Annotated in this window: 71 protein-coding genes (1 of these 71 only partly in view); 54 read left to right on the top strand and 17 right to left on the bottom strand. The window is 67.2% G+C overall.

Features of this window, described 5'->3' with window-relative positions; all coding sequences use genetic code 11:
* The 3 genes from ACK4TE_RS01900 to lgt form a co-directional block, all read right to left on the bottom strand.
* A protein-coding gene (locus ACK4TE_RS01900; RefSeq protein WP_409909779.1) for a class I SAM-dependent methyltransferase crosses the window boundary here: on the bottom strand, positions 1-67 show its start. It extends 980 nt beyond the left edge of the window; only the first 67 of its 1047 coding nucleotides appear in the window; the start codon lies at positions 65-67; its stop codon lies beyond the left edge, outside the window.
* Positions 68-95: 28 nt separating this feature from the next.
* Entirely contained in the window at positions 96-446 is a 351-nt protein-coding gene (locus ACK4TE_RS01905; RefSeq protein ID WP_409909780.1) for a DUF6713 family protein, read from the bottom strand.
* A gap of 63 nt (positions 447-509) precedes the next feature.
* Positions 510-1466 (bottom strand): prolipoprotein diacylglyceryl transferase, encoded by a 957-nt coding sequence (gene lgt / locus ACK4TE_RS01910; protein WP_409909781.1) that lies wholly within the window; start codon positions 1464-1466, stop codon positions 510-512.
* Between the two features lie 75 nt (positions 1467-1541).
* Between lgt and ACK4TE_RS01915 the strand changes: the two genes are divergently transcribed.
* From ACK4TE_RS01915 to ACK4TE_RS01935, 5 genes are all read left to right on the top strand, one after another.
* Positions 1542-1802 carry an accessory factor UbiK family protein gene (locus ACK4TE_RS01915; protein WP_409909782.1) on the top strand — a complete coding sequence of 87 codons (261 nt, stop codon included), beginning with the start codon at positions 1542-1544 and terminating at the stop codon, positions 1800-1802.
* A 111-nt stretch (positions 1803-1913) separates the two neighbouring features.
* Positions 1914-2417 (top strand): YbjN domain-containing protein, encoded by a 504-nt coding sequence (locus ACK4TE_RS01920; RefSeq protein ID WP_409909783.1) that lies wholly within the window; start codon positions 1914-1916, stop codon positions 2415-2417.
* 7 nt (positions 2418-2424) lie between these two features.
* Entirely contained in the window at positions 2425-3237 is an 813-nt protein-coding gene (proC, locus tag ACK4TE_RS01925) for a pyrroline-5-carboxylate reductase (RefSeq protein WP_409909784.1), read from the top strand.
* An 18-nt stretch (positions 3238-3255) separates the two neighbouring features.
* Positions 3256-3873 carry a hypothetical protein gene (locus ACK4TE_RS01930; RefSeq protein WP_409909785.1) on the top strand — a complete coding sequence of 206 codons (618 nt, stop codon included), beginning with the start codon at positions 3256-3258 and terminating at the stop codon, positions 3871-3873.
* The gene (locus tag ACK4TE_RS01935; protein ID WP_409909786.1) at positions 3870-4961 is read left to right on the top strand and encodes an oxidoreductase family protein; all 1092 of its coding nucleotides are present in this window, start codon (positions 3870-3872) and stop codon (positions 4959-4961) included. Before ACK4TE_RS01930 ends, ACK4TE_RS01935 begins: the two co-directional genes overlap by 4 nt.
* A gap of 9 nt (positions 4962-4970) precedes the next feature.
* Here ACK4TE_RS01935 and ACK4TE_RS01940 read toward each other — a convergent pair whose 3' ends face one another.
* The 3 genes from ACK4TE_RS01940 to ACK4TE_RS01950 form a co-directional block, all read right to left on the bottom strand.
* Positions 4971-5393, bottom strand: a complete 423-nt coding sequence (locus ACK4TE_RS01940) for a hypothetical protein (RefSeq protein ID WP_409909787.1) — start codon at positions 5391-5393, stop codon at positions 4971-4973.
* Positions 5394-5406: 13 nt separating this feature from the next.
* On the bottom strand, positions 5407-5799 hold the full coding sequence (gene csgH / locus ACK4TE_RS01945; protein WP_409909788.1) for a curli-like amyloid fiber formation chaperone CsgH: 393 nt from the start codon (positions 5797-5799) through the stop codon (positions 5407-5409).
* A gap of 63 nt (positions 5800-5862) precedes the next feature.
* Entirely contained in the window at positions 5863-6369 is a 507-nt protein-coding gene (locus ACK4TE_RS01950; protein ID WP_409909789.1) for a curlin-associated protein, read from the bottom strand.
* A gap of 319 nt (positions 6370-6688) precedes the next feature.
* On the opposite strand from ACK4TE_RS01950, the gene ACK4TE_RS01955 reads away from it, so the two are divergent.
* A complete protein-coding gene (locus ACK4TE_RS01955; protein ID WP_409909790.1) occupies positions 6689-7369 on the top strand; it encodes a hypothetical protein in 681 nt (226 codons plus the stop codon).
* Between the two features lie 122 nt (positions 7370-7491).
* Here ACK4TE_RS01955 and ACK4TE_RS01960 read toward each other — a convergent pair whose 3' ends face one another.
* Positions 7492-7860, bottom strand: coding sequence for a VOC family protein (locus tag ACK4TE_RS01960; protein WP_409909791.1), 369 nt, complete (start codon positions 7858-7860; stop codon positions 7492-7494).
* Positions 7861-7989: 129 nt separating this feature from the next.
* Here ACK4TE_RS01960 and ACK4TE_RS01965 point away from each other — a divergent pair, with 129 nt between their 5' ends.
* The 4 genes from ACK4TE_RS01965 (at position 7990) to ACK4TE_RS01980 (ending at position 11051) form a co-directional block, all read left to right on the top strand.
* A complete protein-coding gene (locus ACK4TE_RS01965) occupies positions 7990-8967 on the top strand; it encodes a quinone oxidoreductase family protein (RefSeq protein WP_409909792.1) in 978 nt (325 codons plus the stop codon).
* A gap of 59 nt (positions 8968-9026) precedes the next feature.
* Positions 9027-9503 (top strand): hypothetical protein, encoded by a 477-nt coding sequence (locus tag ACK4TE_RS01970; RefSeq protein ID WP_409909793.1) that lies wholly within the window; start codon positions 9027-9029, stop codon positions 9501-9503.
* 79 nt (positions 9504-9582) lie between these two features.
* Positions 9583-10308: a hypothetical protein gene (locus ACK4TE_RS01975; RefSeq protein WP_409909794.1), complete on the top strand. Its 726-nt coding sequence runs from the start codon at positions 9583-9585 to the stop codon at positions 10306-10308.
* Positions 10309-10316: 8 nt separating this feature from the next.
* Positions 10317-11051, top strand: coding sequence for a hypothetical protein (locus ACK4TE_RS01980; protein WP_409909795.1), 735 nt, complete (start codon positions 10317-10319; stop codon positions 11049-11051).
* 15 nt (positions 11052-11066) lie between these two features.
* Here the strand turns inward: ACK4TE_RS01980 and ACK4TE_RS01985 are convergent, their stop codons facing one another.
* The 3 genes from ACK4TE_RS01985 to ACK4TE_RS01995 are packed head-to-tail and all read right to left on the bottom strand — an operon-like array spanning position 11067 to position 13058.
* Entirely contained in the window at positions 11067-11879 is an 813-nt protein-coding gene (locus tag ACK4TE_RS01985; RefSeq protein WP_409909796.1) for a kinase, read from the bottom strand.
* A gap of 6 nt (positions 11880-11885) precedes the next feature.
* Positions 11886-12839 carry a M23 family metallopeptidase gene (locus ACK4TE_RS01990; protein WP_409909797.1) on the bottom strand — a complete coding sequence of 318 codons (954 nt, stop codon included), beginning with the start codon at positions 12837-12839 and terminating at the stop codon, positions 11886-11888.
* Positions 12840-12845: 6 nt separating this feature from the next.
* Complete coding sequence (locus ACK4TE_RS01995) at positions 12846-13058, bottom strand: DUF2093 domain-containing protein (RefSeq protein ID WP_409909798.1); 213 nt, start codon at positions 13056-13058, stop codon at positions 12846-12848.
* A 198-nt stretch (positions 13059-13256) separates the two neighbouring features.
* Between ACK4TE_RS01995 and recA the strand changes: the two genes are divergently transcribed.
* The 3 genes from recA (at position 13257) to ACK4TE_RS02010 (ending at position 17636) form a co-directional block, all read left to right on the top strand.
* Complete coding sequence (recA, locus tag ACK4TE_RS02000) at positions 13257-14306, top strand: recombinase RecA (RefSeq protein WP_409909874.1); 1050 nt, start codon at positions 13257-13259, stop codon at positions 14304-14306.
* A 256-nt stretch (positions 14307-14562) separates the two neighbouring features.
* The gene (gene alaS, locus ACK4TE_RS02005) at positions 14563-17208 is read left to right on the top strand and encodes an alanine--tRNA ligase (protein WP_409909799.1); all 2646 of its coding nucleotides are present in this window, start codon (positions 14563-14565) and stop codon (positions 17206-17208) included.
* Positions 17209-17231: 23 nt separating this feature from the next.
* Positions 17232-17636, top strand: a complete 405-nt coding sequence (locus ACK4TE_RS02010; RefSeq protein ID WP_409909800.1) for a hypothetical protein — start codon at positions 17232-17234, stop codon at positions 17634-17636.
* A gap of 157 nt (positions 17637-17793) precedes the next feature.
* On the opposite strand, the gene ACK4TE_RS02015 is transcribed toward ACK4TE_RS02010, so the two are convergent.
* Genes ACK4TE_RS02015 through ACK4TE_RS02025 form a run of 3 tightly spaced genes read right to left on the bottom strand, consistent with a single transcriptional unit; the run spans position 17794 to position 19500 of the window.
* On the bottom strand, positions 17794-18954 hold the full coding sequence (locus tag ACK4TE_RS02015) for a tyrosine-type recombinase/integrase (protein ID WP_409909801.1): 1161 nt from the start codon (positions 18952-18954) through the stop codon (positions 17794-17796).
* The gene (locus tag ACK4TE_RS02020) at positions 18854-19144 is read right to left on the bottom strand and encodes a hypothetical protein (protein WP_409909802.1); all 291 of its coding nucleotides are present in this window, start codon (positions 19142-19144) and stop codon (positions 18854-18856) included. The genes ACK4TE_RS02015 and ACK4TE_RS02020 overlap by 101 nt, the downstream gene beginning before the upstream one ends.
* Entirely contained in the window at positions 19141-19500 is a 360-nt protein-coding gene (locus ACK4TE_RS02025) for a hypothetical protein (RefSeq protein WP_409909803.1), read from the bottom strand. The genes ACK4TE_RS02020 and ACK4TE_RS02025 overlap by 4 nt, the downstream gene beginning before the upstream one ends.
* A gap of 255 nt (positions 19501-19755) precedes the next feature.
* Between ACK4TE_RS02025 and ACK4TE_RS02030 the strand changes: the two genes are divergently transcribed.
* A complete protein-coding gene (locus ACK4TE_RS02030) occupies positions 19756-20232 on the top strand; it encodes a hypothetical protein (RefSeq protein WP_409909804.1) in 477 nt (158 codons plus the stop codon).
* Between the two features lie 13 nt (positions 20233-20245).
* Here the strand turns inward: ACK4TE_RS02030 and ACK4TE_RS02035 are convergent, their stop codons facing one another.
* The gene (locus ACK4TE_RS02035; protein ID WP_409909805.1) at positions 20246-20581 is read right to left on the bottom strand and encodes a helix-turn-helix domain-containing protein; all 336 of its coding nucleotides are present in this window, start codon (positions 20579-20581) and stop codon (positions 20246-20248) included.
* A 457-nt stretch (positions 20582-21038) separates the two neighbouring features.
* Positions 21039-21305 (bottom strand): hypothetical protein, encoded by a 267-nt coding sequence (locus tag ACK4TE_RS02040; RefSeq protein WP_409909806.1) that lies wholly within the window; start codon positions 21303-21305, stop codon positions 21039-21041.
* 104 nt (positions 21306-21409) lie between these two features.
* Between ACK4TE_RS02040 and ACK4TE_RS02045 the strand changes: the two genes are divergently transcribed.
* A complete protein-coding gene (locus ACK4TE_RS02045) occupies positions 21410-21670 on the top strand; it encodes a hypothetical protein (RefSeq protein ID WP_409909807.1) in 261 nt (86 codons plus the stop codon).
* A 56-nt stretch (positions 21671-21726) separates the two neighbouring features.
* On the opposite strand, the gene ACK4TE_RS02050 is transcribed toward ACK4TE_RS02045, so the two are convergent.
* Positions 21727-21990: a hypothetical protein gene (locus ACK4TE_RS02050; protein WP_409909808.1), complete on the bottom strand. Its 264-nt coding sequence runs from the start codon at positions 21988-21990 to the stop codon at positions 21727-21729.
* An 89-nt stretch (positions 21991-22079) separates the two neighbouring features.
* Between ACK4TE_RS02050 and ACK4TE_RS02055 the strand changes: the two genes are divergently transcribed.
* The 16 genes from ACK4TE_RS02055 (at position 22080) to ACK4TE_RS02130 (ending at position 29868) form a co-directional block, all read left to right on the top strand.
* Positions 22080-22337, top strand: coding sequence for a hypothetical protein (locus ACK4TE_RS02055; protein WP_409909809.1), 258 nt, complete (start codon positions 22080-22082; stop codon positions 22335-22337).
* Positions 22334-22981: a class I SAM-dependent methyltransferase gene (locus tag ACK4TE_RS02060; protein ID WP_409909810.1), complete on the top strand. Its 648-nt coding sequence runs from the start codon at positions 22334-22336 to the stop codon at positions 22979-22981. The genes ACK4TE_RS02055 and ACK4TE_RS02060 overlap by 4 nt, the downstream gene beginning before the upstream one ends.
* A 3-nt stretch (positions 22982-22984) precedes the next feature.
* Positions 22985-23647, top strand: a complete 663-nt coding sequence (locus tag ACK4TE_RS02065; RefSeq protein ID WP_409909811.1) for a hypothetical protein — start codon at positions 22985-22987, stop codon at positions 23645-23647.
* On the top strand, positions 23647-24762 hold the full coding sequence (locus ACK4TE_RS02070) for a hypothetical protein (RefSeq protein ID WP_409909812.1): 1116 nt from the start codon (positions 23647-23649) through the stop codon (positions 24760-24762). Before ACK4TE_RS02065 ends, ACK4TE_RS02070 begins: the two co-directional genes overlap by 1 nt.
* Positions 24759-25103 (top strand): hypothetical protein, encoded by a 345-nt coding sequence (locus ACK4TE_RS02075; protein WP_409909813.1) that lies wholly within the window; start codon positions 24759-24761, stop codon positions 25101-25103. Before ACK4TE_RS02070 ends, ACK4TE_RS02075 begins: the two co-directional genes overlap by 4 nt.
* Before the next feature lie 104 nt (positions 25104-25207).
* On the top strand, positions 25208-25495 hold the full coding sequence (locus ACK4TE_RS02080) for a DUF2312 domain-containing protein (RefSeq protein ID WP_409909875.1): 288 nt from the start codon (positions 25208-25210) through the stop codon (positions 25493-25495).
* Position 25496: 1 nt separating this feature from the next.
* Positions 25497-26093, top strand: a complete 597-nt coding sequence (locus ACK4TE_RS02085; RefSeq protein WP_409909814.1) for a hypothetical protein — start codon at positions 25497-25499, stop codon at positions 26091-26093.
* Positions 26093-26611, top strand: coding sequence for a hypothetical protein (locus ACK4TE_RS02090; RefSeq protein ID WP_409909815.1), 519 nt, complete (start codon positions 26093-26095; stop codon positions 26609-26611). The genes ACK4TE_RS02085 and ACK4TE_RS02090 overlap by 1 nt, the downstream gene beginning before the upstream one ends.
* Complete coding sequence (locus tag ACK4TE_RS02095) at positions 26604-27542, top strand: phage Gp37/Gp68 family protein (RefSeq protein WP_409909816.1); 939 nt, start codon at positions 26604-26606, stop codon at positions 27540-27542. Before ACK4TE_RS02090 ends, ACK4TE_RS02095 begins: the two co-directional genes overlap by 8 nt.
* Positions 27539-27718 (top strand): hypothetical protein, encoded by a 180-nt coding sequence (locus ACK4TE_RS02100; RefSeq protein WP_409909817.1) that lies wholly within the window; start codon positions 27539-27541, stop codon positions 27716-27718. The genes ACK4TE_RS02095 and ACK4TE_RS02100 overlap by 4 nt, the downstream gene beginning before the upstream one ends.
* Entirely contained in the window at positions 27715-28206 is a 492-nt protein-coding gene (locus ACK4TE_RS02105) for a hypothetical protein (RefSeq protein ID WP_409909818.1), read from the top strand. The genes ACK4TE_RS02100 and ACK4TE_RS02105 overlap by 4 nt, the downstream gene beginning before the upstream one ends.
* Entirely contained in the window at positions 28206-28622 is a 417-nt protein-coding gene (locus ACK4TE_RS02110) for a hypothetical protein (RefSeq protein WP_409909819.1), read from the top strand. Before ACK4TE_RS02105 ends, ACK4TE_RS02110 begins: the two co-directional genes overlap by 1 nt.
* Before the next feature lie 121 nt (positions 28623-28743).
* Positions 28744-28920, top strand: a complete 177-nt coding sequence (locus ACK4TE_RS02115; protein WP_409909820.1) for a hypothetical protein — start codon at positions 28744-28746, stop codon at positions 28918-28920.
* Complete coding sequence (locus ACK4TE_RS02120; RefSeq protein WP_409909821.1) at positions 28920-29192, top strand: DUF4031 domain-containing protein; 273 nt, start codon at positions 28920-28922, stop codon at positions 29190-29192. Before ACK4TE_RS02115 ends, ACK4TE_RS02120 begins: the two co-directional genes overlap by 1 nt.
* On the top strand, positions 29192-29470 hold the full coding sequence (locus ACK4TE_RS02125; protein WP_409909822.1) for a hypothetical protein: 279 nt from the start codon (positions 29192-29194) through the stop codon (positions 29468-29470). The genes ACK4TE_RS02120 and ACK4TE_RS02125 overlap by 1 nt, the downstream gene beginning before the upstream one ends.
* On the top strand, positions 29470-29868 hold the full coding sequence (locus tag ACK4TE_RS02130) for a hypothetical protein (protein WP_409909823.1): 399 nt from the start codon (positions 29470-29472) through the stop codon (positions 29866-29868). The genes ACK4TE_RS02125 and ACK4TE_RS02130 overlap by 1 nt, the downstream gene beginning before the upstream one ends.
* Before the next feature lie 7 nt (positions 29869-29875).
* On the opposite strand, the gene ACK4TE_RS02135 is transcribed toward ACK4TE_RS02130, so the two are convergent.
* A complete protein-coding gene (locus ACK4TE_RS02135) occupies positions 29876-30130 on the bottom strand; it encodes a hypothetical protein (RefSeq protein ID WP_409909824.1) in 255 nt (84 codons plus the stop codon).
* 60 nt (positions 30131-30190) lie between these two features.
* Here ACK4TE_RS02135 and ACK4TE_RS02140 point away from each other — a divergent pair, with 60 nt between their 5' ends.
* The 23 genes from ACK4TE_RS02140 (at position 30191) to ACK4TE_RS02250 (ending at position 51035) form a co-directional block, all read left to right on the top strand.
* Positions 30191-30640 (top strand): nuclease, encoded by a 450-nt coding sequence (locus ACK4TE_RS02140; RefSeq protein WP_409909825.1) that lies wholly within the window; start codon positions 30191-30193, stop codon positions 30638-30640.
* Positions 30641-30733: 93 nt separating this feature from the next.
* The gene (locus ACK4TE_RS02145) at positions 30734-31879 is read left to right on the top strand and encodes a hypothetical protein (RefSeq protein WP_409909826.1); all 1146 of its coding nucleotides are present in this window, start codon (positions 30734-30736) and stop codon (positions 31877-31879) included.
* Between the two features lie 121 nt (positions 31880-32000).
* The gene (locus tag ACK4TE_RS02150; RefSeq protein ID WP_409909827.1) at positions 32001-32957 is read left to right on the top strand and encodes a hypothetical protein; all 957 of its coding nucleotides are present in this window, start codon (positions 32001-32003) and stop codon (positions 32955-32957) included.
* A 206-nt stretch (positions 32958-33163) separates the two neighbouring features.
* Positions 33164-33646: a hypothetical protein gene (locus ACK4TE_RS02155; protein ID WP_409909828.1), complete on the top strand. Its 483-nt coding sequence runs from the start codon at positions 33164-33166 to the stop codon at positions 33644-33646.
* A gap of 90 nt (positions 33647-33736) precedes the next feature.
* Positions 33737-34225 carry a phage terminase small subunit P27 family gene (locus ACK4TE_RS02160; RefSeq protein ID WP_409909829.1) on the top strand — a complete coding sequence of 163 codons (489 nt, stop codon included), beginning with the start codon at positions 33737-33739 and terminating at the stop codon, positions 34223-34225.
* A complete protein-coding gene (locus ACK4TE_RS02165) occupies positions 34200-35906 on the top strand; it encodes a terminase large subunit (protein WP_409909830.1) in 1707 nt (568 codons plus the stop codon). Before ACK4TE_RS02160 ends, ACK4TE_RS02165 begins: the two co-directional genes overlap by 26 nt.
* Positions 35907-35908: 2 nt before the next feature.
* Positions 35909-37147 (top strand): phage portal protein, encoded by a 1239-nt coding sequence (locus ACK4TE_RS02170; protein ID WP_409909831.1) that lies wholly within the window; start codon positions 35909-35911, stop codon positions 37145-37147.
* Entirely contained in the window at positions 37125-37841 is a 717-nt protein-coding gene (locus ACK4TE_RS02175) for an HK97 family phage prohead protease (RefSeq protein ID WP_409909832.1), read from the top strand. Before ACK4TE_RS02170 ends, ACK4TE_RS02175 begins: the two co-directional genes overlap by 23 nt.
* Positions 37842-37853: 12 nt before the next feature.
* Positions 37854-39194, top strand: coding sequence for a phage major capsid protein (locus ACK4TE_RS02180; RefSeq protein WP_409909833.1), 1341 nt, complete (start codon positions 37854-37856; stop codon positions 39192-39194).
* Positions 39195-39270: 76 nt separating this feature from the next.
* The gene (locus tag ACK4TE_RS02185; protein WP_409909834.1) at positions 39271-39714 is read left to right on the top strand and encodes a hypothetical protein; all 444 of its coding nucleotides are present in this window, start codon (positions 39271-39273) and stop codon (positions 39712-39714) included.
* 5 nt (positions 39715-39719) lie between these two features.
* Complete coding sequence (locus tag ACK4TE_RS02190; protein WP_409909835.1) at positions 39720-40400, top strand: head-tail connector protein; 681 nt, start codon at positions 39720-39722, stop codon at positions 40398-40400.
* Positions 40401-40408: 8 nt separating this feature from the next.
* Complete coding sequence (locus ACK4TE_RS02195) at positions 40409-40585, top strand: hypothetical protein (protein WP_409909836.1); 177 nt, start codon at positions 40409-40411, stop codon at positions 40583-40585.
* On the top strand, positions 40582-40935 hold the full coding sequence (locus tag ACK4TE_RS02200) for a head-tail adaptor protein (protein WP_409909837.1): 354 nt from the start codon (positions 40582-40584) through the stop codon (positions 40933-40935). Before ACK4TE_RS02195 ends, ACK4TE_RS02200 begins: the two co-directional genes overlap by 4 nt.
* The gene (locus ACK4TE_RS02205; protein WP_409909838.1) at positions 40919-41362 is read left to right on the top strand and encodes a hypothetical protein; all 444 of its coding nucleotides are present in this window, start codon (positions 40919-40921) and stop codon (positions 41360-41362) included. Before ACK4TE_RS02200 ends, ACK4TE_RS02205 begins: the two co-directional genes overlap by 17 nt.
* Positions 41359-41787, top strand: a complete 429-nt coding sequence (locus ACK4TE_RS02210) for a DUF3168 domain-containing protein (RefSeq protein ID WP_409909839.1) — start codon at positions 41359-41361, stop codon at positions 41785-41787. The genes ACK4TE_RS02205 and ACK4TE_RS02210 overlap by 4 nt, the downstream gene beginning before the upstream one ends.
* A gap of 24 nt (positions 41788-41811) precedes the next feature.
* The gene (locus tag ACK4TE_RS02215) at positions 41812-42300 is read left to right on the top strand and encodes a phage tail tube protein (protein WP_409909840.1); all 489 of its coding nucleotides are present in this window, start codon (positions 41812-41814) and stop codon (positions 42298-42300) included.
* Positions 42300-42791 (top strand): GTA-gp10 family protein, encoded by a 492-nt coding sequence (locus ACK4TE_RS02220; RefSeq protein ID WP_409909841.1) that lies wholly within the window; start codon positions 42300-42302, stop codon positions 42789-42791. Before ACK4TE_RS02215 ends, ACK4TE_RS02220 begins: the two co-directional genes overlap by 1 nt.
* A gap of 113 nt (positions 42792-42904) precedes the next feature.
* On the top strand, positions 42905-45901 hold the full coding sequence (locus tag ACK4TE_RS02225; RefSeq protein WP_409909842.1) for a tape measure protein: 2997 nt from the start codon (positions 42905-42907) through the stop codon (positions 45899-45901).
* The gene (locus ACK4TE_RS02230; RefSeq protein ID WP_409909843.1) at positions 45901-46395 is read left to right on the top strand and encodes a DUF1833 family protein; all 495 of its coding nucleotides are present in this window, start codon (positions 45901-45903) and stop codon (positions 46393-46395) included. Before ACK4TE_RS02225 ends, ACK4TE_RS02230 begins: the two co-directional genes overlap by 1 nt.
* Positions 46392-46781 (top strand): NlpC/P60 family protein, encoded by a 390-nt coding sequence (locus tag ACK4TE_RS02235; RefSeq protein WP_409909844.1) that lies wholly within the window; start codon positions 46392-46394, stop codon positions 46779-46781. Before ACK4TE_RS02230 ends, ACK4TE_RS02235 begins: the two co-directional genes overlap by 4 nt.
* Complete coding sequence (locus tag ACK4TE_RS02240) at positions 46766-49111, top strand: host specificity factor TipJ family phage tail protein (protein WP_409909845.1); 2346 nt, start codon at positions 46766-46768, stop codon at positions 49109-49111. Before ACK4TE_RS02235 ends, ACK4TE_RS02240 begins: the two co-directional genes overlap by 16 nt.
* Complete coding sequence (locus ACK4TE_RS02245) at positions 49108-49593, top strand: hypothetical protein (RefSeq protein ID WP_409909846.1); 486 nt, start codon at positions 49108-49110, stop codon at positions 49591-49593. Before ACK4TE_RS02240 ends, ACK4TE_RS02245 begins: the two co-directional genes overlap by 4 nt.
* Positions 49593-51035 carry a putative Ig domain-containing protein gene (locus ACK4TE_RS02250; RefSeq protein ID WP_409909847.1) on the top strand — a complete coding sequence of 481 codons (1443 nt, stop codon included), beginning with the start codon at positions 49593-49595 and terminating at the stop codon, positions 51033-51035. The genes ACK4TE_RS02245 and ACK4TE_RS02250 overlap by 1 nt, the downstream gene beginning before the upstream one ends.
* The last annotated feature ends 15 nt before the right edge of the window (positions 51036-51050 follow it).

A 51050-nucleotide genomic window follows, 5' to 3' on the forward strand; every position in this document is an offset into this window, starting at 1 on the left:
TGTAGGTGGAAAGAGGGATCGGGCCGCCTGTCCGGATCAGGCGCACAAGCCGTTCTTCGAGAGTCATTCCAATAGTCAGCCCCAGCTATGGCGTCTCAACGCGCCTTCGCCGGTACCAGATAGGCCGCACCGAATATCCCGGCCAGTAGGATCAGCACCCAGGACGAGACAGACGTGAAGTCATACACAGGTTGGTTGCGGTAAACCCAATGCAGGCCGACATGGATGACGGCAAACACGCACATGCCGTAGCGCACCGATATCCGGCGTGAGAACTCGGCATAGAACAGCATCGCCAGCACCACCGGCACATGCGCCCACAGGAAGATCTGCTGGTCAAACCCGCCGATCAGGCTGAATGTGCGGCGGCCCTGTAGAAGGATCGAATCCAGCTCATGCGTGACAAGACACGCGGCGGTCAGCCGGTAGAGGCTCTCTGATCGCATTTGCGCGTCCCTCCCCAGGATACTGCGCGCATGGCCGGTAAGGAACTTTACCTAATTGTGTATCTATACCTGTTTTTCTTTGGCTTTCAATGCGTTCCAGATCAGCCAGGCGCCGCCGATCCACATCGGGGCCGAAAGGATCATGCCCATGGTCAACCCCTCGGGGAGTCCGCGCACGAAGGAATCGGGCTCGCGGAAGTTCTCGGCGACCGACCGGCCCACCCCGTACAGGATCAGGAACAGGCCCGCGACGAGGCCCGGCCGCTTCAGCGCGCCGAACTTCCAGACCAGGATCGACAGCAGGATCAGGGGAATCCAGCCCTCGAGCAGCGATTCGTAGAGCTGGCTCGGATGACGGGCCACCTCATCGCCCCGGTATACCCATTCTCTCGCCTCCCAGTTGTAGGCCGGCGGGGTCGAGCCTGGCACATAGCCCTCCGGGAACACCATCCCGACAGGGCTGTCCGTGGGGCGGCCGTAGAGTTCGGCGTTGGTGAAATTGGCGATCCGCACCAGGCCGATGCCGATCGGGGCGGTCACGCCGGCAATGTCGCCGACAGACAGCAGCTTCACCCCCCGCTTTGCCGCAAACCACCACAGCACGATGGCCACCCCCAGGATACCGCCATGGAAGGCCATGCCGCCATCCCAGATGCGGATCATCGACAGCGGGTCGGCTGACAGCACCTCCATCTGGTAGGGCACCATGTAGAACAGCACATAGCCCAGCCGTCCGCCCAGGATGATGCCGAGGATGATCCAGAACATCAGGTCGTCCAGCCCGTCGCGCGTCAGGGGCGGCTCGCCGCCCCACAGCGCCGGGCGCTTCAGCATTTCGGTTCCATACCACCACGCCCCGGCAATGCCGCCGATATAGCCGAGCGCATACCAGCGCAGGTGGAACTCGCCGAGGCCGATGAAGCCGAAGTCGATGGAGACGAGCGCCGGGCTCCACTCGGGAAATGCCCAGGCAGTGATCTGATGAAGGTAAACGCCGAGCGTGGCGAGAAGGTCGGTCATGCGGCGTCTTTTCCCTGTCTGGCCGGCGCCTTATCTGATAGGCCACCAGCACACCCGGCGCGAAGGAGTAGCCGCATGGCAGGGACAAATCCACTGCTTGATGACATTGCCGCCCTGATGACCGGCGCGCTCGGCGCGGCCCGTGCGGCCGGTGAAGAGGCGAAGACGGCCGCACAGGCGCGCGTGCGCGCGCTGATTGCCGACATGGACCTCGCTGGCCGTGACGAAGTCGAGGCGCTGAAGGCCATTGCCACCGCCGCCCTCGACCGCGTGGAACAGCTGGAGGGCCGTCTCGCCGCCCTCGAGGCGGCCCAGGGGAAATCCACTGTTTCCTGATCCCTCGCTGCAGAACCCGGTGGACAAGTCTGCCGCGCGCCCTTTCATCGGTAATGGATTTGTTAAGCGAATCCTGTCCCACCTTGTGCAAACCGATGCGGAGGCGCCCGTATGAGCCTGACTATCGACCGCAGCATGGAGTTTGAGGCCGACCCGCTCGACAGTGTCGAAGCCGTGCTCGAAGCTCTCGGTTGGCCCTGCGACCGCGACGATGAAGGCACCCTTCAGGTGGTCGCCGAAACCCGCTGGGGCGACATGGGGGCCCTGTTCGCCTACCGCCCGGAGCCGTCCGCGATCCATTTCTCGCTCACGCTCGACGTCAAGGCGATGGCCGCCAGGCGCGCCGCGATTGCCGAACTCGTCATGCTCGCGAACGAGCGCCTGTGGATCGGGCATTTCGATTTCTGGGCCGAGGACGGCGTCATCATCTACCGCTACACCTTCCCGATGGAGGGCCGCGAGGAAGTCACCCAGGGCGAGGTGCGCGCCGTGCTTGCCGCCGCTGTCAGCGCGGCCGACCGCTTCATGCCGGCTTTCAATTTCCTTGTCTGGGCCGGCAAGTCGCCGCGCGAGGCGATGGATGCGGTGATGTTCGAAACCCAGGGCGAAGCGTAAGGCCACCATGCCGGCTGCCGCGCCGACCCTTGCCCTCATCGGTGCCGGCCGCATGGGCAGCGCTCTCGCGCGCGGCTGGCTCAGGGCCAAAGCCAAGCGCCAGATCCTGATCGCCGAGCCGCGCCCCTCCGGGGAAGTGCAGGGCTGGGCCGCTGAAGGCCGCGTCCTGCTTAATCCGCCCGCGCAGGCGGCCACCACTCTGGTGCTCGCCGTCAAGCCGCAACAGTTCGCCGCCATCGCTGACTCTGCGAAAGCCTTTGCCGGGTCCAGAACGCTGGTGGTCTCGATCATGGCCGGTGTGCGGATCGCGCAGATTTCCCGGCGCCTGGAAACGAATCGCATCGTGCGCGCGATGCCGAACACGCCGGGCTCAATTGGCAAGGGCATCACGGTCTTTGCTGCCGCGCCCGGCCTTGCCGCCTCTGACCTGAAAGCCGCCGAAGCCCTCCTCACTCCGCTGGGCGAAGTGCACGGCCCTGTGGACGAGTCGCTGATGTCGGCCGTCACCGCGCTCTCCGGCAGTGGCCCGGCCTATCTCTTCCTCCTCGCCGAAGTGATGGCCGAAGCGGGCGAGGCCGAAGGCCTGCCGCGCGCGCTCGCCCGGCAGCTGGCCCGGCGCACTGTCGAAGGCGCCGCTGCTCTCCTGGCCGCCAGCGGCGAAGACCCCGAAGCCTTGCGCCGGGCAGTCACTTCCCCCGGCGGCACCACCCAGGCAGCCCTTGACATCCTCATGGACACGGGTGGGATGCCCCGACTGATGAGAGAAGCCCTGAGAGCCGCCGCCGCGCGCGACCGGCAGCTCTCCAGAGAGGCAGACTGAACCCCGGGAGGCTCCGCCTTGGCGGCTGCGGACAAGATCATCGAGAAGGGGCTGAAGGCTGCCCTTGAGCTTGCCGCCACGCGCGCCTGGACGGATATTCCGCTGGCGGACATTGCCGCGAAGGCGAAGCTCTCGCTGTCCGATTTCCACGGCGTCGCCTCGCGCGAGGATCTCGTCGAAGCCCTCGATGGCTGGTTCGACAAGGCCATGTCCGCTGAAGGCGTGCCGGACGATACCTCGCCCCGCGAGCGCCTGTTTGAAGTCATCATGCGGCGCTTCGAGGCGATGGAGCCCTGCCGCGCGGGCCTCACCGAAATCCTGAAATTCCGCGAGACCTCGCTCACCCACCTCGTGCGCCTGCCGCAGCACCGCCACGCCACCGCCGCCTGGGCGCTCGCCTCCGCCGGGCTTGACGATGACACCGGCGCGCCCGCCAGCCTGAAACGTATCGCCATCGCCTTCGTCATCGCGGAAACCGAGCGTGCCTGGCGCAAGGATACGAATGGCGACTTTGCCCTGACCATGGCCGCGCTCGACAAGGGCCTGCGCCGCGCCGAGGACCGCCTCGGCCAGTTCCGCCGCTTCACGGGGCGCAAGACCCCGGATACTCCGCCAACTGAGGAAACACCTGAATGAGCCGGCCCGGACTGGATACAAACCCCCTCGAACTCGGCCCGGAATGGTTCAATGAGCTCTTTGCCGAGATCGGCATCGATGCTGAAGTGAAGGGGCTCACCTCCAAATCCATCGGCACCGGCCAGATCGGCGAGAATGTCCGCTTCGTGTTCGACTATGCCCGCGCCGGGGCCAATGCGCCGAAAACCCTCGTCGGCAAGTTTCCGTCCGCCAACGAAACCAGCGTCGCCACCGCGAAGCTGCTGAATCATTACAAGCGCGAAGTGATGTTCTACCGCACTTTCCCGAAAGTCGCGGGCCGCATCACGCCCGATGCGCTGTACACGGACTATGACCCCGAAACCAACCGCTTCGCCCTGATCATGGAAGACATGGCTCCGGCAGAGCAGGGCGACCAGCTGAAGGGCTGCGGTGTCGAAGAGGCAAAGCTCGCCATGGAAGCCGCCGCCGTGCTGCATGCCGCGCACTGGCAGGATCCCGTTCTGGATGAGCACGACTGGCTTCAGGGCTCCGCCAAGGCGCCGCCGCCCGGCCTCGGCCCGGAAATGGTCGCAGCCCTCTGGGGCGGCTTCAAGGAACGTTACGCCGCGCATATCAATGCCGACCAGATCGAAGTCGGCGACGCCTACGCCGCCAGCCTCACTAAATGGGGCGACCAGTATCAGGGCCCGTTCGCGCTCACGCATTCTGACTACCGCCTCGACAACATGCTGTTCGGCAAGCCCGGTGCCAGGAAGCCGCTCGCCGTCGTCGACTGGCAGACGGCAGGGAAGGGCGCGCCCGCCAATGATATCGCCTATTTCATCGGCGCCGGCCTCACGCGCGAGGATCGCCCGAAGCACGAGCACGCCCTCCTGCGCCACTATCACGAAGCGCTCAAAGACGAAGGCATCACGGGCTACAGCTTCGATGATCTTTACACGCACTATCGCTGGTTTGCCTTCTACGGCATCTCGGTCGCCTTTGCTGCCGCGATGATTGTCAAGCAGACGGAACGTGGCGACGAAATGTTCCTCACCATGCTGCGCCGCCACTGCGCGCAGGTGCGCGACAATGGCAGCCTCGACCTCCTGAAGGGCCTCGCCTGAGCCATCGCCTCAGCGGCGTCCGCGCCCCATCGGGTTCCCCGCCCGACCGGCAAAATGCACCATGATGTCGCGCCGGGACTCGATCGCGCTGCAGGCCTCGGGCGAGACGTCCATCACACCCATCCGGGTCTGCAGCACGCCCGTGCTCTGATAGTCGCCGGTCTGCTGGATCGTGCCGCTCAGGTTGCGTCCGGCCTGTGCCAGGCAGGCAGTGTTCCCGGTGCCGGTCTGGAGGATCGTGCCGGTATTGTTCTGGCCGAACTGGCGCAGCGCGGCGTCATTCCCGCTTCCGGTCTGCGCGATCCCGGCGGCATTGCCGCGCCCGCCCTGGAGGATGGAGGCGCTGCCCGGCACACCCTGGGCTGAGGCGGCGGCAATCAGGTTCAGGCCGGCCAGCAGTATCCCTGCGGCCAGAATCTTGCGGTCGGTCATGGCTTTCGGTGTCCTAGGATTTGCGCACCACGCGGCAGACTTCGCCGCCGGCATCGCGCAGGGTCAGCACGGCGCGGTATCGCCCGCGCGGGATTTCGGCCGCGCCCAGTGTGGCGCTCCGGCCGGCCGCCAGTTCCAGCGGGCCGCCCTGGTTCACATCGGAGGATCCGCTGGAAGACTGCGCCGAAATCATGAAATCATATGATCCGTATACGGCGCGGCCGGCCTGTGCCACCGCTTCCAGGCGCAGGCCCTGCGGCGTGCGCGTGGTGCGGATGTCGCAGGCGGCGCGGGGGCTGTAGGCGGGCGCGGCCACGGGCGGCGCCGCCGTGTAGACCACCGGCTGGGTCTGTGCGGTGCAGGCACTCACCAGGGCGAGGGCGGAAAGCGTGACGAGTTTGTACATGGGGCTGCTCCGTGAGCCGGGCGCGAAGCGGGGGAGGCGGCGGCCTCCCCCGCTCGCGGCGCGTCAGTTGTATCCGCTCTGCACCACGACCGAGATGTTGCCATCGCCGCGCTGGCGCACGGTCACATCCTGGCCATTGCCCACCTGGATGATGCCCGAGGTGTTGTTCCAGCCGTCCTGGTCGGCCACCGCCCTGTTGTTCGTGCCGATCTGCGCGATGCCCGACACGTTGCCATAGCCGGTCTGCAGCGTATCGGCGCGCAGGTTGCGCCCATCCTGCCCGGTCACGGCGAAGTTGTTCTCGCCGATCTGTGCCGTGCCCACGCTGTTGCGCGTGCCATACTGGTCCATGCGCAGGAAGTTGTTGTAGCCGGACTGCACGCCGCGCGCATACTGGCCATTGCCGCTCTGCACGACGACCGTGCCGTTGCGTGATCCCTGCTGGGCGGCTGCGGCGCCGTTATTATAGCCCGACTGGTCGATACGCACCCGGTTGCGGGGGTCTGCATGGGCCACGCCCAGGCTGAAAACGAGCAGGGCAGCGGCAGCGGTGGAAAGTAAACGGTTCATGTTCATACTCCTGTGTTGCGTCTTGCGCCTGGGAGGAAACAGCGCTCTGACACGCACAGGAATGACGCGCTCGCTCTGAACGCGGTTTGAACGGGCGGTTCAGGTTTGTTCAGTCTTGACACCTGTCTCAAGGCAGGCGTCCGCAGCCCCAGACGCAACATTCAACCCGCCTCCCGCGCGGGAGGTGAAGGCCGCAACCATCCGTCTGCGGAGGAGTTATGCAACAGCCTGAGAATAAGATCCTGTGCAGAATCAGGGCCATGCAAGATAATCACGCAAACTTGCGCAACACCTTCTGAACCATGCCTATACTCCGGCCATGGACCAGACCGCGCCCCCGCCGCAGACCACGATGCTCGCTGAAGCCGAAAGCCTCATCGGCTGGCTGATCGTCCAGCTCGAGGAGTTGCTCGCGCCGGGTATCGTCCGTTCACGGCCTGTCCTCCTGCAGATCTGCCGCCACTTCCTGCTGCCCGCGGAAGCGGCGCTCCGCCGCATCATCCATCTCATCGCCGCAAAGCTCGAGCCGGAAGCCCCAAAGCGCACTGCAATCCTCCCCCGTTCACGGGGGAGGTGCCCCGAAGGGGCGGAGGGGGAACGGCAATCAGACCGCACCCCGCTCTTCTGCCTCACCGAGCCGCTGCCCGGTGGCCGCGGTCCGCGGCGCGCCCGTATCCCGCCCGGCAAGGAGCCGCGCATCCGCAATTTCGACGATCCCGTCATTCAGCCGCCCGTGCGCCTGCCGCCCGATACGTCGGCTTACGAAGCCCGCCTGCTGCGCCGGCTTGCCGCGCTGAAGGCGGCTTTCGCCCAGCCAGCCAGGGCGGCCCGCCGCCTGCAGCGGCTTGCGCAGCGCCTCATACCGGAAAAGCCTGTGCTCTCGCTCTGGCGCATCCCGGGCTACACGGCCCGCCCGATCACGGACAAGGGGCGTCAGGTCCTTGACGATCTCAACACTGCCGTCGCCCGCACCCGCACGGACTATCACGACTCCGGCTGAGACCACCGGCCCTTACGACGCTCTGTCCCCGGAAGGCATCCGCCTGTCCGGGCGCCGGTGCTGCGCGCCTTCCACATCAAGGGCAGGCCCTCGGGCCGGCGCCGCAAGGTCAGGGGCCGGGCTCAGCCCATTACGAAGGCGTTCAGCTTGTTGCCGTCCGGGTCGCGGAAATAGCCGGCATAGAACGTCTCTCCGCGCGGGCCGGGCGGGCCTTCACAGGTGCCGCCGAGGCTCAGGGCCAGCGCATGGAGCCGGTCGACCTGCGCCTTGTCCTTCGCCTGCAGCGCCACCATCACGCCGTTTCCGGCGCTCATCGGCTTGCCATCAAAGGGATAGGTGATGCCGATTCCGGCAGGACCGTCCGGTGTGCCCCAGGCGATGAAGGTGTCCGTGGTGAACATGCGCGGCGTGCCGAGTTCGGCGGCGAGGGCATCATAGAATGTTGCGGCACGGGCAAGGTCCGTCGTGCCGAGGGTCACATATCCGATCATTTTGGGTCCTCCTTGGGTCTGGAACAAAAACAGAACTTCTGAGTGCTGTCGAGTCGCATTTTGCCCCGCGCGTTTGACGGCGCGCCGGCGGCGCGCTTCAAACAACCGGCGACAGAGGAGCCGAGCCCCATGACCCTTCCCAATGCCTATGCGATCCGGGTGCACCAGACGGGCGGGCCGGAGGTGATGGTGGCCGAAGCCGCGCCGCCGCGGGCGCCGGGGCCGGGCGAAGCGCTGGTGCGCCAGACGGCGGTGGGGGTCAATTTCATCGACACCTATCACCGCACGGGGCTGTACAAGCTGCCCCTGCCGTTTGTTCCGGGCTCGGAAGGGGCGGGGATCGTTGAGGAGGTCGGTGAGGGCGTGACGCATCTGGGGCCCGGCGACCGGGTGGCCTATGTCGGGCGCGGCACTTACGCGACGCATTATACCGGGCGGGCGGCGGGCATGGTGGCGCTGCCGGCAGCGATCAGTGACGAGGAGGCCGCTGCCGTGATGCTGAAAGGCATGACGGCCTGGATGCTGCTGGAGGAAATCCGCCCGCTGCAGAAGGGGGAGACGGCCCTGGTCTGGGCGCCGGTGGGCGGGGTCGGCTCGCTGCTCACGCCCTGGGCGAAGCATATCGGCGCGCGGGTGATCGCGGTGACATCGAGCGCGGCGAAGGCAGAGCGGGCGAAGGCGCTGGGCGCGAGCGATGTCGTGATCGGTTACGACGATGTGGCGGAAAAGGTCCGTGAGCTGACGGGTGGCAAGGGTGTGGATGTGGCCTATGACAGTGTGGGGAAGATTTCGGCGGAGGCGTCGCTGTCGAGCCTGAAGCCGCGTGGCTGGTTCATTTCCTACGGCAATGCATCCGGGCCGGCTGATCCGATCCCGCCGGGGCGTCTGGCGGCGGGCGGCTCGCTGGTGATGACACGGCCGACGCTGTTCAATTTCACCGATACGCCGGAAGCGCTGGCGCGGGCCTCGCGGCGGCTGTTCGGCTTGCTGGCGGAGGGCGTGCTGGAGGCGGATATCGGCCAGCGCTTCCCCCTGAAGGATGCGCCCGAAGCGCACCGGGCGCTGGAGAGCGGGACGACGCGCGGCGCAACGCTGCTGATGCCCTGAGGCTCCTTGATTGTGCCGCAATCCGGGCGGAAGCTGCGCGCCTCAGGGAGGGATTGCAGATGAGACGTGTTCTGACGGTTTTGCTGGTGGCAGGGCTCGCCGCATGTGCCCATGATTTCCCCAGGCCGAAGACGATCGCGGAGATGCACGACTTGAACGACTGGCAGCACCAGCGCGGCGAGAAGCTGTACGTCGCGCTTGCCAATGATGTCAGCCGCATCGCCCGCAGGTCTGGCCGGGCGGCGACTCTCGCGCAGCTGGGTGAGGCCGGGTATGAGTGCCAGTATGGCGAAGCGCATCAAGACTATCCCGAGCCGATGGCGGTCTGCACCCGCAGCTTCGCCACCCGGGCCTGCCAGATGGACTGGGAAGTCACGCTGACGAGCGATCCGGAACGGGCGGACAGCGTGGAAACGACCGGTGTGGACTTCCGGCGCGACTGTGTGGGCACGGCTGCCGATTGGCCGGAGCCGGTCGAGTCCGCTATCGACAGCCAGCTCGCGCCGCCGCCTGCGCTTGAGCCTGAGCCAGGCTGACAGAGCTGCTGACGCCTGCTGGACGGGCGCGGGGCGATTGCTAGGTTGGCAATCGTTGAGGACGTGAAGGGGACGCCTGATGATTCGAACCATGATGGCCGCTGCAGCCTTGCTGGCGGCAATGCCAGTTGCAGCGGCAGAGACGCCGGCCGCGCCGCCCGCGCTGGTGGAGGCGATGAAGTATTTCTATGTCGTCGTACCGGCTGATGTGAACACCGGAAACCTGGCTACGGAAACGCGGCGCGATGCGGACGGCACGAACCAGCGCCATGTGGTGATTGCGTACATTGATGCCGAGGACGCGAAGACGGAAACGGTTGAAGCGGGCTTGGCCGAGCGGACGGAGGGACGCCTCGTCAACGGCGCTGATCTCTGGGCTGCGACCCGCGGCGATGTGATCTGGCGCACAAAAGCGGCGAATGCGGCGATCTCCAACACCTCGCGCGGCGAGCCGCCTGCGTTCTACATCACGCAGGGTGATGGCAGCATGGTGACGCAGGAATTCGATGGCGAGTTCAAGGTCGTGTTCTATCTCGATGCTGAAGAGGCCGACCGGGTGAAGACGGAAATGACCGACTTTCTGGCAACGCAGGGACAGTCTGCGGCCCTCAATGTGGTTGTGGCCGATTTCTCCAAGGTGATCGGGGCGATTCTGGATGGCAGGTTGCAGGCGGTGCGTATTGCATCGTCGCCGAGCGTGGTGCGCTGGTCGATGCAACGGGAAGCGGGGGCGGTATTGATCCGCGATTACAAGGGCGAGATGGACGAGGCGTTCGATGCTCTGGCAACTTTTGTGTTTGAATAGGGCGTAAAATGAAATTCCTTGTACTGATGGCCGGGATCGCGGCCCTTGCTCTGACTGGCAGCATTACCCCGGCGCGGGCGGAAGACGCCCCGCCGGCACAGGCCGAGAGCGCGGGACTGGCGGAGCTGCGCCGCGCGCTGGACGGGTTTCTGGTGATCCTGGCGATTGATCCGGAGAGTGAGAAAATCCTGCAGGTGAAGTCCGAGCCGGGCGGTGTCGAGATCGTGCGGCCGCTGGTCTATATTGATGCCGAGGCGGCGTATCAGGATTGGCTCGGCGGCGGGATACCGCAGGACTGGCCGGTGGTGGCAGCGAATGCGATCGACGTGATCTTCGAGACGCAGGGCGCCGCTGTCTGGATGGGGCAAAGCCATGACGCCGCAATGGCGCAGGCGCGCATCGACCAACCGGCGCTGTTCTATGTGACCGATGCGGAAGGCGAGCCCGTGATGCACAACTTTGAAACCGGCGCCCGCATGCCATTGTTTGTGCGCCATTCGGATGCGAAGCGCTTCCTGGATACAGCCAAGCGCAACCTTGCAGCAGGCGCGGGTGGTGCGCCGGATCTGGTCGTGTCGCATACGGACATGATGTCCACGCTGCAGGCCATCATCAGCGGCCAGATCATCGGTGTACGGCTGATTTCGCCGGAAGCGAACACGCGCTGGGCTGAGCAGAACCAGCAAGGCATGCGTTCGCTGATCGACTATGTGTCTGACGGCCAGGTGCTGATGCAGGAATAATCCGGCGAGTGACAGTCAGAGCCCCGCGGTGCGGATGACACGGCGCCCGGCGTCGATGTGAATCTCCGCCCCCTGGCGCCGTCCGCCGGCGAGCATGCGGCGGGTGAGGCGTTCGTAGTATTGCACGAAGTTCAGCACCCAGGCCCGGCGCTCATCCGTCAACGCTTTGCCGCGTGAGGCCATCAGGCTCTCCTCCTGTTCGAGGCGCCAGGCGGACACGCAGCCGAAATCCGGCGCGAGGATGTGCAGAAACCCGTCTGCCCTGTCCCAGAGCGCGGCATAGGGACCCGCCAGTTCCGCCTCCTGCGCGCGCCGCCAGGTTCGGTCTGTATCATCCGACGCCTCAACAGGGTTGATCGGCGGCGTGTCGGGCGCGTCCGGGTCCGGCAACACGCCCATCATCCAGCCTTCAATGGCAATCGCTGCCGGCCGCCCCCGGACAGTGCGCCACGCGCCGCGCGGGCTGCGGTCATCGCTCGCCTTGTCGAACTGGTGCAGGGGCGTCATCGTCTCCGGGCCGGCCGCCCGCAAGGCGGTGATCGTGGCCTCCAGCAGGGCCAGGTCGTGCGTGCCCGGCGGCCCGCGCACGGCGAACAGCGGGCCGCTTCTGGCTGCGCGGGCGCTGCGTTCGGCCCGCGTCAGGTAGACATCATCCAGGCTGAGGCCGGCGGCAGGGGCGGCCAGCGCGCGCAGCGCTTCGGCCAGCGCGGTGGATTTGCCGCTGCCCTGGGCTCCGGAAATGAAGAGGAGCGGAACATGGCCAGGCCTCGCCGCCGCGATATGGCCTTCGATCCAGCGCCGCACCAGCGGTGCAATTTCATGGGCCATGCCGGATCAGTCCGCAGGCGGAAGGTCAAGCAGCAGGGCCGGGTCGATATAGACATCGCTGTCGCGGTCACTGCTGACGGGATTGCGCCATTTCACACCCCAGTGCAGGTGCGGCCCGGAGGAACGCCCGGTATTGCCCGAACGGCCGATCAGCTCGCCCATGCTGACCGGCTGGCCGGCCATGACGCCCACTTCCGAAAGGTGCATGAACACCGAGACCAGGCCGTGGCCATGGTCGAGGAAGATCGTGCCGCCTTCATAATAGAGGTCCGGATCGGCCAGGGTGACGATGCCGGGGGCAGGGGCCAGGACCGGCGAGCCAACCGGGGCGGCAAAGTCGAGTCCGAGATGCACCGATTCCGAGCTGCAGGCCGCGCCGGTGGTTTTCGAAACGCCGGTATAGCGCCGCACCGGGCCGAAGGGCGAGGAGCGCGGCGCGGCCGAGGGCGGGGCGAAGCCGGCGGCGGCGCCGGGGCCGGCCTCGAAGGTGGCGAAGGCCGCCTGCTTCAGTTCCCAGCTGCGCGCGGCATGGGCTTTCTGTTCCGGTGTGCGGGCATCCACCTTGTCGCAGTCGACCCCGGTGACTGTCCGGCGTTCGTCCTGGCGCGGGGCGATCTCCAGCACGAGGTCGAGGTCCGGGCCGAGGATCGCAAGGCGGCCGGGGGCAAGTCGCGACAGCCCATGCTGCACATGGCCATCCGGCCCGGCTGTGAAATCGGTTCCGCCGATGCGGAACACATCGCCGGGGGCGCCGCGGCAGATGAGGATCCCGCCCTGCTTCAGGATGCCGCCGCAGCGGGCCGGCTCGCGGGGAGGGTCCGGTTCCGGTTCCGGTTCGGGCGCCTGCAGTTCCTCAGGGGCGGGTCCGGCCTCGGATGCGGCCAGCGGCGGACCTTTGGCGGTGGCCACCGAACAGGCTGCCGCCAGCAGGAGCGTCAGGAGGCCGGCCAGCGCCCTCACGCCGGCTCAGGCTTTCGGCGGGGTGAGGCGTTTCGAAGCGGCCTCGGCGTCCCAGTAGGCTTCCTGCAGGTCGACGCTCCAGTAGCGCAGCGCGCCGAGCGGGATCTGCCGGCCGGTCACCGCGCAGGTGACGTAAGCGCCCGGCGACAGGATCTCGAAATCCGCGTCGCCATAGCGGATGCGGGCCTCGCCGCCCTGATGTCCGGATCGTGTCAGCATGTCTGCAACCATGCCAGAGGCCGGGCGGGAAGAAAAGTGAAACCGTTCATAAGTTTCTGCTTTGTTCTATGGAACAAATGGTGTACATGAGGCTCAGGCATGGCAATCGGGGGCCTTGCCAAACCGGCCCCCATGGTAGACCAAAGGAGACGACTCGTGACCAAACCCGTTCTCACTCTCGTGGACAAGGAAACCGGCGTGGACAAGCAGAAGGCCCTCGAAACGGCGCTCGGAAATATCGAGCGGTCTTTCGGCAAGGGCTCGGTGATGCGCCTCGGCGAGAAGAAGACGATGGACATCGAGGCGGTCTCCACCGGCTCGCTCGGGCTCGACATCGCGCTCGGCATCGGCGGCCTGCCAAAGGGCCGGATCATCGAGATTTTCGGGCCGGAAAGCTCCGGCAAGACGACCCTGTCGCTGCATTGCGTGGCCGAGGCCCAGAAGAATGGCGGCGTCTGCGCCTTCATCGACGCCGAACACGCGCTGGACCCCGTCTATGCGGCGAAGCTGGGTGTCGATCTGGATGATCTGCTGGTCTCGCAGCCTGATTCGGGCGAGCAGGCGCTGGAGATTGCGGACACGCTGGTGCGCTCCGGCGCGGTTGATCTCCTGGTCATCGACTCGGTGGCGGCGCTGACGCCGCGGGCCGAACTCGAAGGTGAGATGGGCGATCAGCTGCCGGGCCTGCAGGCCCGCCTGATGAGTCAGGCGCTGCGCAAGCTCACGGGCTCGATCTCCAAGTCGAAATGCATGGTGATCTTCATCAACCAGATCCGCATGAAGATCGGCGTGATGTTCGGTAACCCGGAGACGACCACCGGAGGCAATGCCCTGAAATTCTACGCCTCCGTGCGCCTCGACATCCGCCGTATCGGCCAGATCAAGGAGCGCGAGGAAGTCATCGGCAACCAGACGCGCGTGAAGGTTGTGAAGAACAAGGTCGCCCCGCCCTTCCGTCAGGTGGAATTCGACATTCTTTACGGGGAGGGGATTTCCAAGACCGGCGAATTACTCGATCTTGGGGTCAAGGCCAATGTCATCGAGAAATCGGGCTCCTGGTTCTCCTATAATGGCGAGCGCATCGGGCAGGGCCGCGAGAAGGCGCGCCAGTTCCTGAAGGACAACCCGGCTGTGGCCAACGAGATTGAAGACGCCATCCGGCGCAATGCAGGCCTGCTGGCAGAAGAGCTGCTGGCGGCGGGCATGGACGCTGGCGGCGAGGACGCCCCGGACGCCGCAGAAGGCTGACCGGCGCGCCGGATAACACCCGACAGCGGGCCGCCGGGCGTCCGGCCGGCCTGCGCGCCGGACCGGCTGACGGGCCTCAGGCCCGCCGCCCGGCCGGCAAGCTTCCGGCCTATCGATCTCCGGGCCGGAAGAGTCCCCTTTGCGGCGCGCCTTGTCTTGGCGGGCTGCAAAGGGGCCTTTATATCGCCTCTGTAATCTGCTGCCGCCCCGGCCGGGTGCGGCGGCCCATTCATGCGGGCAAGGACCAAGGCAAACGATGCAAGGCGTAAACGAGATCCGGGAGACGTTCCTCAGCTTCTTTGAGAAGAACGGGCATATGCGCCGGGCGTCCGCCCCGCTGGTGCCGCAGAACGACCCGACCCTGCTGTTCGTGAATGCCGGCATGGTGCCGTTCAAGAACATCTTCACCGGCGCCGAGAAGCCCTTCGCGCCGCGCGCGGTGACCGCGCAGAAATGCGTGCGCGCCGGCGGCAAGCATAACGACCTCGACAATGTCGGCTATACGGCGCGCCACCACACCTTTTTTGAAATGCTGGGGAATTTCTCCTTCGGCGACTATTTCAAGGACGAGGCGATCCGCCTCGCCTGGGAGCTGATCACCCGGGACTATGCGCTTGATCCCGCGCGCCTGCTGGTCACCGTCTATGCCGAGGATGACGAGGCTGCCGCGATCTGGAAGAAGGTCTCCGGTTTCCCGGAATCGAAAATCATCCGTATCCCGACGAGCGATAATTTCTGGTCGATGGGCGATACAGGCCCCTGTGGTCCGTGTTCGGAAATCTTCTTCGATCATGGCGACAAGGTCGCCGGTGGCCCGCCCGGCAGTGCCGATCAGGATGGCGACCGGTTCATCGAGATCTGGAACCTCGTCTTCATGCAGTACGAACAGCATGAAGGCGGCAGGCGGACCAGCCTGCCGAAGCCGTCGATCGACACCGGCATGGGGCTGGAGCGCGCAGCGGCAGTGCTGCAGGGCCAACACAACAACTACGACATAGACCTGTTCCGTACCCTGATCGAAGCCGGAGAGGCCGTCTATGGCCAGAAGGCGCAGGGCGACAAGACCGCGTCTTTCCGCGTCATTGCCGACCATCTGCGCACCTCCGCCTTCCTCGTGGCAGACGGCGTTCTGCCCTCGAACGAGGGGCGCGGCTATGTGCTGCGCCGGATCATGCGCCGGGCCATGCGCCATGGCCATATGCTCGGCGCGCGCGAGCCGCTGATGCACAGGCTGGTGCCGGCGCTGGTGGCAGAGATGGGCAGGGCCTATCCCGAGCTCGGCCGCGCGCAGGTTGCCATCGAGGCGGCCATCGAACAGGAGGAGGCCCGCTTCCAGCGCACGCTGGGCAATGGCCTCGCCCTGCTCGACAGGGCGGTGGGCGATCTGAAGCCCGGTGCGGCGCTGCCGGGCGATGTGGCGTTCAACCTGTCGGACACTTACGGTTTCCCGCTCGACCTGACGCAGGACATCCTGCGCGGGCGCGGGCTTGAAGTGGATGTCGCCGGGTTTGAGGCCGCGCTGGAGGCGCAGCGCGAGAAGAGCCGCGCGGCTGGCTTCTCCTCGGGCGATCAGGCTACGGACGAAATCTGGTTCGATGTGCGCGGCCGGCTCGGCGCCACGAAGTTCACCGGCTATTCGGGCATTGCCGGCGAAGGCCGGCTGGTGGCGATTGCCGCCGCAGGCGCGCTGGCCGAAACGCTGGTGGCCGGCCCGGCCGAACTGGTGTTCGACACCACGCCCTTCTATGCTGAATCCGGCGGCCAGGCGGGCGATCATGGCGAGATCATCTTCGAGGGCGGCGCGCGCTTCATCGTGCGCGACGTGCAGAAACGTGCGGGCGACCTGCACGTGCATATCGGCGAACTGGTTTCGGGCACGGCCCGCCTCGGCGCGAAGGCACAGCTGAAGGTCAATGGCGTGCGCCGCAGGCAGGTGATGGCAAACCATTCGGCCACCCACCTGATGCATGCGGCCCTGCGCAAGGTTCTGGGCCCGCATGTCACGCAGAAGGGCTCGCTGGTCGAGGCCGACCGCTTCCGTTTCGATTTCTCGCACGGGGCGCCTCTGACTCCGGCCGAGATCGAGGCCATCGAGGACGAGGTCAATGCCCAGATCCGCGCCAACATCGAAACCGGCATCCGCGTCACCAGCCCTGAGAAGGCGATCGAAGCCGGCGCGCTTGCCCTGTTCGGCGAGAAGTATGGCGATGAAGTCCGTGTGCTGTCTATGGGTGAACCGTCCGGAGACGGACGGCCCTATTCGGTCGAGCTGTGCGGCGGCACGCATGTCGAACGCTCCGGCGATATCGCCGTGTTCGCGATCCTGTCGGAAAGTGGCGTCTCTGCCGGCGTGCGCCGCATTGAGGCGGCCACGGGGGCCGAGGCGCTGGCCTGGCTGAAAGGCCGGGCACAGATTGCCGCCGATGTCGCCGAAAGCCTGAAAGTGCCGCTGAAGGACCTGCCGCGCCGGGTCGCCGCCCTCACCGAGGAGCGCCGCGCGCTGGAGCGGGAGCTTGCCGAAGCCAAGCGAAAGCTCGCGCTCGGCGGCGCAGGCGGTGCGCCGGCCGGCCCGGAAGTGATCAATGGGGTGAACCTGATGGCCCGCGTCGCCGAAGGAGTCGGCGGCAAGGACTTGCGCGCCCTCGTGGATGAGGCGAAGGCGAAGATCGGCTCCGGCGTCGTCGTGTTCGTCGGCACCGAGGGCGGCAAAGCCGGCGTCGCGGTCGGTGTCACCCCGGACCTGACCGCCCGGTTCTCTGCGGTCGAGCTGGTCAAGGCGGCCGCTGCGGCCGTCGGAGGGCAGGGCGGCGGGGGCCGGCCCGACATGGCGCAGGCGGGTGGGCCGGATGCAGACAAGGCCGGCGAGGCGCTCGAGGCGGTCCGGGCCGTGCTGAAGGGCTGAAAGCGGCGGCGGGAGGTTGGAGCATGCCCGCCGGATATTCAGCCACACCGCTCGCGAAAAAGCTTGGCTTCGCCGAAGGCGCCCCGCTCTGGGCAAAGGCGATGCCCGACAGCGTGCGCGCCGAAATCGAACAGACCGTCTGCCCGCGCTATGTCGCCCGGCCGTCGGAGGGTCTCGCCGCCGCGCACCTGTTCCACACCTCAGCCGCCGCGCTCGCCGCCGACCTTGAAAGGCTGCGTCCGCTGCTTGAGGCCGGCGGCATGGTCTGGGTCTCCTGGCCGAAGAAAGCCGCAAAGATGCAGACGGACATCACCGAGGACGTTATCCGGGCAGTGGCCCTGCCGATGGGCTTCGTGGATGTGAAAGTCTGCGCCGTGGACGCCGTGTGGTCCGGGCTCAAGCTGGTGATCCGCAAGGAATGCCGCTGAAAAAATCAAAAGATGGTCGGAGTGAGAAGATTCGAACTTCCGGCCCCTAGCTCCCGAAGCATGGGGGAATGCTTTGAAAACAGGGTGTTGGGTGTAAACCGCAGGGCGGGTAAGGCCTTGAAAGCATTGGGGCAGGCGGGCGGGCTGTAAACCGGATTCACGCCTTCTTGCGCGGCCGGACGCGGGCGGCAGCGGCGCGGGCGAGCTGGGCCTGGCTGCCATAGATCGCGCGCATCGCTGCGCCCTCGCCGGGCGCCCAGCCCATGCGGATTTCCATGTCGATATCGCTGGCGCCGTCCGCGTAGCCGCGCGTGATACAGGTGCCCCGGAAGTCATGCAGGTGTTTCTGCATCAGCGCCGCCTTGTCTCCGGCCGTCTTCAGCGTCTTTGCGGCGCGCACCTTCGCGGCCTCGAAGGCCTTGCGCAGCTGGCGTCCGTCCGTCCACGGATTGCCGTCATCGCGGCGGCAGACGCGCGCGTGCGGTGCGCCGCGCCGGCCGAGCGCCTTTTTCAGGGCAGGGGTCAGCGGCGGGCAGGCGGCACGCCTCCCGCCGCTCTTGTTGGTTCGGCGCACGATATGGCCGGCGCGGGCATCCACCTCCGCCCAGGTGAGCTCGACCAGGTCCTGCCGGCGCAGACCCGTGTGCCAGAGGATTTCGAGCGTGCGGGCGAGGCCGGGGCCGGCGGCGAGGCACAGGGCCTTGAATTCTGCCTCGGTGATCAGGATGTCGGCGCGGCCGGGGCCTTCGTCCAGATGCGCGATGCCGCGCGCCGCGTTGCGCGTGAGGCGTTCCTCGTCGACACCCCATTCGAGGATCCTGCCCAGCACCTGCAGGTGGATGTTCGCGGCGCGCGGCGTCGCGGCCATGCCGGCATGCCATTGCTTGATGCGGGCCCGGATGCCGGGCGCCTGCATCGCCTTCAGGCTGACCGGGCCGAAGGTGGCGACCGCCTTGCCGATGGCGGGGCCCCACAGCGCGCGCGTCGAGGGCGCAAGGCTGAGGAAAGCGGGGCTGGCGCGGAAGGCCGCGGCAAGGCCCTCGAAGGTGGCGGCAGAGGGTTTCGGGAAGGCGGTGTCCGACCAGGCCGCGGCGAGCGCGGGGGCGCCGGCGGATTCCGCCGCGAAGGCCTCGGCATCGGTGGTGCCCGCGAAGGCGGCGACCTGCGGCCCGCCCCGCCAGGCATACCAGAAGATGCGGGTTGCGACGCGGGAGCGCTTAACGACGCGGTGCGCGCCGGGCAGGCGCAGAGGCGCCTTCGGTGTGAGGCGCGGCGAGCCGGGCGTCGAGCTCGGCGAGTTCCTGGGCGATGAGGTCATCGGGGGCGTCCTCGTCATTGGCGGGCGAGGGCACCATCCGCGCCGGGGCGGCGCCGTCAAGGGCCGCGTCGATGCGGCGCCGGTCGAAGCGCAGCGGGCGCAGGGTGTGCGGCGCGACCTGCAGCGTGCGCGGGTCGAGCCCGGCAAGATAGGCTTTCGCCTGCTGCAGCGTCATCAGGCGGGGCGTCATGCGGCGAGGCCGGGCTCGGCGCGGGCGGGCGCCGGACCCTCTGCGAGGCGGCGCAGCTCGGCCTCGCGGCGGCGGTGCGCGCGATCATAGGCGCGGCGGGCGGCGGCGATTTCGGCGTCGAGGGCGCGGGCGGCCGACTTCACCGCCTCGAACCGTGCGAAGGCGGTGTCCAGATCGTCATCGCCGCCGAGAATGTCGGCCTCGCGGACGAACTGGCGCTTGCCGGTCATCACGCAGCGGGCATGCACGCAGCCGTGCTTTGCCCCGCGCGCGCGCGCGGCCGCGGCGGCAGAGCCGGTGACTTCCATCAGGCGCGGCGGGTCGCTGGCATGGCGGGTGATGATGTAGCGGGGCATCGTCTGGCCTTCACCGGATGGTGGCGCGCGGGACGGGGGTGCCGTCTGGGTGGGGGGAGCATCGGGCCCGCCCCGCGCGGCGCCCCGGGGACATGGGGCGCAGGTATCGTGTAACCGAAACGGTATTATTCGGCAAGAGCGAAATAAACCATTTCGGTATTTGCGCCTTCTCAATTGTTCCGTTTCGGATGGGCTATGTCCGGTTGTGGCCTTTGATCCGTCTGGTTAATCTCGCCACGGGTGAAGGGGAAAAGCATGTCCGGAAACGTAGCGAGCGCGGTTGCGGCGGTCATTCTGCTAGGTGGCGCAGCGGGCGGTATCATCTGGGCCACAAGCGAGGATGTCGCGCGCCAACAGGCCCGGCAGGCCTCGATTGAGCACGCTGCTGAGGGCGCGGCTGAGGCAAGTGCGATCATGGACAAGTATCTGACCCCGGAGGAACGCTTCGCCGGAAAGCGGGCAGACAATCTGGCGCGCATGATGCAGGATGAAGCCATCTTCGAAGCGCCGGTTTATGAAGCGGATCAGCGCGCCTGGCTTTATCACCTCGCTGCCCGGCTGATTGTTGACGGCCACTGTTCCCTTGCGGAAGTCAAAGCCCGCCCGCCGGAACCGGTACCCAGCACCGGCCACCTTCCCATGTATCAGGCCTTTTGCCCCGGAAAGTCTGGCGGAAAGGTGATCTATCTGTATCCGGCAACGCGCGAATATGCGGTTACTGGCGCGGACTGAATCCGGCGCTTTCTCAGCTCTCGCTGTCTTTGAGGCCCTGCAGCGTGGAATGCACGACGCGGCGGTGTTTCGGGTTTGATCTGAGGTGCCCGATGAGTTCGCGTTCCTCTGCTGACAGGCCGTCACCGTCGCGGATCAGGCGGCAGGGCGGAACGTCTAGGGCCTGAGCGATTTCCAGCAGCTTCTCGACTGTCACGCCCCGTTCGCCCGTTTCATACCGTCCGATCGTCACTGGCGTCGTGTTCAGCGCTTCTGCAAGCTGCTCCTGGGTCAGGCCAGCCTTCACGCGCTCCTCGCGGATCAGCAGGTGCGTATCCGCCGAGGGTTTCGAGTAGGGCTTTCTGGGCATGCCCAATGATGGCGCAGCCCCCGAAAAGGTAACATTACCCAATCGGTAGAAAATAACCGGCTGCAATTGACAGTGGGGCCGAATCACCTGAGCGAAAAATACCGAAACGGTTGTTTTGTAAACCGGAGAGGTTCACAGATGGTGAAAAATCCACCCGAAACGGCAATGCGGCTGCGATGGTACCAGCGCCTGCGCGGCCTCGCCAGCGAGGAGCTCGGGGCAGAGCTTGCCGTAACGGGCGTGGCGGTCAGCCGGTATTTCAGTGGCGCGAGGTCTCCGCGCCGCAAGGTTTCGGATCGGCTCAAAGCCCTCACGCACGGCGTCATTCATGCGGGCAATTATGCCGAAGAGGTGACCGCCCAGGAAGCGGCCGAGATGATGGCCGAGATCGAGCGGCGGGCCGAGGCAGGGGCCTTTCTGGGTGTGGCAATCCCTGGCGGAATTATGTCGGGTTCGCCTAATGCGGCGTCGATGGTGGCGATGTCAGCTCCAGCAAGGTCAGCAGACGGACCGCAAGAGCAATTGCCTCCTGCTGGGGCACAAAGAACTGCTGCACTGGGATCCGCTGATCCTGCGGGCCTAACTGTTCCAGGCGAAAGCCAATCCCTGGCTGACCTGCAACCGCGCCAACCCGCAGACTCACCGCGTCGGCGAGGTGCAGAATGACATCGCCGTTCTCATCGACAGCCCAGCCTTCGGCGTCGTTCTTAAATGGTTTTCGCACGGCAACGTTCCTTCTTCTTTGGACGGATAAGGGGATGTCAGCCTGTGGAGAGTCTGGCGCTGCTGCAATGCGCGGCAGCGCCAGTGCTCGCCGGGAGGCGGCGCATGGCTGAGCCGGGTTTCCTGATCGCGATGGCCGTGTGCGCCTATGTGCTGCGCGGCCTTGTCGATGCCAACCGCGAGGCGGCGATCTGCCGGGCCGAGAATGAGATCACGGGCAATGCCGCGCCGGTCTGGCCCGTCTGGGCGGCCGTCACCTGCTTCTGGCCGGTGCTGGTGGCGCAGCGCCTGATCACCCGCGCGCTGATCCGCTGGGATGCGTGGAATGCCCTGCGGGCCTGCCGGAAGGAGCGCCGCAATGGCTAGGGTCCGCTTCGCCATCCAGGATATCTGCCTCACCTTCTCGGTCTCGACCGATGCGGTCAGGGACGCGCAGGCGGTTTCTTTCGCGCCTCCTGTGCTGCCCGGATCAAACGCTGGCCGAGCTTCTGAGCCTCATTCGGCGTCAGCATCACCTGAACAGCGGTCTCCGGCCGCTGCATCACAACGTGCGCATCGGTCAGGTACTGATCGAGGCGAACCAGCACCGCGTCGGACCCCAGCGGCACGGCGTAGTAGGCGGCAAGGGGGCGAACCATGATCTGCCCCTCATCGTCGAGGATCCAGCCCTCTGCGTTCGTTTTCATCGCTGTGCTCCGTTTCGCGTTGGAAGTTCGTGCAACCCGAAAGTGCGGAGAGTCTGGCGCGGCGGTCAACCGATACGAAGAGGTGCCCCGTGGCTGACTGGTGTGACGACTGTGCCTGGCCGGAGGCCTGCGCCCAGGCGCGCGAATGTGCACGGCGCGAGGCGGGCGAGATCCGCAGCGAAGCGCTTGCTGAAGATTGCTCGCGGCTGTCCGCCGCTGGTGCGGCGGCCGCTGCGCCTGCGCCGTCGCTTGTGGGGGCCCAGCCTGCAGGCGAGGCGCAGTTCCGGCGGCGTCCCTTTGCCGGCAGCTTCGGGCTGGGCGTTTTCATCGTGGAGACCCCCACATGACCAAGCGCGCGACCTCCGCAAAAACCTCGATGGGCCGGGCCTCTGCGGCCGAGCGCGGGCCGGAGCTCTATGAAACCGACCCGAAGGCCGTGCGTGCACTGATGGCGCGCATGCCAGACTTCTTCGCGCCCAGGATGCGGCTCTGGGACCCGGCCTGCGGCCCTGGGGCGATCCTCGAAGTGCTGGACGAGGCAGGGTGCACGGTGCTCGGGTCTGACCTGCACGACTATGAGGCGCGCTGGCGGGCTGGCGCTCAAGTAGAGCGCCATTGGGGCCGCGACTTTCTTGGGTGGACGCCCCGCAGCGCCGCTGAGTTGCGGCCGGATGCGATCATCATGAACCCGCCCTATTCGATGGCGGATGCGTTCGTGGATCATGCGCTCACGCTGGTGCCGCGCGTTTTCGCGCTGCTGGAGCTGCGCTGGTTGAACGGCGTCGGGCGCGAGCGCTCGCGGCTGATCGATGGCGGCCATATCCACGCGCAGCTCTCATTTGACAGACGCCTGAACATGCATCGCGATGGGTATGACGGCCCCAAGAACCGGCAGTCCCGGCTGCATGCGTGGTTCCTGTTCATGGCAGATGCACAGGCTCCAGGGTCGCCCTGGGTGTCCTACCGCCTCAACCTGCCGCTGGGAGGCTGACACATGGCTGAGGGCAGTTCATCCGCCTACGGAAATTCCGCCGATCACACGCCGCAGGATATCCGCTGGATGCCGGGCCGCGACCCGTCGCGCAACTGGGCGATCACTCGGGCGCAGCCGGTGGCGAGCCTCTTGGTGGCGGGCACATTGTGGGGCTTTACCCGCTCCGTGCCGCCGCCGGCCGAGCTCGTCGGAAAGCGTCTGATCATCACGGCGGGTGTCGGCCATGAGGCCTTCCGGGACGCCGACGAGACAGGCTGGGCGGCGGTGGCGGCCTATTGCGGCGAGACGCTCTCGCCGTTCGATATCCCCGGCGGGCGCCATGCCATCTTCAAGCGCTGCGTGAAGACGCTGCCGGTGGGCATGAGTGTCGGCGCGGTGCGCCTCGCCGGCGCCTTCATCATCGACCGCATGATGGACGGCAAGGTGTATGCGAACCTGCGCAGCGGCGGGAAATACGGCCTCGGCCCCGGCGAGCGGGCGATGGGCATCTGGCGCGAGTTTGACGGCCAGCCCCTGGCGCAGCTGGAACGGATCACGCCGGGGCGCTGGATGTGGTGTTTCGATGCCGCGCATGAATTCGACCTCGACTTCCGCGTGAAGGTCAAGGGGTTCGGCGGCCTCTGGGATTACGAAAAAGGCTTGAAGCTGAGAGGAGCGCTCTGATGGCGTGGAAACCGAATTTTCCGCAGGCGCAGGCGCGCGGGGTGACGGTCAGTGCCCGGAAGGGTTTCGGGGCATCGCCCTATGTCATGGTGACACTGTGGCCGGATGTGCTCGCGGAGCTGGGCTGGGCGCGCGGCCTGCTGGTCGATGTTCTGGAAGGCTACGGCGAGGATGCGGGCCGTATCCGGATCGAACCGAACCTGCGCGCAAAGGCAGCGTCGGGAAGCGTGCGCGCGCTGAAGGCGGCCGGAACACGCGGTGACGGCAAATGCCTGCAGGTGCCGGTCAGCTGGCCTGCCTATGCATGGCCGTTCGGCGCCGTGCAGGCCCGGTTCAAGTGCAGCCCGGAAGAGGACTGGCTGATCATCACCATGCCGGAGCCGCCGCGCGCCGAGACCGAAGATGCAGCCGTTGAAAACCTGCATGAGAGGACGATCAAAGAGGTCCGCGTCGTGTGCGACCCGCCGGTTGCCCGGGACGATCAGGGCGCGAAGGAAGCAGATGATCTGCAGCCGGATGATACCGCCCCGCCCGAACTCTTGCCTGAAGCGCACCGGCTGCGCGAGATCGCGGACACGCTGACCGGCACCGCCTATCGCTACCTGACGGCTTTCCTGGCGCGCCGCGAGCTGAGCTGGGGCGATCTTCAGGCGCTCCACGACCAGGACGTGACCAGCAACACGATGCGCGTGCAGCTCGCCGCGCTGCGCCGCAAGATCGAGTTTGCAGGCTGGTCGCTGGAAGAGCGCGGGCCGAAGGTCGAGCTTCGCTACACGCCGCCTGCAGATCCCGCGTCTGCGCCGCCGCCGCCGCGCGTTCCGGCGCCGCCCGCGTCGGGCGTCCAGGTTCCGGACGGGGCGCCGGACTGGCTGAAGCCGGCGCTGGAGGCTTGCAAGTCTGCGAAGGGGCGCCTGGTGCTGATGAAGCTCGCGAATGAAGGCAGCCTCACCCTGCAGGGCGTGATCTACGCTTTCTCCCCGCCGATCAAGGAAGGCTATGCGAGCGTGCTGGTCAGCGAAGTGCGCCGTGCGCTCGAAGAGGCGGGCTGGTCGCTGCCGCATGATCCGGTGAGCGGCTACGCCGTGCATCGCAAGGCGCAGAGGGCCGGGGCATGAGCGGCGCGGCAAAGCCCACGCTGCGCGAGCGGCTCGACGCGGTGAAGGCACAGCTGACTTTCGGCGAGGTTGCCGTGGCGGTCGGCCTGAAGGGGCGCAGCCGCGATGGCTGGGAATGCCCGGCCTGCGTTTCGGACGGCACCCTGCAGGAGCGCAGCGATCACAAGGGCGGGCGCTGCACGATGGATGATTGCGGGCAGGGCTTCGACCTGCCGGGCCTCGTCATGACAGCGCGCGGGATTTCGGTGGTTCAGGCCGCCGCGTTCCTGGAGCGGCTGGTCGAGGAGAAGAAGGCGCGCGGCAATCCGAAGGCGCCGGGCCTGTTCGGAGAGGGGCCATGAGCGAGGGGACGGTGACGATCACGGGGCCGGGCATGGCGCCCGTCACGCTGACGGACAGCCAGCTGAAGGACGTGGCGGGCAGGCTATCAAAGAAAGGCAAGGGCATGAGCAACAAGGAACAGCGCCGCCGCACGGCAGCCGGACATGGCGATAACAGCCTCGACGAGACAACACGGGCGAAGCTGCAGTCGATCGTCGCCAGGGTCGAGCGTCTGGAAGAAGAAAAGAAGGGCATCGCCGACGACATCAAGGAAGTGATGGCTGAGGCAAAGGCGCTGGGCTTCGACACGAAAGCGATCCGTGCGGCGATCCGCCTGCGGAAGATCGACCGCGCCGAGCGCGAGGAAGCGCAGATGGTGCTCGATCTCTACATGGACGCGATCGGAGACTGACATGACCGCACCTGCTGACCTGATCCCTGCGCGCCTGTCGGCGCTGAAAGCCGGGCAGAGCGTGATCTCCCGCGAGCTCGGGCCCTGCCTGCCGGACGGGGCGCACACGGTCTGCCGAGCGCCGGACGGCCTGTTCCTGCCGTGTGCGGACGGGCGGCATTATCTCGACGGCCAGACGCTCGAGGACGGCGACACGCTGGCCGGGCTGTTCCTGGCGCCGGAGCTGGAGACCGTGGCGGCAGAGGATGAGCTGACGCGCTGGCTCGATGCATCGGGAGATCCGGGCGGGGCGCCGGCCGGGACGCTGGACGCCGCCGAGGCGATGCTGCGCGAGCGCCGCCGCCAGATCGTCGCCGAAGGCTTCGATCCGCAGGCGGATGACCGTTATACCGATGGCCAGCTCGCCCGCGCGGCGGCCCGCTATGCCGTCTGGAACATCCTGCCGGAAACCGGCCGGGCGATGATCGTCTGGCTGTGGCCGTTCGCGGCCGGCTGGTTCAAGCCGCGCACCCACCGCGAAAACCTGGTGCGCGCCGGCGCCCTGATCCTGGCCGAGATCGAACGCCTCGACCGCAAGGCTGCACGGGAGGGCGTGTGATGGCTGACTGGCAGGGAAGTTGCGAAGGGTGCGGGCTGAAAGTGTTCGGCGGGACGTGTCCTGACGGTGTCTCGCCCGCGCTCTGGCGGCAGTGTGGTGCGCTGCGCTCGCGGGTTTACACCGCCGCTGTCATTTGGAGTGAAGAGCGTAGGGATCCGCATCCGGATACCGTCGCGCTGCTGCAGCGGCTGAACATCACCCGTCAGGATGCGGAGCTGTTGCTAGCTGACCATGCTCGCTATCGTGACGCGGTGCGCGAGATCGAGGGCTATATCGGGACTGAGGCGCAACGCTCTATCGCAGGCATACTGGTGAACGGTCAGAGCCCTGATGTTTTCTGCCGCAATGATCCGATGCGCATGGCGGCGTTTGTCGAGGCAGCCATCGGGAGCCTCAACCTCGTCGACGGGCAGCGCAACATGTCCGAGATTTGGGCGGCGGCCGCCGAGATCAGCCGCAAGGCCGAGGAAGCCCTCGGCGAACTGGGCGCGCCGGATGTGGAGATGGATTGTGGCTGAGGAGACCCGCATCGAATGGGCTGACCACACGTTCAATCCGTGGATCGGCTGCACCAAGGTCTCGCCGGCCTGCGATCATTGCTATGCCGAGGCGCAGGCCTCTCGCTACTGGCCGGATGAGCAGCTCTGGGCAGGAAAGCGTAAGCGCACCTCGGCCAACAACTGGCGCCAGCCGCTGAAGTGGAACCGTCAGGCTGCGGAGTTCCGCGCGGCGCATGGCCGCCCGCCGATGGTGTTCTGCGCGAGCCTCGCGGACGTGTTCGACAACCAGGTTCCGGACGACTGGCGGCGCGACCTCTGGGCGCTGATCGAGGCGACGCCGGACCTGATCTGGCTGCTGCTGACCAAGCGGCCGCAGAACATCCGGAAGATGCTGCCGATGAGCGTGCATAAGCCGGGCCTCGACGCATGGGGCGCGGGCTGGCCGAACGTCTGGCTCGGCACGACCGTCGAGAACCAGGCCGAAGCGGACCGGCGCATCCCGCACCTGCTGGCGGTGCCTGCGGCGAAGCGCTTTCTGAGTTGTGAGCCATTGCTGGGGCCGGTGGATCTGGATTGCTGGCCGGAAAGCGGATGTTCCCGCAACTGGCTCGATGATGAAAAGGGCATCGACTGGGTCATCGCGGGCGGCGAGAGCGGCCCGCACGCGCGGCCCTCGCATCCGGACTGGTTCCGGGGCCTGCGCGACCAGTGCGCCGCGGCGGGTGTGCCCTTCTTCTTCAAGCGGTGGGGTGAATGGAGCGCCAGCGCTTTCCACCCCGGTTTTGAAGATGCGCCCGTAAGTGTCGAGAGCGGACGCCTGCGCGAGCCGATCCGTGTGCTGAGCGATGGCGACGAAGACGTGATCTGGATGTCGCGCGCCGGAAAGAAAGCCGCCGGCCGAATGCTCGACGGCGTGATTCACGACGCAAGGCCGGAGGTGAGGTCATGATCTCCGCGTTCTTCTTCATCCTGGCGTCGGGATTATTTTCGTATCAGGCGGCGAGGGCGGCGCACCGGAAACAGTGGGCGCCGATGATCATTGCTTCGATTTCATCCGTCAATCTCTTCACGCTCGGGATGCTTCAGATGGTGCTCATCACAATTCTGGCAGAGGCGCGCTCGTGACCGCGATCTCTCTCTCAGTGCGCCAGCCCTGGGCATGGGCGCTGATCCATGGCGGCAAGGTTGTCGAGAACCGCGGACGGGTGCCGGCGGGCTCTTGGCGGCTCGTCGGCCGCCGGGTGTTCATCCATGCGGCGAAGGGTATGACGCGCGCCGAGTATGAGGACGCCTGCCGGTTCATGCAGTCGATCGGTGTGGATTGTCCGCGCCCGGATCAGTTGCCGCGCGGCGGCGTGATCGGGACGATGCGCCTGGCCGCAATCATCAGCGACGTCGAGAGCCCGGTCGGCACAGTTGTGCTCGCGGGAGAAGAAGGGGCGGACGATATCGGCCACAGCTCGTGGTTTTTTGGGCCCTACGGCCTCGTCATGGAAGCGCCGCTCGCCATCGTGCCGATGCCGGGACCGGGTCAGCTCGGCTGGTTCGATTTCCGGGAAGGCGGGGCGTTCGACGCGCCGAAACCGTGGATGCGCAACTGGGAGGCTGTCTGATGCGGCCGGTCCTGCATGTCGCCTGCAACGATCCGGACAATGGCCTGTTCGATCATTGCGCACCGCAGCTCAGCATATTCGATGCCGAGTTCTGCTGCGTGAGCATGCGGCCGCCGCGCTTCGCCGAGCTTTGGGGCAAGGGGCCGAAGGGCGGCGATGCGGTGCGCCTGGCGGGAAAGGTCTGGCCGGTGACGGGCAGCAGGGAATGGGTCGGCAACTGGTGCTGGAATTCCTACGCGATCGGCGACGCGAAGCGCACGGCCGGATGGTGGATGGTTGACTTCGTCAAGTGGCTGCGCGGCCGCAGGCTTTATTCCTGCGATGTTGCGCAGATCGATTTCTTCAACTGGTTCAACTCCGATCAGCAGCTGCCGGATGCACGCATCCACGAGCTGATCTTCGAACTGCGAGACTGACACATGGAAACGCTGATGATCTTTCTGGTGGGATTGGTGACGGGCGTCGGGTGCGGGGTGGTGATCGCTGCCTTTGCGGCGGCGAACCGGCGCGCGCCGGAGATCCGCGAGGAGGACGGCGATGTCTGAGCGCACGCCTGCCGGCAAGGCCCTTGTGACCCTTTTCGGCTACCTGCTGAGCCCGCTGATCCCGATCGTCATCGGCCTGTTCATGCTTCTCGCCGCCACCCTGTGCATCGTCTTCAGCCCCGTACTGGGGCCGCTGATCATCGCATTGAACCGGGGAGAGAAGATCTGATGGCCGTCTATGTCGATGACATGCACACCTCGCCGCTCGGCCGCCTCGGGCGCATGAAGATGTGCCACATGATAGCCGACACGCGCGAAGAGCTGCTGGCGATGGCAGACCGGATCGGCCTCGACCGGCGCTGGCTGCAGAAGGCCGGGACGGCGCAGGAGCACTTCGATGTCAGCCTGGCGAAGCGGGCCGAAGCCGTGAAGGCGGGCGCAGTCGAGATCACGATGCGCGAGCTGGCGATGAAGACACGGGCGAAGCGGGAGGCGCTGTGATGGGCTGGGCAAAGAAGATATCCGGCGCCAACCTGATCATGCGCGCCCCGAAAGGCGAGGAAGACCGCGTTGGCGACCTGCATGTGTTCCGCAACCGCGGCGGGTTGATCTCGGCCTGGGCGCTGAGCGACGAAGAGGTCGCCGAGATCGTCCGTACCCGCACCGTTTACCTGAACATCATGGGCGGCGGCATGCCGCCGGTATTCGTCGCCGCAGAATCCGAAATGCGGGCCTTCAGCCTCGACTATGGCGGCATCCTGCCGCCGCAGGAGGTTTGATGGGTACGCGTACGGAAACGATGGTGCAGCCGTTGTTGCCGGGGCTTCGTTTGCCACTGGTGACGGGCATCGATGGCGACGGGCCTGTGGTCGCAGAGAGCGCCTGCGAGGTGATCGGCTTTCGCGACCCGAAGCGGCGGTACCTGCACGCGGAAGTCCTGATCCATCAGCAGGCGGATCATCAGTGGATATGGGCCATCTGCTATGGCGCAGAAGAAAGCGGCGGCGGCTATCTGCCGGGCCCGAAATGGGGAAAGTTTGCCGCTTGCCGCGAGGATGCGCTGGTGTTTGCGCTGGATGAGCTGACCGGGCGCGTGCGGCGCGGCGCGCGGGCCACGCCGTTCGCGCGGAAGATCATCGCCTGGGCGCAGGCGAAGCGCGATGAGGTGTCGGCATGAGCCCCGTTCAGGATTTCTCCGGGTCCGCCCAGCTGGCGCGGCCGTCCGTAGGGCCGGGGATTGTGATGCCGGGCGCGCGCGTAGCGCTGGGCGTGATGTCGAACGGGCCGGCGAGGCTGGCGGCGAGCTCGCGGGCGAGCGCCTTGCGGGCGGCGTCAGCGCCGTGTGGCTGGGCGAGCTCGCGCAGGCGGCTCTTGCGCGTGACGGCCAGGCGCACCGCAAGATGCGTCTCGAGGGCGGCGAGGGTTTCGGCATCGATCATGACTTGCGCTCCGTTCCGGGGATGTTCTCTTAGGCCCGAATTCCACCGGAGGGAAGGAACATGACGGAATCAGCTGTGAACGCCTATCGAACCCGGCCTGCCTGCCGCCGGGCGGGCCTGTGGGCAGGCCTGTGGATGCTTGGCGCCTGCGCCTCGCCGGGCGCCGCGGCTCAGGGCCTCCCGATGGTGCGCGACTGCGCGCCCGGCGGGTTTGTCGGCTTTCCGGAGACCGTCTGGACGGCTGAGGCGACCGCCGTGATCGATGGCGACAGTTTCTGCCTGGGTGAGGCCGAGATCCGGCTCAGGCGCTTCAATGCGCCGGAATGGGACGAGCCGGGCGGCCCGGAGGCGCGGGCCGTCCTGGCGCAGATCCTCGCCGCGCGCGGCCCGGTCACCTGCGAGGCAAAAGCCCGCCACGGCGACCGCGTGATCGCCGCCTGCACGCTGGCCGATGGGGAGAGCCTCGACGACGCGCTCCGGAATGCCGAAACGCCCCGCGACGGACCCTGACGCCCGCCTGACCTGATTTCCTGACCTTTCCACACGCCCGGCCGGGGCCTTCGCGGCGCCGGACGCCTTTTTCATGCCCGGAGGGCCCTGCCCATGTCATTCGAGCTCGGTGAATCCGTCCGCCGGTGCGGCCTCGAAACCGGGGGCCGGCGTGACCTCTTGGAAGCGCTTGCGACCTATGCGGATGACGAGACGGGCCTTGCCACGGTCTCGCAGCTGTCGCTGGCGCTGCACGCGGGCCTCACCGAGCGCCATGCGCGGCGCATCCTGGCCCAGCTCGTCACCGATGACCGCCTCGAGGGCCTTGTGCGGCTGATCTCGGCACCCAGGGGGCGCGGGCGGACGGCGGTCTACCGTCTGCACCTGGAGCGCGTCGAGCCGCTGGCGGCAGCGGTCAAGATCGCGCAGCGGGCCTGCCATGCGGGCGCCGCCAAGGCGCTGATGGCCTCCGGGCTCGTCGGCGCGGCGCTCTCTCCGCACAACATGCGGCGCGTGTTCGGTTGCCTGCGCAGCCTGTGCCTTGCCGAAGGGCAGGCGCCTGCCGCTGCCGCCATCGCCGCCCAGGCGGCCCTCTTCGAAGCGGCGCTCGCCGCCGAAGCGCCCGGCATGCTCGCGGACGGCTCGCCGCTGCCCTTCGGGCGGCTGGCGAAAAGCCCTCTGCCCGCTTGTGGAAAGCCTGTGGAAAAGCGGCCCGGAAACCCGGACATTTTGTCCGAAAACCCGGACATTTTGTCCGGACCCCATAATAAGGATTCTTCCCCCTCAAGGATTACCCCCCTTTCGCGCGACCCCGCGCGCGAGGGCGCTGTGGATTGCCCGGTGACGGACGCAAAACCGGCGGCAGCGCCCGGGGAGCGCGCGCAGGGCTTGCAGGGGGTCTGTGAGGCTGCCGGAGCGCCCCCCACACGCGAAGTGCCTGCGGAGGGACCTGACGCGGCCCCAAAACCGGCAAAAGCGCTGCTCTCGGCCGCAACGGCGACCGGCGGGTTCCTGATCGATCCAGAAGCCGTTCTCGGCCACCTGACCGGCGGGCGCGAAGCCGTCCGCGCCTTTCTCGAGGCTTTCCGCCACCGCCCGGCCCGCGTCACGCCGCAGGGCGTCCTGGCCATCGCCGCCAGCGGCGCCGGGGAGGCTTTCACGCTGGCGCGCGACTGGATCGATCCGCTCCTCGCCTGGGCTGCTGAAAGCGGGCTTTCAGGGGTGGTTTTCGAAGAGGGCCAGCCGCGCGGGCCGCCTTGACCGGTGTGCTCGGCGCGGATGGCCGCTGCGCGGCCGCGCCTGTGCCTTCGCCTTGCTCGTGGGGTGCCTGCCGCGAGCGTTCCGCCGAATAATCCGCCCTCTGACGATTGGACCTGCCCAGATGCCCCGCGCCCGCCCCCGTCCCGCCCTTTCGCTCACCCTGTCGCCTCAGCGCCGATCTGAGCTGGCGGCCTATGCTGCCGAAGTCAAACGCGCCGGAGAAGCTGCGCGCAAGCGGCGTGAAGGCGCCGTGAAGCCCCCGGGCGAAGCAGCGGAAGGCCGGGCGGCGGCAGGGCGGCGCCTGCGCAGCGCGAAGCGGCGCGCGAGCCTCACTGAAACCCTGACGCTGCGGATGGCGCGCCTGCGGGGAAAACTGGCCGAGGCGCAGCGTGAGGGCGCCTGGGAGCTGGCCGTCACCCTCAACCGGCAGATCGTCGAAACGCGGCGCAAGCTCACCTTGGCCGAAAGCCGCGCCGCGGCACGGGCCGACAAGCTCGCCCGGCGCGGACGCGGCCAGACGCGCGACCGTTTCGCCCAGCTGGTCAAAAACTCGGACCGGCTCAGCGACGTGCATCTCGAGATCGCCGATGCGCTGCGCGACCAGGTGCTGATGGCAGGTATGGCAGGCGGAACGCCCGGCGCACGCTCAGGACAGGCCGGCGACGGCAAGGGCGAAATGCGCACGGTGCTCAGCATCGTGGGACTGGTCGAGCTGGGCGAGGATTACTGGGGCGGGCTCGGCACGCCGGGCGTCGGTGGCGACTGGGCCGGCGGGCGTAAACGCTCGATCCGGCGGGTCTGCCGGGCGAGTGACGGTGGGGCGGCGGCCGCTGCGGACGCGGTGCGCAAGGCGCGGATGCTGGCGCGCACCTTCGCGGAGGCGTGCCGTGATTCTGCCGGCGATCATCCGTGGGCGGCCGAGGTCGCGGTGCGCGTGATTCTGCTCAATCAGGATCTCTGGGGTGCTGTGCAGGCGTGCGCTGCCATCCGGAAAACAGACGGGCTGAAGATCGCGGAAATCGTAATGGCTGCAGGGCTTGAGGCGGTGGCGCCGAAGGTCGGCGTGGCTGTGGAATAATGAGGGGGTGTTGACATGGGAACCGGAAAACCCTTCCTTTCGCCACGTTGCAGAGCTGTGGCCGAAGCGCTCCGGCGCGCACACCACCGGCCCTCCGGCCCTGGCCCTGCAGCGTCCTTCTTGCACACAGAGAGCCTGGCAGCGCCGCTGGTGCGCTCCGCAACTGCCGTCCCGGCAGCGCTGCCTTTTTTGTCAGGGTGCGGATGATGGCGATGCGGCCTCCGGTCATCGGGCCAAAGCGGGCAACGGGCGCAGCCCGGGTCAGCCCGGCGGACTATGGCGACCGCTCGGCGGCAGATCACGATCAGCGCGGCTCGGCGGCCAGCCGGGGTTATGGCGTCCGGTGGCGGGCGGCGCGGGCAACCGTGCTGCAGCGCGAGCCGCTGTGCCGTCCGTCGCTGAAGCTGGACGGGCGAACGGCTTCGGCTGACACGCTCGATCACTGGTATCCGCATTGCGGGCTGAGCTGGTTGTTCTGGCGCAAGGAGCTCTGGGTGCCGATGGCGAAGGCCTGGCATGACGGGCCGAAGCAGGAGCTAGAGGATCGCGGTGAGCTGGCGCTCGATGCGGCGGCGCTTGAGCTCGGGCTTCCCGTGCTGAGCGCGCTCGAGCCGCTGCGCGTCTGGGAGTGGCGGACGGCCTACGCCGAGGCCCGCAAGACCGGCCTGCGCCGCCCCTGGGGGGGGTAGAAAACCGTGGGGCCCCCCGTTCCGGGACCCGCGGCCCAATCAATCTTTGCGCCCGGGGTGTTTTTGGGCGGATTTTTTTTTGAGGTCGTCATGGCTGATGCTGACGAGCTGCCGGAAGAGGCGGCGCCGGAAGGCCTCGACGGGTCGATTCCGGGTGAACTTTCGAGCCGTGGAAGGGCAGTTTGGGCACAGGTTGTGCCCGATTTGATCAAGGCCGGGCGGGTTAAGCGCACGGATCAGCAGGCTTTGACCCGGTATTGCGACATGGTCGGCGATTACTGGGCCATGTGCGAGCAGATCCGCAACGAAGGCTCGACGATCCTGGTGCCGACGATCGCCAAGGACGGCGATGGCAAGGCCGGCGCGATGTGGCGCCGCCATCCGTTGCTGAATGAGCGCCGGGCGACCGCCCAGGCGCTGAAAGAGCTGGAAGACCGGTTCGGCATGACGCCGCTGGCGCGCGCCAACCTCACGCTCAAGCTGCTCGGACGGTCGGGCGGTGACGGCGATCTCTTCACACGTCCGGGGGCGGATGGAACCGAGGCCGGCGATGATGCCGACCCCGCCCGGTTCAACTAGGTTCAGGCTGGCGGGGCCGGATGATGCGGATGTCGCGGCCTTCGCCGAGCGGGTGCGTGAGCGCCGGCGGCTGAATGCGCAGCCGCGCCTCTGGGGCTATCGCGACCAGACAGGCGCGCTGTGGATCTTCGACCCTTACGAGGGCGACCGCGCGGTGCGCTGGATCGAAACCTTCTGCCGCCATCGCAAGGGCGAGTGGGCCGGTAAGCCGCTGAAGCTCGCGCCCTGGCAGCGCCGGATCATCCGGCAGCTGTTCGGATGGTTCGGCGCAGACGGATTCCGCAAGCACCGCACGGCCTGGATCGAGGTGCCGCGCAAGAATGGCAAGTCAACGCTCGCCTCTGCGATCGCGCTGTTCCTGCTTGTCGGCGACAAGGAACCGGCGGCCGAGATCTACTCGATCGCCGGCAGCGAGAAGCAGGCGAAGCTCGTCTATGACGACGCTGTCGCGATGGTCGGCGGGCACCCGAGGCTCGCCGCGGTCATCGAGGCGACGAAGCGCGGCATGGTGCACGGTGAGAGCGATTCCAGCTTCAAGCCGCTCGGCAAGGCCAACCAGCACGGCCTCAACCCGCACGGGGTCATCGGCGACGAGGTGCATGAGTGGAAGGGCCGCGACCAGTATGAGGCGATGACGACCGCCCAGGGGACACGGCGCCAGCCGCTGTCGGTGTTCATCACGACAGCAGGCCATGACCTCGCGAGCCTGTGCGGCGAGCTTCACCTGACGGCCCTTCAGGTTCGCCAGGGATTGCTCTACCGGCCGGACCTGTATGTCCGGATCTTTGCGGCGGCCGCCAATGACAACTGGGAAGACGAGGCGACCTGGGCCAAGGCGAATCCCGGCCTGAAGCATGGGGCGCCGAAGCTCTCAGCGCTGCGCGATGCCTACCGCAAGGCGAAACAGTCGAAGGCCGAAGAGAACAGCTTCAAGCGACTGCACCTCAACATCTGGACGGACAGTGTCACGGCCTGGATCAGCCGCGAAAACTGGGATGACCGCGCCCGCCCGATCGACTGGCAGAAGCTGGTGGGGGCGCGCTGCTATGCCGGGCTTGACCTGGCGAAGGTGAAAGACCTTTCCGCGCTGGCGCTGCTTTTCCCGCCGGACAATCCGGCGGCGCCGGGCAAATGGGTGCTCGCGCTCAAGTACTGGTGCCCGGCAGACAACATCCGGGAACGGACGAAAACGGACGGCGTGAACTACCAGGCCTGGGCCGACATGGGCCTGATCACGGCGACCGATGGTGAGGTGACAGACTTCGACCGGATCGAGGCGGACATCCAGGCGCTGCGCAAGTTGTTCCAGATTGAGGGCCTCGGCTTCGACCCGTTCATGGCGCAGCAGCTGGTGCAGCACCTGATCGATACGGGCCTTCCGTGTGCGGAGGTCCGGCAAGGGTTCCTGACGCTTGGCCCGCCTACGGCGGAACTCGAGCGGATGGTGATCGGCGACGAGCTCGTGCATGGCGGCCACGCCATCATGAACTGGAATGTCGCCAACACGGTGCTCGTCATCGACGATGCCGGCAACATGAAGCCGTCGAAAGTGAAGTCGGTGCGCCGCATCGACGGTGTGGCCGCAACGTTGAACGCGCTCGCGCTGTCGATGACCGTTGAAGTGAGCAAGCCTGCCGATCTGTCGGGCTTCCTGTCCAATCCTATCATCCGGGCGGCGTGAGCATGGGGCTGTTTGATTTCTGGCGCCGCAAGGTGATCCGGCTGACCGATGGCGGGTTCTGGTCGCAGTTCGCCGGCGGCGGAAGCCATGCCGGCGAGACGGTCTCGCAGGAGAGTGTTCTGCAGATTGGCGCGGCCTATGCCTGCGCCCGCAAACTGGCGGAAGGTGTGAGCTGCCTGCCGTTCTCGATGAACAAGGTGGACCGCCGCACGGGCGCCCTGGAACGGGCCGCCGATCACCGCCTGGTGCGGATCCTCGGCGACCAGCCGAACGCCGACCAGCCGGCGCAGCAATTCTGGGAGCTGGTGATGCTGCAGCTGGTGCTGCGCGGCAATCACTATTCGCTGAAACTCTCGACCGGCGGTACGCTCGATGCCCTCGAGCCGCTGCCGCCGCACCCGCAGACCTATTGCCGGCGCGATGCGCGCGGATACCGCGAGTTCGTCGTCACCTGCGGCCCGCGCAAGGGTGTATATCCGGAGGCGGAGGTTTTCTTCATCCCCGGCTTTGGTGAAGAGCTCGATTGCGGCCTGCCGGTGATCACCCTGGCGCGGCACACGTTCGGGCGCCTGCTGGCCCTGGAGCGCCACCAGTCGAACCTCATCCGCAACGGCGTGCGGCCGTCGATGATCCTGACCACCAAGGAAGGGGCCATCCTGACGCCGGAGCAGCGCCAGCAGGTGAAGGACAATATCGTCGCGCCGTTCACGGGCGCAGGGTCGGCCGGCGGCATGATGGTGCTCGAAGGCGGCTTCGACGTGAAGACGGTGACGATGACGCCGGCCGACGCGCAGATGCTTGAACAGTTCAAGTTCGGCGTCGAGGAGATCTGCCGCTGGTTCGGCATGCCGCCCTGGCTGGTCGGCTATACGGGGGCGGCGAGCAACTGGGGCACCGGCCTCGAGCAGCAATTCCGCGCCTATGCGACCCTGACGCTGCAGCCCTATGTCAAGCGCATCCTGGGCGAGGTGCGCCGCCAGCTGATGAGCCCGCAGGAGCGCGCGCGCGGCTATGAGCCCGCGATGCCGCTCGATGCCCTCTATGAGGGCGACAGCAAGACGATTGCCGAGGTGGCCGAGCGCTATGTGCGCGGCGGCATCAAGGCGCCCAACGAGATCCGCGCACAGCTCGGACTGCCGCCGAAAGACGGCGGCGATGAGCTGCGGATGCAGCAACAGATGGTGCCGGTTGCCGGCACGCAGCCCACGGAGCCTGATGATGAGCCGGATCCTGCCGCCTGAACCGAATCGTCCGTATGCGAAGCGTCTTGATGGCGCCTGCTACAAGGACTTCGCGTTCGAGATCAAAGCGACCAAGGACGGCGCCGAGTTCGAAGGCTATGGCTCGGTGTTCGGCAATGTCGATTCCTATAACGAAGTTGTCGCCCAGGGCGCGTTCGCGGATTCGATCAAGGATATCCGCAGCTCCGGCCGGCCTCTGCCGGTACTCTGGAACCACAATTCCGATGAACCGATCGGCAAGTATCTCGACCTGGTGGAGGACGAGAAGGGCCTGAAGGTGCGCGGCCAGCTTCTCACCAGCTCGGTCAACCGGGCCAAGGAAGTTGCCGCCATGATCGAGGCCGGCATCATCTCCGGCCTGTCGATCGGCTACTATGTCAACGGCTACACAATCGACGAAGAGACCCGCATCTGGACGCTGACCAAGCTCAAGCTGCGCGAGATCTCGGTCGTCACCTTCCCGGCGAATGACGAGGCCCGCATCGAGACGGTGAAGGCCAAGCTCGCCGCCGGCGGGCAGCTCACCAAACGCGAATTCGAGAAACTCCTGCGGGATGCAGGCTTTTCGAAAACCGAGTCCCTCCGGATCACGCGCGACGGATACTCGGCCTATACCGGCGAGCGGGATGCCGCCGATCAGACAGCGCTCAAAGCCGCGCTCGCGGAACTCCGCGACGCACTCTCAACTCACTGACGGAGACATCCCATGTCGAAGACCAATGCCGCGCTGTCGATGACAGCGCTCGCGGCCGCTGTGGCCGCGAACCCTGGCCTGTATGGCGAAAAGAAGGAAGGCGAGAGCGGGGCGAACGAAAACGCCGAGCTCGTCAAATCGATCAGCGACCTCGCCAAGGACTACAAGAAGAACCACGGCGAAATGACCGAGCAGCTCAGCAAGCTGACTTCCGGCCTCTCGGATACCGAGAAGGGCCAGAAGAAGCTGAAGGAGGATGTCGATGCGGCCCTCCTGAAGAACAGCGAGACGCTGACCACGCTCGAAGCGAAGCTGGCCGACCTCGCCCAGAAGGCCGGGCGGGCCGGCGGCGGCAATGATCCGTCCCCGGTCAAATCGATCGGCCAGCAGGTGGTCGAGAGCGAGGCCTTCAAGGGCTTCGAGGGCAAAAAAGGCCAGTCGGCCCGGATCAAGATCGAGGGCTCGATTGGCCTTAAGGCGATCACCTCCGTGCCGGAATCCGCAGGCCCGATGATCGCCAAGGACCGGCTTGATGGTGTCGTGCCGCTGGCCCGCCGCCGGATGACGGTGCGCGGCCTGCTCGCCCAGGGCCGCACCACGTCCAATGCCGTCGAGTTCGTGCGCGAGCTCGTCGTCACCAACAACGCCGCCGTGCAGGCGACGGAAGGCACCTCCAAGGCGGAATCCGATATCACCTATGAGCTCCAGGACGCCAAGGTTGCGACCATCGCTCACTGGATCAAGGTCTCGAAGCAGGCAATGGACGATGCGGCGGGGCTCGCCTCGCAGATCGATTCCCGCCTGCGCTATGGCCTTGCCTTCCGTGAAGAGCTGCAGCTGCTGCTGGGCTCCGGTAGCGGCGGCAACATCCGCGGGCTCGTCACCGCTGCGACGGCGTTCTCGACACCGATCGCGGCCGGCGGCGTGACCGCTCCGAACGCGATGGACGTGCTGCGCGTCGCCGCCCTGCAAGCCTCGGTCGCCGAATATGTGGCCTCCGGCTTTGTGCTCAACCCGATCGACTGGACGAAGATCGAGCTGACCAAGGACGGCCAGAACCGCTATATCATCGGCTACCCGGCCGGTGAGCTCGGCCCGACGCTGTGGGGCCTTCCGGTCGTGGCGACCAATTCCATGACCGCCAACAGCTACCTCACCGGCGCGTTCGACCAGGCGGCCCAGATCTTCGACCGCGAAGATCCGGAAGTCCTGCTCTCGACCGAAGACGGCAGCAACTTCATCCAGAATATGGTGACGGTGCTGGCCGAGGAGCGCCTGGCGCTGGCGATCTATCGCGGCTCCGCGCTGATCACCGGCACCCTGTCGGGTGGCATCACCGCCCTGACGACGTAAACGCGGCATGTCCGACTGCAGGGGGCGGCCCGGCCGCCCCCTGACCTGCGATCCCAAAACGTGAAGGAATGGCCCAATGAGCCAGAAAAAGCTGCCGGTGCTGGTTGCCACGCGACCCGTCCTCTACCGCGAAACCGTGTTCACTGAGGGCGAGCCCTATGTCGCGCGGTCAGTCGAGGAAGCCGCCGAACTTGAAGGCGAGCCGAGCTGGCGCCGCGCCACGAAGAAAGACCTCGACGCCTGGTCGACCCGGCTGTCGCGCGATCCTGCGATTGCCTATCTGCGCGAGCGCCCGCCGGTCACCGAGACGGAATATGATCAGCACCCGGAAGAGGCTGCCCGCGCCGCCGAAGAGGCGAAGGCGAAGGCTGAGCGCGAGGCTGAGGCGAAGGCCCAGGCCGAAGCAACACAAAAGGCCGCCGACGAGGCCCGCGCTGCGGCGGCTGCCAAGGGCAAGGCCGAGCCGGGCAGCCAGCCTGGCCCCAGCGGCGGCGCACCCGGGCCCGGCGGTATCGGCTGAGGCCCATGACCGCGCTGCAATCGCTCCGGCTGACCCGGCCGACCGAAGCGCTCGTCCCGCTTGCCAGCCTCAAGTCGCATCTTGTGGTCGAGCATGACGAGGACGATGCGCTGATCACCGCGCTGGGTGAGGCGGCCTATGAGCACCTGACCGGCCTCGACACGCCCTGGCAGCGTGTCTGGCTGCAGGAGCGCTGGCGCGATTACTGGCCAGACTTCTCCCGCCGGCCGCTCCTGCGGATGGCGCCCGTCATCGGCCTTCACCGCGTGACCTATATCAATACGGCGGGCATCGAAATGCTGATCAAGCCGGCGGCCTGCCGGATCCAGCGCGAGGCGGGCGGGGGGGTGCGCGTCGTGTTCGCCGAGGGCTATGAGCTGCCTTCGGATGTGGCCCCGCGGGAGGATGCGGTGCGCATCGACTATGAGGCGGGGTATGGCCCCGAGCCGGGCGACGTGCCCGCGCCTGTGGCGCATGCCGTCCGCCTGCTGGTGGGCCACTGGTACCGCAACCGCGAGGAAGTCGTGGTCAGCCAGGCAAGCCCGAAGGAATTGCCGATGGGCGTGAAGGCGCTGATGGCGCCGTTCCGGCGCATCGGAGTGGAGGCCTGGGACAATCCGCCGGCGGCGCAGGCCTCCGGCAGCGGCGAAACCGCCGTCGCGGGCGAAGCCCAGACGCCGGACTGAGAGGCAGCATGCAGGCGCGCATCATCCGGGCCCGGATCATCCGGGCGGCGACCTATCGCGCGCCGGAGGGCACCTGGCACCGCGACTATCCGGCGGGCTGGGAAGGGCCGATGAAGCGCGAACAGTTCGAGCAGCTGGCCGCGAAAGGTGCGGCCGTGGCGCTGCCGGAAGAGACAGACACATGAGCTGGGCGGGCAGGCTGCGCCACCGGGTGCAGGTGCTGAAGCGGGCCGCGCCGGTGGGGCGTGGGCGCGGCGCCTGGACGGCGGGCGCTTCGCGGCGCTGCGAGATCCGCTACCTGCGCGGCGAGGAAGCCGTGCGCGAGCGCGCCGAGGGCCGCGCCGTGGCGACGATCACCGTGCGGGCTGATGCCGAAACGCGCAGCTGGGGCAGTGATGCGCGGCTGCGCCAGCTGAGCCTGACCGCGCCCGCCTGGGCGGAATTCGATATCACCGGGGAGCCGGTGCCCGACGAGCTCGGCCAGTGGCTGACCTTCACCGTGATGCAGGGGGCCACGCGTGCTGAAGATGAGTAACAAGGACCTTGCCCGCCATGCGCGCAAGATGCGGCGGATGCCACAGCTGCTGAAGGATGAGGTGGCCAAGGCCGCGCGCCGCAATTCGGAACATTTCGCCGAGCAGCTGCGCAAGAACTATGCCGATGATCCGAACCTGCTGGCGACCGTCGATGCCTACGAAGTCAAGGGCACGTTCGGCATCGTCTGGGGTGTCAGCGTCGGCGATGACAAGGTGTTCTATGTGCGCTGGCGCGAGTTCGGCACAGCGGCGGGCGAGCGGGTCTATGGCCGCCGGACGCGGACTCCGGGCAAGGTCATGAACCATCCCGGCGCCGATGCGCGCCCAACCTTCTTCCCGACCTACCGGCTCAACCGCAAGACCTACCGCTCGCGGCTGCGGTCGGCCTCGACGCGCGCCGCGAAGAGACTGGCGGCGACGAAATGACCAATACCGATGCGGTGATCGGCGCCATCGTCGCGGCCCTGCTGGCAGATGCCGCCGTGACGGCTGCCTTCGCCGGCCGGCCGGTGCAGATCCTCGATGCACCGCCCTCGCGCTCGGCGGCGGGCCGTTCGGTCAAGGGCTATCCGGCTGTGATCGTCGCGGGCCTCGAGACAGAATTCGGCGAGGATTGCTCGCCTGACCGCCTCCGGGTGGAGATCGACGTGTGGGACCAGGGCGAAAGCGCCGGGCGGTGCCGCAACATCGCGCGGGCGGTGTTTGCAGCGCTGAACGGCGGGCTCAGCCTCGACGGCCATACGGTGAACTTCATCCGTCCCCAGCGCCTGCGCTCGATCGGTGACCCGGATCCGGGGATCGACCGCATCCGCATCGACGTGCTGCTGCACGTCACCGCCCACGCCCCGTAACCTGAACCTCGAAAGGAAACTCGGATGCCCGAGAGCGCCTATACCCACGCCAACACGGAGCGTGGCCGCCACTTCGTGCTGTATTTCGGAGAAGTCTCCGGCGAAACCACGACCTGGACGAAAACCTGCATCATCTCCGAGAGCAAGCAGCTCTCCTTCACCAAGAACATCAACACGACCACGATCTCGCGCGGCTGTGACACGCCGGGCGCCACGCCGGTCGAGATCAAGGATGTCACCTCGACGGGCATGAGCCTGTCGGGCTCCGGCTTCTATCGCGGCTGGGCGGCGTATGAAGAGATGCGCGCGATGCACGAATCCGTCGATCCGGTGCTGGTGAAGCTCGAGCATTATGACGCCATCAATGGCGGCGCCACCGGCGACCTGATCGGTGAGGAGACGGGCTCGGCCCATTTCATCCTGAACTCGATCGACATGCCGACCGATGGCCCGGCGGCCGTGCAGATCACGCTCGAGTTCGTCGGCATGACGGTGCTGGCTGACGCCGCCTGATGACGCCGCATAACCCGGTGCTGCCCGCCCTTGTCGGCGGGCAGCGCTTCGCCCTGGCGCTCCGCTTTGGCGAGTTGCAGCGGCTGGAAGCCGAAACCAGCACCGCCCTGGAAAAGCTCTTCTGGGCGATCAGCGGCGGTGAGGGAAAGCTTGCCGAGCTGAAAGCCGTGCTGCGTCTCGGCCTGACCGGCGGCGGGCTCACGGAAGCGGAAAGCGAAGTGACGGCGCAGCTGTGGATGGAGCAGCAGAGCCTGGTCGAGATGCGGGTGCTGGCGGCCGGCCTGCTGATGCACGCGCTGCGGCGGGCGAGCCCCGATGAAGTGGACTTCGAAGCCCTGGGAAAGGCTCTGGGGGAGGACGCCCTGTCTGGCGCACGCTCCCCGGAGGCTTCCTCAACTGGGCCGAATATTACGGCAACGCCGCCGCCGCCTTCGGGTGGACGCCGCAAACGGTCCGGGCGCTCACCTTCTGGGAATACGACTGCGCCCTGATCGGCCACGCTGCCGCAAACCGCCTGCCGGAAACCTCCGGCGGCGGATCCTCGCTCGGCGGCCTGTCGAAAGACGAGGCCGCTGCCCTTCTCGACAGCCACGGACTCTGACGCATGGACCAGGACCTAGATCGCCTGCGCACGATCTTCGAGGCGGATATCTCCCGCTTCGAGCGGGCGATGAATACCTATGCCAACCGCACGGAGGCAGCGGCGCGCCGGGCCGAGAAGTCGTTCGGCGATGCGAACAAGCGCATCGCCCAGTCTACCGATGCGATGGCGCGCGATGTGCGCCGTGCGGTTGTGGGTCTGGCGCTGGCCATCGGCGGGCGGGAAGTCCTGCAGTATGAAGAGCAGTGGCGCAACACGATCAACACGCTCAATCAGTACAAGGATGTTCTTGGAGAGGCGACCGCGTCTGCCTCCGATCTCAACCAGATCGCCTATCAGGCGGCGGTTCCGCTGGCCTCGCTGGGCAACCTGACGGGCGCCGCGGCGCGCGCTGCGCGCGATCTCGGCATGAGCCGCAAGGATGTGCTCGACTTTGCCGACAGTGTGTCGAAGGGCGCGCAGATCGCGAACAACGGCGCCGCGGCGGTGCAGGGCGCCATCGTGCAGCTCAGCCAGGCGATTGCCTCGCCGCGGGTGCAGCTGGAAGAGTTCAACTCGATCGTGACCGGCACACCGCGCCTCGCCCAGGCGTTTGCGGACGGGGTGGCGGTGGCCGAGGGCTCTATCTTCAAGCTCAGGCAGGCGATTGCGGCTGGTGAGGTATCCGGCGGTGACCTGTTTGCCGGCCTGCTGTCGCAAGCGGACAAGCTGCGCGGCGAATTCGACACGATGACCACGGGCGTCACCGAAGCGTTCATCCGTCTGCAGAACAAGCTTATCGAGTTTGTCGGCTCGAATGAAGGCGTGAAGGACAGTGTTCAGGCTGTCGCCGGGGCCATAGAATTCCTGGCCAATGACCTCGACGGGTTTGCAAATGCAGCCGTATTGGCGGCTGCGGTGCTGGGCGGTGTGTTTGCAGGCCAGGCGTTGATGGCTGTCATCACTGGATACGGGGAAGTCACGAAGGGCGCCAAAGGCGCAACGGCTGCAGTTCTCCTGTTCAACAAGGCGGCTGCTGTGTTCGGGGGTCCAATCCCTCTCGTGATCGGCGCGATCGTTGGCGCTTTCGTGTTGCTGGCGCAAAACGGCACGCGGCTGACGCGAGCAATGGAGGATGTCGAGGCCGCCACTGCCGGGGCCAACAAGGCACTGGCAGCGACCGAGAAATATGTCGATGCCGATCTGCTCACACAGCTCGGCGATTCCGCAGAAGGTGCGGCGCCGAAAGTGAGCCTTCTCGGCGGCAAGCTGCGCGAGGTTGCCGATGCGCTGCGCGATGCGACGATCCAGCAGTTCCTGCAGGAGCTGCTCGACCTGCAGACGCAGATCTCGAACGCCAATGAGGCCATCACCGAAGCGCAGGCGGCTCGCGAGAAAGAGCGACGCCGCTCCGTCTCGAATGCAGGTCTCGGCACACAGGTGCGAGCGGCGTCCGGCCAGGACGTGGGCGATATCGACGCGCCCGACTTTGACCAGGCGGTTTCGGATGCGAAGGCGGCCCTGTTCAACCTGCAGAAGCGCCAGAACCAGATCGGTATTTCGGTGTTCGGCGAAGGGCGCGGAAAGGAATTCACCGACGCTCTGCTGTCGGGCGATATCGGCGCAGCCTCGGAGCTGCTGCGCAAGCGGCTCGACCAGCTGACGGGCGCGGCCAGCGAAGGCGGCGGCGCGCCCGTCACGGCCGACGACAGCGCCATCAAGGCGGCGCAGCAGGTGCTCGACCAGCTCGCCAAGGCCTACCGCGACACGTTCGAGACGGAGCGCGAGGCGCTGGCCCGCATCCGCGATGAACGCCTGGCGGCCATCGATCTCGTCGCCAAGTCTGAGGCCGACCGGGAGGCGCGCCGCAAGGAGGCGCTCGACCTCTACGCCCTCGCGCTCGAAGAGCTCGACATCCAGGAGATCAAGGCCGACCAGGAAGAGTTCGACCGGGAGAAGGAGCGCGAGCGCCTGCGCGCCGAGCGCCTTGCCGGGGAGAAGGCCTATCTGGCCGAAGTCATCGATTCCCGCGACCGCATGTTCGGCCGGGTGCAGCAGATCGCGGCGCGCGAGTATGAGCTGCGCAAGGCGGAGATCCAGCGCGAGATCACCGACAAGGCGTTGCAGCAGGAAGCCCTGCTGGCGCTGGAAGAGGAATATGGCGAGCAGCGCCGGCAGGTGCGCGCGGAGCTCCTGACGCTCGGCGATCCGGAGAACGCGCTCGAAACCGAGATCAGCCGCATCCGGCGGGCTGAGGAGGCGAAGCTCGCGGCGCTGAAAGACGGGCTGGCGGCAAAGATCATTGCCGAGGAAGAGTACGAGGCCCAGCGCCAGCGCCTGTCGGATGAAACCGACCGGCAGATCCTCGAGGCGCGCCGCGCGACGGCCAGCGCCCAGCTCTCGGCCTATGAGGGCCTGTTCGCGAATGTCGGCGAGCTGTTCAAGCAGCTCGGCGGCGAGCAGTCGAAAGCCGCCCGCGTGGCGCTCGCCATCAGCCGGGCCTTCGCGATTGCCGATTCGACGATCAAGATCGCGCAGGCAACCTCGCAGGTGCTGGCCGATCCGACGCAGGTGACCCTGCCGCAGAAGATCGCGGCGGCGGCCGTCATCGCGGCGCAGGGCGCTTCGATCATCGCGGCGATCGCCGGCGGCGGCAAGGGCTTCGCCCAGGGCGGCTATGTGACCGGCCCGGGAGGGCCGCGCACCGACAGTATCCCGGCGCGCCTGTCGAATGGCGAGTTCGTCGTCAATGCCGAGGCGACCCGCGCCAACCGGCAGCTGCTGGAAGCGATCAATGCCGGCCGGTCGATCCCGATGGCGATGGCGGCGCCGGTGCTGCGTGCGCCGGACATTAGGGTCATCAACAATGCGCCGGGTGTCATTCCGCGTGCCCAGCGCTCGGCGAGCGGCGAGATCGAGGTGATCATCGATGCCGTCGCCCAGGATATCGCGCGCGGCGGCGGGCGTGTCGGCATGGCGCTTGAGGGCCGGTATGGTGTCAATCCGGCCTGGGGGTCCTGATGAGTGAACCCAGCGCCCGGCAGAAACGCATCTGGACAACCGCGCCGGTAGACGACATCCCGCGCGAAGTGCTGAGCCTGGTGCATCCTCACTTCCAGCGGACGCATCACCTGACGACGCACCGGGAGGCCTTCTGGTGCGAAGTGCGCGGCGAGCGGGTTCAGGCGGTGCCGCATGGTTTCGAGGTGAAACTGCCAGCGCTGGATGATTCCGGGCGGTATGAGCTGCAGATCGCCCTGTTCAATTCCGGGCCGGGTTTCGCCCGCGAGCTTGCCGCGGCAGGCGCCAGCGCTCAGCCGGTGTTCGCCGATTACAACGTCTACGGATCAACCGGCGAGGCGCCGATCCGCCCCGCGCTGCGTTTCGAGCTGACCGCCATCGGCGCGCAGGGCCTGTCGGTGACGGCATCGGCAACGCTTGGCGATCTCGTCAACGTGCCGTTCCCGGTCGACTATTACCGGCGCGGCCTCTTTCCGGGTCTCGACCGGATATGACGCCGCCGGATGTGATTCACGCGCTGCAGGGCGTGCGCTATGTGCCGGCCGGGCGCAGCGCCGAGGGGCTCGATTGCTGGGGTCTGGTGCTCGATGTCTGCCAGCGGCTCGGCTGGCCGTTGCCGCCAGATCCGCTCGAGGCGGCGGCGAGCCCCAGCGCCCGTGCGGCGATCTTCGCGCGGCACATGGTGCCGGATGACTGGAAACGAACAAAGCCGCGCGACGGGGCCATAGGCTTCTCGCCCTCAATGGACCGAGCCCTGCATGCCGGCATCATCGTGGCGGGCGGGCTGCTCGACACGGCCGAAGGCCGGGGTGTGCGCTGGACGCCGATCGCTGAACTCAACCTTGCGGACTGGGAGTTTGCCTGTTGGGCCGGATCCTGATTGTCGATGATCTGACGGCGGGCCTTCCGCCGCGGGTGATCCTGCATACGGGCCCGGTCGAGGCGTTCCTGGCGCAGCACTGGCCACAGGGCTTCCCGCGGCCGCCGGCGGCCTTCTGGAACGGGGAGCGCGCGGGCGACGAAGTGTTTGACCGCGACATGGAAGCCGCCGACGAGCTGGTGCTGGCTTTCATGCCGCGCGGGCTTGACCCTGTGACCTGGGCGATCATTGCCGTTTTCGTGGTGGTGACGGTCGCCGCGACTTTCCTGCTGATGCCGAAAGTTCCGTCCCCGGACGGAAACGGCCGCGCAGGCAGCGTCTATTCGATCGGGCTTTCGGCCAACGAAGCGAAGCTCAGCGCGCCGGTGCCCCTCTGTTATGGCCGCGTGACGCGCACGCCGGATTATGCAGCGCAGTCTTACCGCTGGTATGACGGCAACCAGGAGGTGCGCGCCTTCCTGCTCTGCCTCGGCGCCGGTGAGCTGGAAGTCGATGCGGTACGTCTCGGCGAGACGCCGGTGACGGACCTGCCGCCCGGCCTTGCCGAGTGGCGCGTCTTCCGCCCCACCGATCACGGCCAGCGCCTCGGCGCGGTCTCGGCCGCTGCCGGCGTCTGGGAGAACGTCTTCACCTCCGGCGATGTCTCCAGCCAGGAGCTGCTGCCGCCGAAGAAATTCCAGGCTCGCGCCCGGGCCAGCTATGCCGGCAGCGTCTTCACCTTCGAGGATCTGTCGGTGGCGCAGACGGCCTCGCCCGGCGACACGCTGGTCGTGCGCAAGAGCAGCGCGAATGGCGACTATACGGTCGTCTCCGTCAGCGGCCCGCGCGTCACCGTGCAGGGGCCGCTGTCCGGCTCCGGCGCCGGCGAGTTCGATCTTGCCATCGTGTCGAACGGCTCGGTGATCCTCGGGCCGTTCGTGACCAATCCGCCGCGCACGCGCACACGCCGCATCGAGATCGATGTCGAATGGCCGGGCGGGCTGAATGACCGCGACGATCAGGGCAAGATCAGGTCCTGGCAGGTGATCCTGACGGCCTGGCTGACGCCGATCGGCGATGATGGCGAGATCCTTGGGCCTGACCGCGTCGTGACCTTTACCGAGCGCGCGGCGACGATGACGCCGCAGCGCCGCACCTGGCGGATCGATGTGCCGGAGGGGCGCTACCGCATCCGCCTCGGCCGGACGGATTTCGAGAACCGGGGCCGGGAAACCGACCGCACGGTGTGGACCGGGCTCAAGGCCTGGCTCGAGATCGATACGGCGGCGCGCGCCTATGGCGATGTGACGCTGATGAGCCTTGTGGTGCGCGGCGCGCAGGAATTGTCGGAGACGGCGCAGAGCCGGATCTTCGTGACGACGCGGATGTATGTGCCCCGCCTCGGTACCGACCAGAAAATCCTCAGCGCCAACCCCGCAGACATCCTCGCCGATATCATGCTGAACCGCTCCGGCACGGCGGCGCTCTCGATCGAAGGCGTGCACACCGAAGCGCTGGAAGCCTGGCGCACGAGCCTCGAGGGCAGCTCCGGCTTCAACGGCGTGTTTGATACCCGCCAGACGCTATGGGCCGCCCTGCAGGGCGTGGCGCGGCGTGGCCGGGCGGACCCGGTAATGCGCGGCGGCCGCCTCAGCGTCGCGGTGGACGGGCCGAAGCCGGTGCGCCGCGGGCTTGTCACGGCGGACACGGTGATCGCCAATTCGCTCAAAGTGCAGTGGGCGTTCCGCCGCCAGGGCGACCCGGATGGCATCGAGCTCGAATGGCGCGACCCGGACACCTTTGCCGAGCGCCAGGTGCGCTGGCCTGCGGACTGCCTGTTCCCGAAACAGGTGAAGCCGCTCGGCTTCACCGATGAGGCCGAGGCGCTCGCAGAGGCCAGGTACCTCTGGGAAGACCTCACCCGCCGCAACATGGAGGTGAGCTTCCAGACGACCGATGCGGCCAACCTGTTCGGCCGGTTTGACCGGATCGCGCTTGCCCATCCGATGTTCGACTGGGGCGCTTCGCTGCGCCTGGTGCGCGCGCAGGGCCGGATGCTGCAGGTCAGTGGACGCCTGCCGGAAGGTCCGCTGATGGCCGTGATCCGCAGCCCGGAAGGCGAGCCGTCTGCGGTACTCGCCGCGACCGGGCTTGCCGGCGGGATGCTGGAACTGGCCGAGGTGCCGCCGGTCGAACTGACCGGGGATTCCGGCGGCGTGCCGACGCTGATTGCGGTCTCGGCGCCGGATGCCGCGCTGATCGATCTGACGGTGCGCAAGGTCGCCCCGTCCGGCCGCGCCTTCCAGGTGACGGCCGCCAATTATGTCGAGGATCTCGGGGAGAGTGCATGACCAGGCTTCGCTGGCCGCGCGCCCTGCCGCGCCCGATCTTCCAGACGCAGACGCTGGCGCCGGATTTCGGTGTCGAGGCTTTCGACATGGATTCCGGCTGGCAGGAAGAGCGCCGCCGGTTCAGCCACCTGCCGGGCGTCCACAGCTTCGCCCTGCGCCTGTCCGCCCTCGAGCAGGACATCCTGCTGGCCTTCGCCCAGAAGGTCGCGGGCGGCGTGTTCGAGGCCGATCTCTGGATGCCGGGCATGAGCCGGGACGGCTGCGAGACCTTTGCCTGCCGCTTTGTCTCGCTGGCCCAGTCCGGGGAGATCACGACCGGGCGCTGGCGCTGGAATGTCAGCCTGCGGATCGAAGCGCTCAACCCGGCCAACTTCGACGATCTCGCCTTCCTGGCCGAGTATGGCGAAGAGGCGCTCAGCGCCGCCAATCTTTTCGACACGCTGGTCAATGAAACCATGCCCGACCATATGGGAGCCGCCTGATGCCCGCACCGACCGCCCAGCAACTGATCGATGCCGGCACGGATGTCACGACCCTCGGCACCGTGATCAATGCGCCCGCAGATCATGGCGGCGACGGCACGGTGACGACGCGGCGCGGCGGCCCGGTCAAGACGCTCGCCTGGTATCTCGCCCAGCTCGATACGCACCGCCTCGCCGCCGCTGCCCTGGTCGAAGACCTTGACGGGCAGGAGGCCGCCATCGCCGCGATCGCGGCGGCGCTCGCCAGCGGCCAGCCCCTCGACCTCATCATCGATCACCTGGATGACCTGATCGCGGCCTCGGGCATCTACCCGGTCGCGCTCGGTGAGCATGACGCGCTCGAGGATGAGGTGATCACGGATCCGCGCGTGACGGTGATGCACGAGGACGAGCGATACCGGCCGCGCGTGCTGCCGCATACGATCACGCTGCCCTTCGATCCGGAGGATTTCTACCTGATGGTCTCGCAGGGTGCCGCGTCGGCCTTCGTACTGGCGGAGCTCCGCCGCCTGGCCACCTATCACCCGCCGGTCGCGCCGGATTTCGGGGTCAACCGGTCCTATGCCTTCGAGGCCGGATCCTCGGGCACGATCGTCGATCTCAACACGCTGGTCACCGATCCGGATTCACCGGCCGAAAACCGCAGCTTCGAAGCGCTCGGCGCGCTGCCCACGGGCGTGACGCTGACCGGCGCGATCCTCGCGCGCAGCGCCCCGCCGATCCAGGCGCCGGCGGCCGTCACCTTCCGCGTCACCGACGAAAGCGGGCTGACCGATACGGTGACGATCACGCTGCACAGCTATGACCCGCTGAGCCCGCCGACAACGCCGCCGGTCTGGGTGGCGCTGCCGGTCTGGAACGTCACGGCCGGGACCGGTGTCGGCTTCCTGCATGCCCGCAGTTTCATCATCGCGGGCACGACGCCTGTGCATGCCCTGACGATCACGGCGACCGGTGTGCCGCCGGGCCTGTCGGTGAGCGACGGCGTGCTCTCCGGCGTGCCTTCGGCGGCCGGAACCTACACGATCACCTGGACGGCCATCGACGCCTTCGGGGCCGAAGTCGAGGCGCTGCAGACGGTCAATGTCTCCGCCGGCGCGGCGCCGGTCTGGGCCTCGATCCCTGCCATAACGCTTAACCTCGGCCAGACGCTGCCGCCGGTGCGGTATGGCACGTATCTCAGCGGCGCGCCGTTCGCGGTGAGCGCCCTGACGCTCGGCGTCTCCGGCCAGCCGGCGGGCACGGCGCTCTCCTCCCGCGAGCTGCGCGGTGTGCCGACCGCCACCGGCACCTTCACGGTGACGGTGACGGCGACAAATCCCTCCGGCGTCTCGTCGCAGATCAATCACACGATCACCGTGCTGCCGGCGCCGTCCGGCGGCGGGGGCGGCGGCGGGGGCGGCCCGGGCGGCGGCGAGTTCGAGCGGTTCGAGCCTTATTAGAACTGCTCGCGGTGA

The sequence above is a fragment of the Hyphomonas sp. genome, from assembly GCF_046313975.1.
In the GTDB taxonomy this organism is placed as follows: Bacteria; Pseudomonadota; Alphaproteobacteria; order Caulobacterales; family Hyphomonadaceae; genus Hyphomonas.

Coding starts and splice junctions, on each gene's coding strand:
- ACK4TE_RS01905 (WP_409909780.1), bottom strand. CDS start 446: ATGCGATCAGAGAGCCTCTACCGGCTGACCGCCGCGTGTCTTGTCACG.
- lgt (WP_409909781.1), bottom strand. CDS start 1,466: ATGACCGACCTTCTCGCCACGCTCGGCGTTTACCTTCATCAGATCACT.
- ACK4TE_RS01915 (WP_409909782.1), top strand. CDS start 1,542: ATGGCAGGGACAAATCCACTGCTTGATGACATTGCCGCCCTGATGACC.
- ACK4TE_RS01920 (WP_409909783.1), top strand. CDS start 1,914: ATGAGCCTGACTATCGACCGCAGCATGGAGTTTGAGGCCGACCCGCTC.
- proC (WP_409909784.1), top strand. CDS start 2,425: ATGCCGGCTGCCGCGCCGACCCTTGCCCTCATCGGTGCCGGCCGCATG.
- ACK4TE_RS01935 (WP_409909786.1), top strand. CDS start 3,870: ATGAGCCGGCCCGGACTGGATACAAACCCCCTCGAACTCGGCCCGGAA.
- ACK4TE_RS01940 (WP_409909787.1), bottom strand. CDS start 5,393: ATGACCGACCGCAAGATTCTGGCCGCAGGGATACTGCTGGCCGGCCTG.
- csgH (WP_409909788.1), bottom strand. CDS start 5,799: ATGTACAAACTCGTCACGCTTTCCGCCCTCGCCCTGGTGAGTGCCTGC.
- ACK4TE_RS01950 (WP_409909789.1), bottom strand. CDS start 6,369: ATGAACCGTTTACTTTCCACCGCTGCCGCTGCCCTGCTCGTTTTCAGC.
- ACK4TE_RS01955 (WP_409909790.1), top strand. CDS start 6,689: ATGGACCAGACCGCGCCCCCGCCGCAGACCACGATGCTCGCTGAAGCC.
- ACK4TE_RS01960 (WP_409909791.1), bottom strand. CDS start 7,860: ATGATCGGATATGTGACCCTCGGCACGACGGACCTTGCCCGTGCCGCA.
- ACK4TE_RS01965 (WP_409909792.1), top strand. CDS start 7,990: ATGACCCTTCCCAATGCCTATGCGATCCGGGTGCACCAGACGGGCGGG.
- ACK4TE_RS01970 (WP_409909793.1), top strand. CDS start 9,027: ATGAGACGTGTTCTGACGGTTTTGCTGGTGGCAGGGCTCGCCGCATGT.
- ACK4TE_RS01975 (WP_409909794.1), top strand. CDS start 9,583: ATGATTCGAACCATGATGGCCGCTGCAGCCTTGCTGGCGGCAATGCCA.
- ACK4TE_RS01980 (WP_409909795.1), top strand. CDS start 10,317: ATGAAATTCCTTGTACTGATGGCCGGGATCGCGGCCCTTGCTCTGACT.
- ACK4TE_RS01985 (WP_409909796.1), bottom strand. CDS start 11,879: ATGGCCCATGAAATTGCACCGCTGGTGCGGCGCTGGATCGAAGGCCAT.
- ACK4TE_RS01995 (WP_409909798.1), bottom strand. CDS start 13,058: ATGCTGACACGATCCGGACATCAGGGCGGCGAGGCCCGCATCCGCTAT.
- alaS (WP_409909799.1), top strand. CDS start 14,563: ATGCAAGGCGTAAACGAGATCCGGGAGACGTTCCTCAGCTTCTTTGAG.
- ACK4TE_RS02010 (WP_409909800.1), top strand. CDS start 17,232: ATGCCCGCCGGATATTCAGCCACACCGCTCGCGAAAAAGCTTGGCTTC.
- ACK4TE_RS02015 (WP_409909801.1), bottom strand. CDS start 18,954: ATGACCTCATCGCCCAGGAACTCGCCGAGCTCGACGCCCGGCTCGCCG.
- ACK4TE_RS02020 (WP_409909802.1), bottom strand. CDS start 19,144: ATGACGCCCCGCCTGATGACGCTGCAGCAGGCGAAAGCCTATCTTGCC.
- ACK4TE_RS02025 (WP_409909803.1), bottom strand. CDS start 19,500: ATGCCCCGCTACATCATCACCCGCCATGCCAGCGACCCGCCGCGCCTG.
- ACK4TE_RS02030 (WP_409909804.1), top strand. CDS start 19,756: ATGTCCGGAAACGTAGCGAGCGCGGTTGCGGCGGTCATTCTGCTAGGT.
- ACK4TE_RS02035 (WP_409909805.1), bottom strand. CDS start 20,581: ATGCCCAGAAAGCCCTACTCGAAACCCTCGGCGGATACGCACCTGCTG.
- ACK4TE_RS02045 (WP_409909807.1), top strand. CDS start 21,410: ATGGCTGAGCCGGGTTTCCTGATCGCGATGGCCGTGTGCGCCTATGTG.
- ACK4TE_RS02050 (WP_409909808.1), bottom strand. CDS start 21,990: ATGAAAACGAACGCAGAGGGCTGGATCCTCGACGATGAGGGGCAGATC.
- ACK4TE_RS02060 (WP_409909810.1), top strand. CDS start 22,334: ATGACCAAGCGCGCGACCTCCGCAAAAACCTCGATGGGCCGGGCCTCT.
- ACK4TE_RS02065 (WP_409909811.1), top strand. CDS start 22,985: ATGGCTGAGGGCAGTTCATCCGCCTACGGAAATTCCGCCGATCACACG.
- ACK4TE_RS02070 (WP_409909812.1), top strand. CDS start 23,647: ATGGCGTGGAAACCGAATTTTCCGCAGGCGCAGGCGCGCGGGGTGACG.
- ACK4TE_RS02075 (WP_409909813.1), top strand. CDS start 24,759: ATGAGCGGCGCGGCAAAGCCCACGCTGCGCGAGCGGCTCGACGCGGTG.
- ACK4TE_RS02080 (WP_409909875.1), top strand. CDS start 25,208: ATGAGCAACAAGGAACAGCGCCGCCGCACGGCAGCCGGACATGGCGAT.
- ACK4TE_RS02085 (WP_409909814.1), top strand. CDS start 25,497: ATGACCGCACCTGCTGACCTGATCCCTGCGCGCCTGTCGGCGCTGAAA.
- ACK4TE_RS02090 (WP_409909815.1), top strand. CDS start 26,093: ATGGCTGACTGGCAGGGAAGTTGCGAAGGGTGCGGGCTGAAAGTGTTC.
- ACK4TE_RS02100 (WP_409909817.1), top strand. CDS start 27,539: ATGATCTCCGCGTTCTTCTTCATCCTGGCGTCGGGATTATTTTCGTAT.
- ACK4TE_RS02110 (WP_409909819.1), top strand. CDS start 28,206: ATGCGGCCGGTCCTGCATGTCGCCTGCAACGATCCGGACAATGGCCTG.
- ACK4TE_RS02115 (WP_409909820.1), top strand. CDS start 28,744: ATGTCTGAGCGCACGCCTGCCGGCAAGGCCCTTGTGACCCTTTTCGGC.
- ACK4TE_RS02120 (WP_409909821.1), top strand. CDS start 28,920: ATGGCCGTCTATGTCGATGACATGCACACCTCGCCGCTCGGCCGCCTC.
- ACK4TE_RS02125 (WP_409909822.1), top strand. CDS start 29,192: ATGGGCTGGGCAAAGAAGATATCCGGCGCCAACCTGATCATGCGCGCC.
- ACK4TE_RS02130 (WP_409909823.1), top strand. CDS start 29,470: ATGGGTACGCGTACGGAAACGATGGTGCAGCCGTTGTTGCCGGGGCTT.
- ACK4TE_RS02135 (WP_409909824.1), bottom strand. CDS start 30,130: ATGATCGATGCCGAAACCCTCGCCGCCCTCGAGACGCATCTTGCGGTG.
- ACK4TE_RS02140 (WP_409909825.1), top strand. CDS start 30,191: ATGACGGAATCAGCTGTGAACGCCTATCGAACCCGGCCTGCCTGCCGC.
- ACK4TE_RS02145 (WP_409909826.1), top strand. CDS start 30,734: ATGTCATTCGAGCTCGGTGAATCCGTCCGCCGGTGCGGCCTCGAAACC.
- ACK4TE_RS02150 (WP_409909827.1), top strand. CDS start 32,001: ATGCCCCGCGCCCGCCCCCGTCCCGCCCTTTCGCTCACCCTGTCGCCT.
- ACK4TE_RS02155 (WP_409909828.1), top strand. CDS start 33,164: ATGGCGATGCGGCCTCCGGTCATCGGGCCAAAGCGGGCAACGGGCGCA.
- ACK4TE_RS02160 (WP_409909829.1), top strand. CDS start 33,737: ATGGCTGATGCTGACGAGCTGCCGGAAGAGGCGGCGCCGGAAGGCCTC.
- ACK4TE_RS02165 (WP_409909830.1), top strand. CDS start 34,200: ATGCCGACCCCGCCCGGTTCAACTAGGTTCAGGCTGGCGGGGCCGGAT.
- ACK4TE_RS02170 (WP_409909831.1), top strand. CDS start 35,909: ATGGGGCTGTTTGATTTCTGGCGCCGCAAGGTGATCCGGCTGACCGAT.
- ACK4TE_RS02175 (WP_409909832.1), top strand. CDS start 37,125: ATGAGCCGGATCCTGCCGCCTGAACCGAATCGTCCGTATGCGAAGCGT.
- ACK4TE_RS02180 (WP_409909833.1), top strand. CDS start 37,854: ATGTCGAAGACCAATGCCGCGCTGTCGATGACAGCGCTCGCGGCCGCT.
- ACK4TE_RS02185 (WP_409909834.1), top strand. CDS start 39,271: ATGAGCCAGAAAAAGCTGCCGGTGCTGGTTGCCACGCGACCCGTCCTC.
- ACK4TE_RS02190 (WP_409909835.1), top strand. CDS start 39,720: ATGACCGCGCTGCAATCGCTCCGGCTGACCCGGCCGACCGAAGCGCTC.
- ACK4TE_RS02195 (WP_409909836.1), top strand. CDS start 40,409: ATGCAGGCGCGCATCATCCGGGCCCGGATCATCCGGGCGGCGACCTAT.
- ACK4TE_RS02200 (WP_409909837.1), top strand. CDS start 40,582: ATGAGCTGGGCGGGCAGGCTGCGCCACCGGGTGCAGGTGCTGAAGCGG.
- ACK4TE_RS02210 (WP_409909839.1), top strand. CDS start 41,359: ATGACCAATACCGATGCGGTGATCGGCGCCATCGTCGCGGCCCTGCTG.
- ACK4TE_RS02215 (WP_409909840.1), top strand. CDS start 41,812: ATGCCCGAGAGCGCCTATACCCACGCCAACACGGAGCGTGGCCGCCAC.
- ACK4TE_RS02220 (WP_409909841.1), top strand. CDS start 42,300: ATGACGCCGCATAACCCGGTGCTGCCCGCCCTTGTCGGCGGGCAGCGC.
- ACK4TE_RS02225 (WP_409909842.1), top strand. CDS start 42,905: ATGGACCAGGACCTAGATCGCCTGCGCACGATCTTCGAGGCGGATATC.
- ACK4TE_RS02230 (WP_409909843.1), top strand. CDS start 45,901: ATGAGTGAACCCAGCGCCCGGCAGAAACGCATCTGGACAACCGCGCCG.
- ACK4TE_RS02235 (WP_409909844.1), top strand. CDS start 46,392: ATGACGCCGCCGGATGTGATTCACGCGCTGCAGGGCGTGCGCTATGTG.
- ACK4TE_RS02245 (WP_409909846.1), top strand. CDS start 49,108: ATGACCAGGCTTCGCTGGCCGCGCGCCCTGCCGCGCCCGATCTTCCAG.
- ACK4TE_RS02250 (WP_409909847.1), top strand. CDS start 49,593: ATGCCCGCACCGACCGCCCAGCAACTGATCGATGCCGGCACGGATGTC.